Consider the following 57,135-nt stretch of genomic DNA (forward strand, 5'->3'; position numbering starts at 1 on the left):
CGTCTGCTCCTTCGCCTTCGTCATCAGGTCGAAGAACTCCGGCAGTTTGTCCTGCGGGAGGTCGGTGCTGATGAGCGCCGTCCCCGCCGCCGCGACCTCGTTGAAACGGGTCAGCACCGTCTGCGGGGTGAACTGCGCGAGGATCGCCTCCTGCAGCTCGCGCTGACGCTTCATCCGATCCCAGTCACTCGTCGTGTACCGCGAGCGCGCGTACCACTGTGCGGTATCGCCGTCCATGTGCTGCTGCCCCGGCTCGATCCAGCCGATCGCCCACGCATCGACGTCATGCGGGTCCACGCCGTCCGGCGGCCCGCCCTTCGGCAGTCGCTCCGTGACATTGATGTCCACACCGCCGAGCGCATCGACGAGGGCGGCGAAGCCGTGCATGTCGACGAACACGTAATACGGGATCTCGATGCCGAGCACACCTTCCGCCGCGTCCTTCGTCGCCTCGATACCGGGGTCGGAGCCGTGAGCGGCCGCATCCGGGTACAGGCTCTTGCCGCCGTCCTCGCGGCAGATCTCCGCGGCGTTGCGCACGTGGTTCATCCACCCGTTCCAGCCGCAGGAGTTCGAGCTGTGCCCCTCGAAGCCGTTCGGGTAGAGCGCCTGCATCGGGCTGCCCTCGCTGAACGGCGCGTTCGGCAGTTCGCGCGGGATGCCCGTGATCGTGACCGCCCCGGTATCGGCGTTCACCGAGACCACGGAGATGCTGTCGAACCGCATCGAGTCGCGGCCGTCGCCGCTGTCGGCTCCGAGGAGGAGGATGTTGTAGTACCCGTCGCTCGGCGGCAGGCTCGGCCCGCTCTGACCGAAGATCGTCGAGATGGTATTCCGCGCCGAGCCCACGATGGTCGACGCGTACGCGGTCGAACCGCCGACGAGTCCGAGGATCAGGAGGGCGACGAGCGGGATCGCGAACTTCGACGGTCCTGGAATGCGCACCAACCTGACGATGCGCAGCGCGTCGAACGTCAGCACGATCCACAGCACGATGTACGCGATGAGCAGCACCTGGACGATCGTGAGGACCGCGGCGGAGATCCATCCGCCACCGACCGTGAGCCAGAGGAAGACCGGGCGGGCGAACAGTGCCAACCCGACCGCGACGATCACGAGGAGCCACGACAGCAGCGTCGCTCCCAAACCGAAGCGCCCGAGCTTCCTGTTCCCGGCGACCACCTGCGCGGAACCGGGCACGAGAACGTTCAGGAGAACGACCCACCACCCGCGCTTGGTCATCATGCCGGCATCCGCGGTATCGGGATTCCGCATGGGGCGCGTCTCGATCAGGGGTCGCGCCGCACCACGCGGCGGCGCGAGAGTCACAGCGAGCCCTTCAGCCGCTCGTTCTTCTCCTCGACCTGGGCTTCGAGGTCGAGTGCATATGCCTCGACGCGATCGGCGAGATCGTCGTCGGACGAGCCGAGGATCCGCACGGCCAGGAGTCCGGCGTTCTTCGCCCCGCCGATCGAGACCGTGGCCACGGGGATGCCGGCGGGCATCTGCACGATCGACAGCAGCGAGTCCATGCCGTCGAGGTAGGCGAGCGGAACAGGGACGCCGATGACGGGCAGCGCGGTCATCGAGGCGAGCATGCCCGGCAGGTGAGCCGCGCCGCCGGCGCCGGCGATGATCACCCGGATGCCGCGGCCGCGCGCCTCGCGGGCGTACTGCATGAGCTTGTCGGGGGTGCGATGAGCCGAGACGACCTCGACCTCGTGCGGGATCCCGAAGTCGCTGAGCGCCTGGGATGCGTCGCTCATCACGCGCCAGTCCGAGTCGGAACCCATGACGACGCCGACCAGCGGAGCGGCAGAGGAGTGCAGTGGCTCAGTCACCCACTCAGGCTACGGTCTGCGGCTGTGAGATCCCCCGAACGGCACGCGAGGAACGTCGAGCCGCTGCAGCTCTCACTCGAAGTGCGCTGCCGCCGCCCTGGCGACGTACACGACGTCGTCGAGATCGTCGCCCGAGACGTTCACATGGCCCACCTTGCGGCCGGGACGCGGATCCTTGCCGTAGGTGTGGATCTTCGCAGACGGGTGCTCGACCATGGCGCCGGCGAAACGCTCCCCGATCGTGCCCTCCCGAGGGCCGCCGAGGATGTTGATCATGACCGACCACGGAGACCGGGGAGTCGGGTCGCCGAGCGGAAGGTCGGCGACGGCACGAAGGTGCTGCTCGAACTGACCCGTCACCGCTCCGTCCTGGCTCCAGTGGCCGCTGTTGTGCGGGCGCATGGCGAGCTCGTTCACGAGGATCCGCTCGTCGTCGGTCTCGAAGAGCTCGACCGCGAGCATCCCGGTGACGCCCAGACCTTCGGCGATCTGTCGCCCGATGCCCTCGGCCACCTGCACGAGGCGCTCGGTGGCGGCGGGCGCCGGGGCGATGACCTCGGCGCACACGCCGTCGCGTTGCACGGTCTCGACGACCGGGTACGCGACCACGTCGCCGCTCGGACGCCTCGCCACCTGCTGAGCGAGTTCGCGGACGAAACCGACGAGCTCCTCCACGAGCAGCGCCTCGCCGTCGGCGAGCGCCTCCAGCCAGTCCTGCGCCTCGTCTGCCGCACGCACCACGCGCACGCCCTTGCCGTCATAGCCGCCGCGCGGAGTCTTGACCACGCCCCGACCGTCGTGCGCGTCGAGGAAGGCCTGGAGCTCGGAGGCGTCGCGCACTGGCGCCCAGTCGGGCTGGGGAACGCCCAGTTCGGCGAGCCGCGCGCGCATCACGAGCTTGTCCTGCGCGAACTGCAGGGCATCCGGTCCCGGATGCACCTCGACCCCTTCGGCGACGAGCGCCCGGAGGACCTCCTGCGGCACGTGTTCGTGGTCGAACGTGACGACGTCGACGTCCGCCACGAACGCCCTGACCGTGTCGAGGTCGCGGTAGTCCCCGACGGCTGTGGCCGCGAGCTGGGCCGACATGCCCTCGCTCTCAGCGAGCACCCGCAGATCGAGCCCGAGTTCGACCGCCGGAGCGATCATCATCCTGGCCAGCTGGCCTCCACCGATCACGCCCACACGCAGCGCCATGTGCCGCCTCCATTCGTCGGGACCATTCTTCCGCATCCGCGCGAGGCTCGTTCACACGAGTGCGAGGCAGCCGCTCAGAAGGTCGGCGTCCCGTCCTGCACGGACTGCGCGTCGCGGTGCGCCAGGATCTGGCTGACCTCGATCTGGTCGGCAAGGGTCTCGTGCACCAGCCTCACGTTCGGCACGTTCGCGAGGCGGAGCGGTGCATCGACGCCGTTCGAGAGAGTGATGGTCCCCGCTCCCCACAGCCTCTGCAAGGCGCCGCGTCGGACACCGATCGTGTACCCCCTGGCGTGCGACATCTCCTGCCTGTTCCGCGCGCCGACGCCGTGATGCACGATCACGCGCCGCGTCGTCACGGTGACGGTGCGAGACCACCACACGATCCACGGCACCACGACGAGCAGGAGGATCAAGGCGCCCGCGGCGCTCAGCAGCATCCAGTTCTCGAACGGCTCGGGGAGGTTGTCGAAGAAGAACCCCGTGCCGCCGAAGACTCCGATGAGCACGAGAGCCGACCACGTCAGCCGACGCGCGTGACCGCGGAAGCGGGCGATGAGCAGTTCCTCCGACGGCACGCCGGGAGGCGGCATCGTCGGCCGGCCGCCGAGGGTCACGGGCTGGGTCACTCCTCCATTGTGCCCGCCCTCACGGACAAACCCGCTCTGCCGTGACTCCGCGTGTCAGGGCTGAGCCGGGCGGACGTGCACGACGTCTCCCGCCGACACCGCGTGCGTCTCGTCGCCCGCGCGCACGACCAGGCGTCCGTCCTCATCGATGGTCTCGGCCCCGCCCTCGAGGAACCGCCCCCCCGGCAGCGACACCCGCACATCGAGACCGAGCGTCGCGCACCGCTCCACGGCGTCGGCGTGCAGACCGCTCGACACCGCGTCGCCGGGTTCCGCGAGCGCCTCGATCGATGCCGACAGCCGCTCGAGGTAAGTCGTGAGCAGACGGTCGACGTCGACGGTCGCTCCCAGCACGGCGAAGGACGTCGCCGTGGGAACCGGCAGCTCGGCCCGCGTCATCGCAGTGTTCACGCCGCTTCCGACGATCACGGCATCGCCGGTCGCCTCGGCGAGGATGCCGCAGATCTTGCGCCCGTCGACGAGCACGTCGTTCGGCCACTTCACCGCGACCGTGTGGTCAGGGAGCTGCTCGGCGACAGCATCCGTCATCGCCACGCCCGCCGCGAGCGGGATCCAGCCGCGCGCCTCCGGGTCGTCGGGGAGACGACGCAGCACGACGGACACAGCGAGCGCCGATCCGGCGGGGGCGGACCAGGTGCGGTCGAGACGGCCGCGTCCCGCGGTCTGATTCGCGGTGAGGAGCACGGACAGGTGCGGCCAGCCGTCGGCATCCACCGCGAGCACCCGCAGCGCCGCATTGGTCGACCCGACTTCCTCGAGCTCTTCGACTCGGGACGCGACCTCGCGGGTGCGCTGCAGATCCATCATCAGATCTCCTCGTCCGCCTCGTCGTCATCGTCGTCCTCGTCACCGCGGACGGCGCCGATCTCGCGTGCCTGCCACTCGTCCCACTCCGTCATGAGCCGCTCGATCGCCGCGTGGAACTTCGCGGTCGCGGCACCCGGTGACGTGTCGCCGAAGTAGTGCTGCACCCACATGCGCAGACGAGCGGTCGCCGCCTCGTCGGCACGGACCCTCTCGACGTGGGCGAGGATGTCCGCCGCGGCGTCCTCATCGAGCCATTCGCAGTCCGAGAGGTAGCCGCTCGTGTCGACCTCCGCGCGCTCGTCGACGGGCCGCGTGATCATCAGGGGCTTGCCCACCGCCAGGCGGTCGTAGACCATCGCCGAGATGTCGACCACGGCGACGTCGGCCGCCGCGAGCTGCCACCCGAGCTCGGGACCGTCGTCGTAGACGTGCTGCGCACCGGGATCGGCACTGTTCGCGGCGGAGATCGCCGCGAGGATCCGACGATGCGCGGCACCGTACTCCGAGTCGACGACACCGCTGCGCGGGTGCGGACGATAGATCAGACGGTGCTTTGCCGACGCCAGCACCGCCGCGGCGAGCGCCTCGCCGTGCGAGGCGATGGAGCCGTAGTGGGCACTCGGGCGGTCGCCCTCCCAGGTCGGGGCGTAGAGCACGACCGTGCGGTCGTCGGCGGTGTAGGGCAGGGCTCCCGAGTAGTGGTCGGCCTGAGGACGCCCGATCTCGATGGTCCGGTGGTCGATGTCGTAGTCCCAGAGCGTTCGCGCGAGCCTGTCGCGGGCCGCTTGACCGGCGACCAGCGCATAGTCGTACGCCTTGTACTGGTTCGTGGTCATGTACATCTTGTCGGACTCGCCGTGGTTGATGAACACGTGCCACCGGCGGCCGTACCGGAACATCTGGAAGTTGCGGGTGTTCTGGTTGACGTAGAGGACGACGCGGATGTCCTGCGTCGAGACGAAGCGCTCCAGATCCCTGACGGTCGGCACGAAGGCCACGGGCGGGCCGTCCTCGTCGAGGAGTCTGTCGGCGCCGGTCGCCGCCCGGGAGAGCACCACGACGGGCCAGCGCTTCGAGAGCTCGAGGAGCGGCCGGTACCACTGGCGCATCTGGTACATGTTCACGTCGCCGTCGGCGAAGTACACGGCCACCTGATAGTGGCCGGCCGGGTGCGGATCGCGCTCGGCGAGCCGGCGACGGACCCTCTGCACGGCCTTCCGGGAGGCCAGCGCGCGCTTCAGCAGTCGGTAGGCCTTCTTCGCGTCGGAGAGTGCACCCATCCCTCCAGGATACCGAGTGGCGTCGGCTCGCCCCGACGTGCCGAGGTCCCGGACGGCGACGCATCAGGGAACGGTCGAACGCTCGTGCCATGATCATGGTGTGCCAGACAGAGACGACGACGCCACAGGGGCAGGGGTGTCGTTCGTCATGCCCGTGCTGAACGAACGCGACTATCTCGAGCACGCCGTCGGCTCGGTACTCTCGCAGGAGCTGTCGGTACCGGCCGAGCTCGTGCTCGCCCTGGGCCCGTCGAGCGACGGGACGACCGAGCTCGCTCAGCGCCTCGCCGCCGCAGACGACCGGATCCGCCTCGTCGACAACCCCGACGCGCACATCCCCGTGGGCCTCAACGCCGCGATCCGCGCCAGCCGCTACGACACCATCATCCGGGTCGACGCGCACTCCGAGCTGTCGCCCGGGTACGCCGCCCGCGCTCTCGCCACCCTCGAGCGCACCGGTGCCGCCAACGTCGGCGGCGTCATGCGCGCCGACGGCCGCACACCCTTCCAGAAAGCCGTCGCCCGGCTCTACAACTCCCCCGTGGGTCTCGGCGGCGGCGCCTACCACGGCGGGACGCAGGAGGGTGAGGCAGAGTCCGCCTATCTCGGCGTGATGCGTCGCCCGGTCGTCGAAGAGGTCGGCCTCTTCGACGAGTCCATTCGTCGCGGCGAGGACTGGGAGCTCAACCTCCGCATCCGCCAGGCCGGTCACCTCGTGTGGTTCGACCCCCGGCTGTCGGTGACCTACTGGCCCCGGGAGAGCTGGATCCGCCTCGCACGGCAGTTCCGTGCGACCGGTGCCTGGCGGGGCGAGCTCGTCCGCCGGTTCGGGCGCCGCAACGGCATCCGCTTCTTCGCCCCGCCGGCGCTCGTCGCGATCGTCGCCGCAGCGCTCGTCCTCGCCGTGCTGCAGCTGACGGGCGTCGTCGGCCAGGTGCTCTCGTGGGTGCTCTCCGCACTGCTGTACCTGCCGCTGCTCGTCTACGTGCTGCTCGTGCTGGCGGTCGCGGCGTTGCCGGGCGGTGGCGGGCCCCGTCAGCGGATGTGGACGGCGATCGTGATGCCGACCATGCACCTCTCCTGGGGCATCGGGTTCCTCGGCGGTGTGCTGCGCGGTGCGCGCGACACCGTCGACGCCTCGCGACTGGGCACCAGGAACACGCCTCTCCCCTGACGGACGCGTCCGCGACCGGGGTCAGCGGGTGACGAAGCCCTGATCGAGGATGCGGGCGACGACGCGCTCTGCGGCGTGGCCGTCGTCCCGATTGTTGAACTGCGCGCGCCATGCCGCATAGCGGGACGCGTACGCGACTTCGCCCCCCTCGTCGGCGAGCGCGGCCACGAGTTCCTCCTGCGTGCGGACCAGCGGGCCGGGGGCACGCGCCTCGAGATCGAAGTAGAAGCCACGCAGTTGACCGCGGTAGTGGTCGAGGTCGGGCACGAGGAAGAAGAGGGGCTTGCCCGTGACGCTGTAGTCGAACATCACCGAGGAGTAGTCGGTGATGAGCGCGTCCGCGGCGAGGAGCAGCTGCGAGGTCTCCGGGTAGCCGGTGACGTCGATCACGCGGGCTCCGGCACGGTCGCGATCCGTGTCGATCGTGCGCGAATGGCCGCGCACGAGCACGACGGAGTCGGTCTGCTGCGCGAGCAGCTCGGGGTCGACGAAGTCGACCATCTCGGCGCGGTCGTCGCGCCACGTGGGGGCGTAGAGCAGCACGCGCTCCTGCTCGCCGATGCCGAGCGCGGATCGGATGGCGGCGGGGTCGCCCGTGACGAGCGCGTCGTTGCGGGGATACCCCTCGACCCAGATCGGACGCCCGAAGAACGCATACGCCTTGCGCAGGACGCGCTCGGCGTACGTGTTCTGCGCGAGCAGCACGTCCCAGCGACGGGATTCCTTGACGACGGCCGCCATGCGCCGCGGATCGAATCCCGGCCGATGCAGCGCGAGCCGCTTGAGGGGCGTGCCGTGCCAGGTCTGCAGCACCCGCTGACCTGGTTTGCGCGCGAATCGGCGTCGCAGCCAGTCGTTCACGACGAGCAGCCTCGCCGCGGCTCGGGCGCGCCACCACTCCGGGCTCCCCTCGACGACGGCGATCGCCCCCTCGGGCACCGCCACCGACAGATCGACGACGCTCCAGTAACGCGTCACAGACGGGGCCTGCGCGGCGAGCGCGCGATCGATGGCCCGTGGGTTGCAGCCGACGCTGCGGCCGTAGAAGCTCTCGAAGAACACGGCGTTCTCGGTCGCTCCGGAGTGCGCGACGTAGCGGCCCTCGAGCGTGGACTGCCCCTCGGCGGTCTCGTAGACGGGGTCGATCGGCGCCGCCACCCGGGCGGTCGCCTTCTCGACGGCGATGCGCAGGCCCGGCAGCAGGCGCGGAGCGACGGAGAGGTCGTCGAGCTCGACGCCTGGGATGCGGATGCGGTACTCGCCGGTCGGCAGCGGGAGCTCGGCTCCGCCCCAGCGGGAGGCGCGGAGCGGGAAGGTCGCCTTCCAGGTCTTGCCACCGCCGGTGATGCGGCCGTCGACCCGTGCGCGGGGTCCGACGAGGGACGCGCCGGTCGGACGCTCCCCGGTCCCTGCGACCACGAGGGTCTCCGCCGCCTCGTCGATCAGGGCGGTGGTCATACTGCTCCTTTCGGCGCGGGGACTCCCCGCGCACGGATCCTGTCGTACACGCGTCGGGTGTTGCCGCCGTCGCGGAACGCATGCATCTCCGCGCTGAGCGTATCGGAACGCTCCGACCTCACCCGGAAGGCGCTCTCGTCGTCGAGCAGCGAGGCCAGCTGCGCGATGACGCCCTCCCAGTCCTGAGCCGCGTCGTCACCGGCGACGTCTTCGAAACGACCGTAGAACCCTCTCGTCTCGGCGTACTCCTCGGCGTCCGGTGCGAGGTGGATCACCGGCATCCCGAGCAGTCCGACGTCGTAGGCGAGGGAGGAGTAGTCGGTGACGAGCACGTCGACGGCGGGCAGCGCCGGCGTCACGTCCGGGAGCAGGCTCGCGCCGAGCATCCGCACCCGGTCGGTGGGCGTCGGCGGGCTGTAGTGCCCCTCTCCCAGCGGGTGCGACCGCACGAGCAGCACGGCATCGCGCTCCTCGAGCGCGTGGACGATGCGTGCCCACTGGTCGGGGGTGGGCACCGCGGGGTCCGGGGCGCCGTCGCGCCAGGTCGGCGCGTACAGCACGGTGCGGGCGCCGGCCAGGTCGCCGACCGTGCGCTGCAGGAGAGCGGATGCCGCCGCGCGCCGCTCGGCGGGCTCTCCCGCCGACAGCACGTCGACACGAGGCTCGCCCGTGACGACGACCCGATCGTCGCCGAGACCGAAAGCCGATTCCAACCGTCCGCGCGACCGATGCGACGCGGCGGGGAGCACCCGGATCCGCTGCGCGGCGCGTCGGTACAGGAACGCCACGAGCGTGCGCAGCAGCGGTGCCCCGGGGACCGCGGGAACCTGTGTCGTCGCCGGGGAGTCCAGGCCGATGCGCTTGAGCGGGATGCCGTGCCACAGCTGCACGATGAACGCGCCGGCGTTCGCGTAGCGGTTCACATCGCCGAGCCCGTGCGTGACCACGACGACTCCCGCTCGCGCGGTGGCCCACCAGCCCCGGAGGCCCGACTTCGGAACGGTGCGGATGCCGAGCGCCGCAGCGTCGCGCTCCTCCCGCTCGGACGAGGTCAACCACAGGGTGTCGTGCCCCCGCGCGGCTGCGAGTCGCTGCAGGGCGAGTGCGCCGTCGCCGATGCCCGCGCCGCAGCCGAACACCCAGCGCGTCCCTCGGGGTACGACGAGAGTGCCGATGCGCCCCACGAGGTAGAGCGGGATCCGGAGCAGCTTGGCCGCATTGCCGGAGCCGAACGAGAAGGACGCCACCCCGCGAGCCTATCGCGGGGTGGCGTCCTGTCTGCGAGCGAAGGAGCGTCGTCGAGTCAGCCGGCCAGCTGGCCGAGGGTCACGTCGATCTCGTACTCCTTGCCACCGCGGATGTACGTGACCTTGGCATCGCTGCCCGCCGCCGCGGCACGGACCTGGGCGGTGAGGTCGTTGGCGCTCGTGATCGGCACGCCGTTGAAGGCGGTGACGATGTCGTCGGCCTTGAGACCGGCGGCGGCCGCCGCTCCCCCGCCCGTGACATCGGCGATGTAGGCGCCCGAGACCGAGGCGTTCTCCGCGCTGGCGGCGTCGCGCACCGATGCCCCGAGCAGGCCGTGGGTCGCCGCGCCGTCGGCGATGATCTCCTCCGACACGCGCTGTGCGATGTTCGAGGGGATCGCGAAGCCGATGCCGATGGAGCCCGACTCCTCCGAGCTGCCGGATCCCGCGATCGCGACGTTGATGCCGATGAGCTCGCCCTTGCTGTTGACGAGGGCACCGCCCGAGTTGCCGTGGTTGATGGCGGCGTCGGTCTGGATCACGGCGATCGAGATGCTCTCCGAGCTCTGCTGCGAGCCGTTCCCCGGGAGGTCGAACTGGAACGGGCCCTGGCCGTCGCCCTCCTCGGGCGACTGCTGCTCCTGCGGCGCGTCTTCCGACGACGAGTCGGGAAGGGCCGACGACTGGATCTGGATGCTCCGGTTGAGAGCGCTGACGATGCCGGTGGTGACGGAGTTCGACAGGCCGAGCGGCGCGCCGAGCGCCACAGCGGTGTCGCCCACGTTGAGCTTGGACGAGTCGGCGAAGTCGATCGGGGTGAGGTCCTTCGCGTCGGTCAGCTTGATGACCGCGAGGTCGTAGATCGGGTCGGTGCCGACGACGGTGGCCGAGAAGATGCGTCCGTCGGAGGTGGTGACCCGGATCGTCGGGTCGGCCACGGCTCCCCCGAGCGTCACGACGTGCGTGTTGGTGAGGACGTAGCCGTCCTTGCTGATGATGACGCCGGAGCCGCTGCCGGCCTCGTTGGACCCCGCGACCTCGATGGTCACGACCGACGGCAGCGCGGCGGTGGCGACGGCGGTCGTCTCGTTGACGGATCCGGGGTTGTTGACGGTGACGGTCTCGGGACCCTGGGCGACGCCCGTGGTGTTCTGGTTGGAGATGCCGGTGAGGATCGCGCCGCCGCCGAACCCGGCGACGCCGCCGACGAGAGCCGCAGCGACGACGATCGCGGCGAACTTGACGCCTGCGCGCGGCTTCTCCTTGGTCTTGACGGCCGGCCCCTCCGGTGCAGACCCGGCGACCGGCTGCGCGGTGTGGATGCCGAAGGCGGCACCCGGAGCGGTCGCGGTGGGCGCTCCGTGCGGAGACGAGCCCGGGAAGGCCGGGCCCTGCGGCGCCGGCGCCCCGTACGGTGCCTGCGGCGCGGTCGGCGCCTGCCCGAGGTGCGCGGCCGGTGCCTCGAACGTGGGCGCGTCGAAGGCCGGAGTCGCAGGCTGCGACGACGTGAACGTCGGCGGGACCTCGTGGCCGCGGCCCGGAGCGGCGGGGATGCCGGAGGCAGCGGCGGCGGGTGCCGCCTCGCCGGCGGGGGTCGGTGTGGCGGCATCCGTCGTCGAACGGTCGACGTCGGACGATGCCGGGGCGGACGGCACGGCGTCGTGCGACGCGGGTGCCGGCTGGTCGGGGGTGGTGTCTTCGTTCATGGTGTGTGCTCCTTCAACAACGCCCCTTCAGAGTGCGCCTCATATCTGTGCGTTTCGTATGTCGAGGATGAGTTTCCGCTATGGCCTTAGCCTGTTGTTCATGAGTGTCATCCCCGGCGCATGGCGGCGCACGGCAGCAGGAGCCGGACTGCTCGCACCAGACGGTTCCGTCGCACCTACGATCTTCGCAGAGATGTCGGCGGCAGCGGCCCGAACCGGCGCGATCAATCTCGGCCAGGGCTTTCCCGACGAGGACGGTCCGGTCGAGGTGCTCGAGGCGGCCAGAGCCGCGATCTCGCGTGGTGAGAACCAGTACCCGCCTGGCCGCGGCATCCCGGATCTGCTCGCCGCGATCAGCGAGCATCAGCGGCGGTTCTACGGGCTCGAGGTCGATCCCCAGCGCGAGGTCGTCGTGACCGCCGGGGCGACCGAGGCTCTCACCGCGACCCTGCTCGCTCTCATCGATGGCCCCGACGACGAGGTCGTCGTGTTCGAACCGTACTACGACTCCTACGCCGCCGCGGTCGCTCTCGCGGGCGCCCGACTGCGGACCGTGCCCCTCCGCGCACCGGGGTTCCAACCCGATCTGGAGCGACTGGCCCGGACCGTGACCGACCGCACGCGGGTCATCCTCGTCAACGATCCGCACAACCCGACCGGCACGATCTTCGATCGAGACGTGCTGACGGAGATCGTCCGGCTGGCCGAGCTGCACGACGCGGTCATCGTGACGGACGAGGTGTACGAGCACCTGTCGTTCCGTGACCCGCACACCCCGATCGCGACGCTCCCCGGGGCGGCGGAGCGCACCCTCACGATCTCCTCGGCGGGCAAGACCTTCTCGGCGACGGGCTGGAAGATCGGCTGGGTGCATGGACCGGCCGAGCTCATCACGGCCGTCCTCACGGTCAAGCAGTATCTGACCTACGTGAACGGCTCTCCGTTCCAGCCGGCGGTGGCCGTGGGGCTGCGGCTGGGCGAGGGGTTCTTCACGGATGCCGCGCGAACGATGGCCCACAAGCACGAGATCCTCGGCGCCGGATTGCGCGCAGCGGGCTTCACGGTGCACCCGCCCCAGGGCGGCTACTTCACGGTGGCGGACGCCTCGGGGCTCGGCGGAGCGGATGCCGCGGCTTTCTGCCGCGCGCTGCCGGAGCGTGCCGGCGTGGTCGCGATCCCGCTCACGGCGTTCGTCTCCCCGGAGCACCGCGACGACTACGCGGGACTCGTGCGCTTCGCGGCGTGCAAGCGCGTCGAGGTGCTGGAAGACGCCGCGGCCAGACTCGCCGCCGGGTTCTGATCGGCCGCGCGACCACGGCGGCCGCGGAGAGACCGATCAGCGCGGGACCACCCGGTAGCGCCGCACGCGCAGCGACGGGTTCGCCGCGCGGACGCGCTCGATCGACGCCACCTCGACCGTGGCCACCGCGATGCCCTCGGTCGTGCCGGCTCCCGCGAGCACGACGCCCTGCGGATCGACGATCTGCGAGTGTCCCACTCCGATGGGCGTCGGGTGGTCGGCCGAGATCACGTACGCGGTGTTCTCGATGGCGCGGGCGGCGAGCAGCGTCGTCCAGTGGTGCTCCTTGAGGGGGCCGCGCACCCATTCGGCCGGCACGACCAGCGCGTCGGCTCCGTCGTCGACGAGCGTGCGCGCCACCTCGGGGAACCGGAGGTCGTAGCAGGTCATCAGCCCGAAGCGGATACCGGCGACCTCGAAGGTCGCAGCCGCGTCGAGGTCACCGGCCTCCACCCAGTCCGACTCCGTCTGCCCGAAAGCGTCGTACAGGTGCTGCTTGCGGTACGTGGCGAGAATGCCGTCACCTCGGACGGCGACGACCGTGTTGCGCACGTGCCCGGCGTCGGATGCCTGCTCCACGAGTCCGGCGACGATGACGACGCCGTGGTCGGATGCCGCGGCGCGCAGCGACGACACGAACTCCCCGTCCAGCGTCTCGGCGTTCGCCGCGAGGGACTCGTCCATCGGGTCGACGAAGTAGCTCGAGTACTCGGGGAAGACGACGAGTCGGGCACCCCTGGCCGCCGCCTGTGCGGTCAGCTCGGCGACGCGCTCGCGATTCCGCTCGCGGGAGTCGGTGGGTGCGAACTGGCAGACGGCGACGGGCACGGCGGCGGAGGTCATGTGCTCATCCTCCCCCACACGCCCGGGGGTCGGGCTCGATTCGCGCACCTCCGACATCCGTGATAAGTTATTCCTTGTGCCGCGGGGTGGAGCAGTTCGGTAGCTCGCCGGGCTCATAACCCGGAGGTCGCAGGTTCAAATCCTGTCCCCGCAACAAATGAAAGAGGCCCGATCCGTGAGGATCGGGCCTCTTTCACTTTTCACGACGTACGTCGGACTTGTGATCGACGCCACTTGACTCCACTCCCTTTCGGAACCGCTCCGGCGGCGATCGCCGCACCGGCCACAAGACCGAGCGCCAGGACGACGGCCTTGACCTTTTCGCCTCGTTCGATCAACTTCTCGCACTCCGGAAGCTGCTGCCGGGCGGACTCGATACCCTCGCGCTCCCAGCCGTACTTGGCATTCTCATACTGCTCGATGTATCGACGAAGAAACTCGGCACGGCGTCTTGCGCTGAACCGCGGCTCGTTCAGGAAAAGAAGGTCGAACGGCACCATGTCCCGATAGACGACCGTGGGGACCGGCGTGCGCAACGGGAAGTAGTTGCCTGCATGCACGCTTTCAGCATTGTTGCGCGCGAAGAGCGCCCCGACCATCAAGCTCTCCCGGATGGCGGCAACTTTGGCCCTGCGCTGTACCTCGCTGACGAACTCGGACGAAGATGACATCGGATAGAGGATGACGAGCGCAGAATATCGAAATGCGCCCTTCTCGCCTGCCCAGACCTTCCGGGCGATCTCCATGGTTCGACGTGACTCGAAACGTGAGCCTCGCTCGATGTCCCCCACAGCGAAGAACACCTGATGCGCTCTCAACGCCGACGGCATGAACGGACATACGGGACCGGCCCGCAGCGGATGACGCGAGACGAGAAACTCTTCCAGGTAGGGCCGCACCATGGCGATAGATTGCCGGAGCCACGGATGATCGTCGTACGGTGCCGAGGTGTCATCGAACATCTCCCAGGGCTGCATGCTCACGGCTGATGGCCTTTCGCCGGGTGTGGACTGGGTCGCAGAACGCGGATGGCGGCGATGCCGACCAGGACCGACCCCGAGGCGACCCACAGCGGGATCGCCTCCTTGCCGCCGATCGCGATGACACCGAGCAGCAGGGGCGCTGCGGCGCGTCCGGACTGAAAAGCGAATGAGTTCAACGCCATGTACTTGCCGACCTGAGACTCCGAGGCCGCTCCGAGGACGACGGCGGGCACGACGGCGATGATCAGAGCTTCGCCCATGCTCTGCAGAGCGGCGAACCCGAGAAGGAATGCCGCGCCACCCCACGCCCCCACCCATAGCAGCACCCAGGACGCTGCGACCGTGCTCGCCGCGACGGCCACGTACACACGGTTGAGCCGCGCTCTCAGGAGAGGGGCTGCGACGATCTGAGTGACTGCAGCGGTGAGAGAACCGACCGTGAATCCGAATCCGACCCATGGTTGAAGGCTCGAGCCGGCGGCGAACGCGGGATATGCGTATTCGCTCTGATTCATGATCACGAGTGAGATGAAGAACGTGAGCACCACGAGCCGAAGAAAGTGCGGATCACGAAGCGGGATGCCTATCGAGGCGACGTAGTGACGCACGCTGGCGCGACGGCCGTCGGGTGTCGTGGCGCGCTGTCCCGATCGCGCGAGAACGGCGAACATCGTTCCCGACGCGACGGACGTGACGGCGTTGACGCCGAACATAGCTGCCGTGACGCTCATTCCGTGCTCCACGACGGCCAACGAGGAAGCACCGGTGCCCAGAGCGAAGAGAGCGTTGGACCACCCTGCCTGCGCGCTGAAGAATCGCGACCGGCGATCCGGTACGACCAGCAGACCGACCGCAGCCTGAAGCGCCGTTCCGACTACGGACATGCCGCACTCGAGTGCGACCACGCCGATGAGCGCCACCCAGACACTGGAATCACTGCTGAGAGCCAGAGCTCCACATCCGAGCGCGCTCAACGAAGAAGCAAGCGCAGCGAACCGCAGCGGCCCGATGCGGTCGATGGCAGGGCCGATGGATGCGATCCCGATGAGCCCGGCAACGGCTGGTACAGCGAGACTCACGGTGGCCACGTGCAGGGGAATCTCGATCGACTCCACGAGGTAGATGAGGAGGTAGGGGAATGTCAGCCCGGTTCCGAACGCCGAAAGAGCGGACCCTCCCAAGAGGGTCCGCTCCGCTCGAGATGGTGCCGTCACCACTTCCAACCGATAGTGGGCTTTCGCCCGAGGATGGTGTTGACGACCTTGCGCACCCGTCCTGCGAGACTCAGTCGCTCTTCAGGGGCGAGCTCGAAGTAAGACATACTGCTCCATTCGTCCGTGTCGCATCTCCTCGACCACGATGGTGGTCGTTCAGCACGTTAGGTGACTGGAGCAGCTCGCGCGACGACAACGCGGACAGCGTCCCGGAATGCCGGAATGTACTGTGAGGCGCCCGTCAGCCGCGGTCGGCGCCGAAGCTCACGGAGCGGATGCCGGCGGCATCCGCCTCCTCGCGGGCGAGTCGCCTCTCCGCGTCCAGGTCGAGACCGCGCGCGAGGACGACGTAGGCGATCGCCGAGGCGACGAGGCCGACGAACAGCGCGATGTCGATCCCGCCGATGGCGGTTGCCACCGGACCGGTGAACCAGGTCGTGACGACGAACGGGATCATCGCGGCGATCCCGACGACGTACGCCGTGATCCCGCGCCAGCCCCATGCGCCGTACAGGCCGTGCGGACGGAACATCTCCGCGACCGCGTAGCGCCCACGACGCACCAGGTAGTAGTCGACGAGGTTGACGGAGGTCCAGGGCACCAGCACGTACAGCAGCACGACGAGGAAGCTGCCGAAGGAGTCGAGGAACTCCCCTGTCGAGAATGCGGCACCCAGCAGACCGCCGAGACCGACGAGCGAGCACGCGACGATACGGGTCATACGCGTCGGCCGCACCGGCCGGAAGGAATCGGCGACCGTGATGAGCTCGATGCTCGCGGCATAGATGTTGATCGTGATGACCGTGATGAGCGCAGGCAGCGCCGACCACAGCAGCACCGGGCCGAGCCCCGGCAGGATCGCGTCTGCGGCGGTGCCGATCGCCTCGACAGGGTCGGCCTCCGTGAACAGCGACGCCACGAACGCACCGAGGATCATGAGCCAGCCGGCTCCGACGATCACTCCCGACGCGGTGTGGAAGAGCGCCTTGCTCGGACTCGTCTGCGGAGGCAGATAGCGCGAGTAGTCGGAGACGTACGGCGCCCAGCCCAGCGCGTAGGCCGCAGCGGCCGCGAACTGCACCAGGAACGCCGGCCAGTTCATCTCCGCGAGCGAGAAGTCCGCTGCAGGGAGAGGCAGCACGAAGAGGGCGACCACGGTGAACACACCGAACGTGGCGAGGAACAGCCAGGTGAGCCACTTCTGCACGCGGTGGATCCAGTGGTAGCCGACGATCGCGAGAGTCAGCGCCAGAGCCGTGATGAGCACGTACCACCACGCGCCCGCATCCACGCCGGTCGTCGTCGTCAGCACCTGCCCGGCGAGCAGCTGGTTGAAGATGTTGAACCCGACGATGCTCGCGACGACCACGAGACACACGATCGCGACGCCGCGGTAGCCGAACTGGGCCCGGGACTGGATCATCTGCGGCAGCCCCAGTTGCGGGCCCTGCGCGGAGTGGAAGGCGGTGAACACCGTGCCGACGCACACGCCGAGCACGATCGCGACGACCGAGACGAGGAAGTTCGCGCCCATCGCGACGCCCACCATCCCGGTCGCCAGCGTCGTGAGGTTCGCGTTCGACATGAACCACAGCGAGAACAGACTCGACGGGGTGCCGGTGCGCTCGGTCAACGGCACCCAGTCGATGGACTTGACCTCGATGCCGCTCGTCGCGGGCAGCGCGAGCTCGGTCTGCGCGACGCCGGGCTCGGGCAGCCCGTTGCTCTGATGTGCCATGGGTGGGTTCCTTCTCGGGTGAGGAATCAGGGGGATGCCGGCACGAGGCCCGCAGGTCAGGAGGAGTGCGCGCGGTAGATGTCGGGCCGACGGTCCGCGAAGAGGTCGTTGTGCGGACCCAGACCCTTGTCACCGGTCGTGATCCGCAGGATCGCGGTGGCCGCGCCGTCGCTCTCCTCCGCGACGACCCAGCCCTCCCCGTCGATCACCGCGGTCCCGCCGGTCCACTCCACTCCACGCTCCGCGCCGTGACGGTCGGCGATGACGGTGGGGAGCCGTGACGACCGCGCTGCGCCCATCGCCTGGATGGTCTCGGGAGGCCGCTCCCCCGCGGGGCGCGGGACCAGAGGCCAGTTCACGGGCAGGGCCAGGAGGTCGGCGCCGGACAGCGCGAGCGCTCGGGGAACCTCGGGGAACTCGTTGTCGTAGCAGATGGCGACGCCCAGTCGGCCGATCGCGGAGTCGACGACCATCCCGGCATTCGTTCCCGGGGTGAAGACGAGCTTCTCCTCGCCCCACAGATGGGACTTGCGATACACGGCCAGCACGCCGTCATGCACCAGCACCGCGGCGGAGTTGTAGAGCTCGTCGCCGTCGCTCTCGGCGAAGCCGATCACCGCCACCGTCTGCGCGCCGAGCAGCGCCGCGAGTCGGGTCAGTCGGTCGTCATCGCGCGGCATCGCGAGGCGCACGGCCTCATCTCGGTCTGTGAAGACGTAACCGCTGGTCGCGAGCTCCGGCGCCACGACGAGGCGCGGGGCGTCGTCGCCGAATGCGGAGAGAGCATCGCCCAGGCGACGGAGGTTCCCCTCCACATCGCCGATCTCGATCAGCGGGCTCACAGCGATCGCTTCGATGGTGCGCGAAGAAGAGACCGTCATGTGAGCAACAGTAGGACGCGACGTGGCATCGTCCCATCCCGCCCATCCTGTGCTCCCCATAGGGTTCACCGATGGAGGCGGCAGCCGGGGATGCACGAAGCCGCGCGTTCCGGAGCCGTCGGATCGATACCGTCGGCTGCGAGACGCGCGGCCTGGTCGCGAGAGCTACTCCCCCGATGCGCCTTCCAGCTCGAGGAGCGTGTTGACCGCATCGGTCAGACGCTTGTCGGCCTCGGCGAACTTCGTCAGGTCGCCCGACTTGAGGGCGGCGTCGCGGTCGAGCAGCGCCTGCTGCGCGTCCGCGAGGGCGTCGGCCTGCGCGTCGGTCGGAGTGGTGGGCTCGGTCGGCACCTCACCGGTGTCGGGATCAGGTTGGGTGGGCTCGACCTGATCGTCCCCGCCGGTCGCACCCGAATCGCCTCCGAACAGCGCGTCGAGCGCCGCGGTCAGGGTGTCTTCGAAAGCCACCTTGTCACCGAAGGCGACGAGCACCTTCTGCAGACGCGGCAGCTTCGTCCCCTCGGACGACTGGACATAGACGGGCTGCACATACAGCAGACCGCCACCCACGGGCAGCGTGAGCAGGTTGCCGTAGATCACCTGCGACTCACCCTGCTGCAGCAGGTTGAGCTGCGGCACCACGGAGGTGTCCGAGTTGTACGTGTTCTGCACCTGGCCGGGACCGGGCACCGTCGTGTCGGTGTCGATCTCGAGCATCCGGAGCTGGCCGTAGCCCTCCGACTTCTTGCCGGCCTCCGAGCCGGCATCCGAGTCGACCGCGAGATAACCCATCAGCACGTCACGGTTGCCGCCGCTGCCGGAGGCACTCGGGATGAAAGTCGAGAACATCGAGAACCGCGGGGAGTCCTGACCCGGCATCTGCATGGTCAGGTAGTAGGGCGGTTGGAGCACCGAGTCGCTGCGCGGGTCGTTCGGCGTCTGCCATCGGTTGTCCTGCTGGGCGAAGGAGCCGGCCGTGTTGATGTGGTAGATCCCGAGGATGTCGCGCTGCACCTTGAACAGGTCGGTCGGGTACCGCACGTGGCTCATGAGGTCGCCCGACATCTCGCTGACCGGCTTGAGCGTCGACGGGTAGATCTTCTGCCACGTCTGCAGCACCGGGTCCTGGTCGTCCCACGCGTACAGCGTCACGGATCCGTCGTAGGCGTCGACGGTCGCCTTGACCGAGTTGCGGATGTAGTTGATCTCGTCGATGGCCAGAGACGGCGACGGGAGGTTCGAGTCGGCGATCGCCTCGGAGAGGCTCACGTTCGTCGAGTAGGGGTAGGACGAGCTCGTCGTGTAGCCGTCGATGATCCAGACGATGCGGCCGTCGACGACGCTCGGGTACGGGTCGCTGTCGAGCTCGAGGTACGGAGCGACCTTCTGGACGCGCGTCTTCGGATCGCGGTCGTACAGGATCTGCGAATCGGCGTTGACGAGGTTCGAGAACAGGATCTGCTCGGATTGGAACTTCAGCGCGTACAGCAGCTTCGTGAACGTGTTGCCGATCTTCGGTCCGCCGTCGCCGTCGAACGTGGTCTTCGTCTCGCTCGACCCGTCCTTTCCGCGCGGGTAGTCGATCTCGACGGGATCGGACCCTTCTGGCGCTCCGACGATCGAGTACTCGGGCGAGTTCTCTCCGAAGTAGACGCGCGGCTCGAAGTTCTCCTGGTCCGTCAGGAATCCCGACGAGGGGATGCCGCGCTCGAGGAAGACGGGCTCGCCGTCGCTCGTGCGCTGGTTGCCCGCCGCTGCGACGAGACCGTAGCCGTGCGTGTAGACCGCTGCGCGGTTGTTCCAGTTCGAGACGTCGACGCCGGCCATGTCGAGGTCGCGCACCGACACCACAGTGTCCTGCATCTGCCCGTCGATCTCGTACCGGTCGACGTCCATGTTCTCCTGGAACTGGTAGTAGCCGCGATACTGCTCGAGCTGTCGGACGGTCGGGCTGATGACGGCCGGGTCGACGATGCGGATGGATGCCGTCGTCTCGGCGTCGGCGCGGAGCTGGCCGGCCTCGGCGTCAGTCTCGGCTTCGAACGGCGTGGTCTCGAGGTCGGCGACGCCGTAAGCCTCCTTGGTGCCGTCGATGTTCCGCTGGTAGAACTCCGCCTGGTAGGCGTTCTGGTTCGGACGCACCTGGAACGTCGTGACCGCCCACGGGTAGCCGACGCCCACGACGAGCGAGGCGATGATGAGCAGCGCGGTCGCCGCGAGCGGGAACCGCCAGCGACCGATCACCGCGGTGACGAAGAACAGCACGGCGACGATCGCCGCGATGATCGCGAGGATCGCGAGGCCCGGGATGGTGGCGTTGACGCCGGTGTACGCGGGGCCGACGATGCGGTCGTCGGGGCTCACGAGCGTCTTGAACCGGTCGAGCCAGAGGCTCGCCGCCTGCACGAGGAGGTAGAGACCGGCGATGACGGCGAGCTGGATGCGCGCGGCCTTCGAGATGCGCAGCTCGCCCTGGCCGATGCGCACGGAACCGTACAGGTACGAGACCAGCGCCGTGACGATGAGCGTCAGCAGCAGCACGGCCGACACGAAGGCGAGCAGGATCGAGTAGAACGGCATCGCGAACATGTAGAAGCCGGTGTCGACACCGAACTGCGGGTCGACGGCGTCGGTCGCCACGCCGTTGGCCCACAGCCACACCGTCTTCCACTGGCTCGCGGCCGAGAAGCCGGCGAAGAGGCCGAAGAAGATCGGCATGCCCCACATGGCCAGGCGACGCAGCGGCTCGATGACCTCCTGGTAGCGGTCGAGCTGCGAGCTCAGTCGCACGTACACCGGGCGCAGCCGGTAGGCGAGCTGGATCGCGACGAATAGCGGCACGGCCATGCCGAGGAACCCGACGACGAACATGGTCACCGTCGCGATCCACTGCGTCGTGAGTACGTTCGTGAAGCCCAGCTGGTCGAACCAGAGGTACTCGGTGAAAAGCGACGAGAAGACGAAGAAGACGGCGATCAGCGCGGCGATGATCGCCAACGAGATGCCGAAGATTCTTCGGGAGGTTCGAGGAGTGGCCGGGTTCGGTGCGGAAGTCGAGGTCACTCTTCCATCCTAGGCACGCCTTACTGTGGTGCGGCTGTCGTTCCTGTCACGGGGAGGTCACGACGTCACTTCGCGGCGGCGGGGTCGCACGTCGGCAGCGAATCGACGTCTCCGCCGTTCGCGATCGCCTCGAGCGCCGCGAGCGACTCGTCGAGCGTCGAGGTGCTGAGCACCGTGAGCCCGTCGGGGACGTGCCCCGTCACCTCGTCGCAGTTGGACTCGGGGGCGAGGAAGTACTCGGCGCCTGCATCCCGCGCCCCGTACAGCTTCTGTCGGATGCCGCCGATGGGCCCGACCGTGCCGTCGGCCTCGATCGTGCCGGTACCCGCGACGTTCTGCCCGCCGTTGAGCTCGCCCGGGGTCAGCGTGTCGATGATCCCGAGCGCGAACATCATGCCGGCGCTCGGTCCTCCGACGTTGTCGAGCTGGATCGTGACGTCGATCTCGAAGTCGTAGTCGGTGCGCAGCGTGACGCCGATCAGCCACGTCGTCACATCCCCCTCGACGTGCTTCTCGGGGGTGACCTCGACGTTCTGCTCCTCCCCCGCCCGCAGCACGGTCAGTCCCACGGGGTCGCCTCCGGCATCCTGGATCGCCTCGCGCAGGAGCTTCGCCGAGGTGACGGGCATGCCGTCGACGGCGGTGATGACGTCTTCGGGCTCCAGCAGCCCCGCGGCGGGGGCGTCGTCGAGCACATCGACGACGGCGACGGCCGCGCCGGTGTCGTACCCGAGCTCGTTGAGCGCAGCCGCTGTCGCCTCGTGCTGCGAGTCGACCATCAGGGTCGCGTTGCGCTCGTCGCGTTGCTCGCTCGTCTGTCCCTCGGGGAAGACCGACTCGATCGGGACGACGGCGCGCGACGGGTCGGTCCACGCCAGCGCGAGCTCGAACCAGCTCGGAGTGCGCTCGCGGTTGCCCACCACCTGCACGGTCGTGAGGTCGAGGGTGCCTGCCGTCTCATAGGTCTCCGCGCCCTCGACCTTGATGAGCGGGACCTGCTCGTCGTCGGCGCCCGCCGCCGTGCCGAGGGTGTCGTAGACGGGTCCCGGTCGCTGGATGACATACGGCGTGGGGAGGAAGGTGAGCACCACGAGCGCGATCAACGCCACGATCAGCGCCCATACTCCCAGTCCGAGCTTCACAGACCGGGTTCGATCCACAGGTTCCTCCGTCGTTCGCGGGCGGCGTACAGCGATCTGCCCGTGCCCGGGTCTCGCGGCCGATCCTGTGACTAGCGTAGATGCCACGGCTTCAGACGTGCTGAGAGGCGAACCCGATGGCAGACAACGACCCGACCCCCGAGGACTTCCAGGAGTTCCTCCGACGAATGATGTCCGGCCAGGGAGGCGGAGACATCGACCCCGAGGCGTTGCGCAACGCGTTCTCGGGCATGGACGGGCTTCAGCTCGACCCGGCGATGATGAAGACGATCATGGCGCAGCTCCAGGGCGCGTTCGGCGGAGACGCCTGGGAGAACGCCCTGCGGCAGGCTCTGCACATCGCGAACCGCGACGGCCTCGGCATCTCCGAGGGCTCGCGCACCTCGCTCGCCGATTCGTTCGCGCTCGCCGATCTCTGGCTCGGCGAGGCGACGACCATCTCGGAGCTCGCCGAGTCTCCCCGAGCCATGACCCGCGGCGAGTGGGTCGAGGCGACCCTTCCGGTGTGGAAGGAGATCGCCGACCCCGTGTCGACCAGCATCGCGGACGCGCTCACCTCCGCGCTCGACAGCCAGGTCCCCGACGACATGCGAGACGTGGTGCAGGGCGCGGGGAAGCTCATGCGCGGGCTCGGCGGGTCGGTGTTCGCCGCCCAGTTCGGCCAGGTTCTCGGCAACCTGTCGCTCGAGGTCGTATCGGGCGGCGACGTCGGCATCCCGGTGCTCCCCGCCGGTACCGCCGCCGTGATCCCGCAGAACCTCGCGGGCTTCGGCGAGGGTCTGGAGATCCCCGAAGACCAGATCGCGCTGTACATCGCGACCCGCGAGCTCGCGTACGCGCGTCTCTACCGGCATGCGAAGTGGCTGCACCTGCACGTCATGGCGCAGATCACCGACTTCGCTCGGGGCGTGACGGTCGACGTCGACGCTCTGGAAGATGTCGCCAGCCGGCTCGACCCCTCCGACCCGGAGGAGCTGCGCGCGGCGATCGAGGGCGGCGCACTCCTGCCCACGCAGACCGACGCCCAGCGCGAGGCGCTGGCGCGGCTCGAGAACCTCGTCGCGACGATCGACGGCTGGGTCGACGTGGTCACCGCGCAGGCGACCGCGCGCCTCCCCGACGGCGCGCGCATCGCGGAGGCCGCTCGTCGCCGGCGCGCCGTCGGCGGCCCTGCCGAGGACGCTCTCGGTGCGCTGGTGGGGCTGAAGCTGCGGCCGCGCCGACTGCGGGAGGCCTCGGCGATGTGGCAGGCGGTGACGGATGCCGTCGGCGCCGCGGGACGCGACGCGCTGTGGGACTACCCCGACCTCATGCCGACATCCGAGGACATCGACGACCCGACCGCCTTGGTCGCGCGTCTGCAGGCCACGGCGCGCGGCGAGCAGCCGGTGGCCGACGAGTTCGACGAGGCGCTGGCCCGGCTGCTCGACGGTGACGACTTCGGCGGCGGCGACGAGCCGGGCACCGACGCGGGAGGCTCCTCGTCGGACGCGCGCGATGAGTCCGACGACGGGTCCCCCGAGGGCGACCGCCCGGTCTGACCGAGCCGCCGAGACCCGCGCGGGGCGCCGTCTCGTGCACGAGACGGCGCCCCGCGGAGTTCTCCACGGATCCGGCACAGCGGTGCCGCGGCCTCCGATTCCTCCGCACAATCGAGGGATGCCGCTCAGCACTCAGACGATCACCCGCCTCGACCCCGCCGTCCCGTTGCTCTGGCGAGACGGCGACACGCTGCAGATCGGAATCGAGGGGACGCTGCGCATACCCGCCTCCGCGCCCTGGGTCGAGCAGTTGCTCGCGCGGATGGCCGCCGGTTTCCGCCGCTCCGCCTTCGACGTGACGGCGCACTCCCTCGGCGCGCCGCACGCGGAGGCCAGGGCGCTGTACTCCCGCCTCGAACCGCTGCTGGTCGACGAGGTGGCTGTGCATCGTGCCGCCTGGGTCGAGAGCATCGACGTACGCGACGGCCGGTGCGAGTACCGTCTGCGGGAAGCGCTGCACGACGAAGGGGTGCCGCCCGGCGACCCGCGCTCGTCAGCGGACGTCGCAGTGGTGCTCGTGGAGGGCGCGGCCGCTGCCCTGCATTTCCGGCGTCACCTGCGCGATGACGTGCCGCACCTGCCTGTGGCTCTCGAGCGCGGCAGGACTACCGTGGGACCGCTGGTGGTGCCGGGGATCTCGCCATGCCTCGCGTGCCGCGACGCTCATGAGCGCGACCGCGACCCGGCCTGGCCGCGCCTGCACGCGCAGTTGATCGGCCGGGCATCGGGACCGGTCAGCGCCGTCCGCATCGCTGACGCCGCGATCGCGGTCGCCGCCGTCCTGACCGCCGGAGCGGACGGTGCGGTCCTGGAGCTCAGCGGCGGCGTTCGGCGCGAGCTGCGGTCGGTGAGGTTTCACGCAGAATGCCGGTGCCGCGAGCAGTCGTTCCTATCTCGGCCAGGAAGCGCGACGGCGCCCGTTCCCCTCGGCCGGCGGACCGCGACCATGACACCGCGAGACTACGCGCGGCCCGCGTGACGCCGACGTACGCGAGGCGCCGCTCCTCGTCGATCGCGTCGAAGCCCGACGCGTACGAGATCGGCAGAGCTCCCTCCGCCCAGCCCGCGAGATACACGTGCGGCCACTCGAGCCCCTTCGCTGCGTGCAGCGTCGACAGGGTGACCGTGCGCATGGTCGGCTCATGCTGGTCCTTCGCCCGCGCCATCAGCGCATCGCTGAAGCTGCGGAGCGTTTCGTCCGGCCCGGCTTCCTCGGCGAGGCGCAGGATCGCACGGCGAGCCTCCCATCCATCGCGCTGCGCCCCTCCCGCCGCGGGCGGTTCGTCGCTGAGCCCCAGTTCGCGGAGCACCCGCTGGACTCCGGGCAGGAATCCGTGCTCGCTGGGTGCGACCGCCGCCGCCCGCAGCGCGAGGATCGCCTGACGCACTTCCGGCATGGCGAAGAAGCGGGTGCCGCCGAGCACCGACGTGGCGATCCCCTCCCCGGCGAGCGCCTGCTGGAGAGCAGCCGACTGGGCGTGCGCGCGATAGAGCACCGCGATGTCCGACGGCGACGCGCCCGCCTCGATGCGCGCCGACACCGCAGCGGCGATGCCCTCAGCCTCGTCGCGTTCGCTGTCGTAGGCGGTCACGGTCGGTGCGTCCGCCGAGAACGTCTCGCGCGCCGGCATGAGCTCCAGCGCCCCCGGCCGGCCACGCATGAGCGCGTTCGCCGCCTCGAGGATCGGAGCCTGGGACCGGTAGTTCGTCTCCAGACGCACGACGGTGGCGTCGGGATGCCGTCGCTCGAACTCGAGGAGGAACCGCTGCTCGGCTCCCGCGAACGAATAGATCGTCTGGCTGGCGTCGCCGACCACGCAGATGTCGCGGCGGTCGCCGAGCCAGAGCTCGAGGAGCCGGTTCTGCAGCGGCGACACGTCCTGGAACTCGTCGACCGTGAAGTGGCGGTACTGCTCGTGCACCGACGCGGCGACGCGGGGCTCCGCCTCGAGCATCCCCGCGCACGCGAGCAGCACGTCTTCGAAGTCGAGCTGGTGGCGTTCGTCCTTGAGCGCCTCGTAGCGCTGCTGCAGCTCGACGAGCTGCTGGGCGTCGACGCCACTGGGCGTACGCCCCAGCGAGGCGTGCTTCTCGATCGAGAGCATCGACACCTTGCGCCACTCGATCTCGGAGGCGATGTCGCGCAGCGTCGCCGTGCTGGGTCGAAGGCGCATCGCGTCGGCGGCCTGCCCGAGCATCCGCACCTTGTTGTCGATGATCGAGGGGGCCGGCGACCCGGCGAGGGTCGGCCAGAAGAAGTTGAGCTGTGCCAATGCTGCGGCGTGGAAGGTCCGGGCGGCGACGCCCTCGACGCCGAGCGCGCGCAGACGTCCCCGCAGCTCGCCCGCCGCCTTGGCCGTGAAGGTGACCGCCATCACGCGCGACGGCGAGTAGGCGCCCGTGTCGACCCCGTGCGCGATGCGGTGCGTGATGACCCGCGTCTTGCCCGTTCCCGCGCCGGCGAGCACCGCGACGGGGCCGCGCAGCACGGATGCCGCCTCCCGCTGCCTGTCGTCGAGGGCGTCGAGTGCGCTCACGCGCGCCCCTCGTACCACGCCGTGATCAGGGCGCGGGCGATGGATGCCGGGCCCGGCAGCCCGACAGGTCCCTCGCCGGCGAGGGCGGTGCCGATCTCGTCGCGGGTGAACCAGCGAACGTCGATGATCTCCTCGCCGTCGGGGCGCACCTCGGTCTCGTCGAGCGCGACGGCGCGGAACCCGAGCATGAGCGACCGCGGGAACGGCCACGGCTGCGACGACACGTAGTGCAGCGATGCGAGGCGCACCCCCGCCTCCTCGGCGAGCTCCCGGTGAACGGTCGTCTCCAGCGACTCCCCCGCCTCGGTGAAGCCCGCGAAGCAGGAGTACATGCGCCCACCCCAGTTGGCGTTGGCCCCGAGGAGGAGACGCTCGCCGTCGGTGCTCTCGACGGCGACGATCACCGCGGGATCGGTACGCGGGAAGTGCTCGCGTCCGCACACGAGGCAGTGCCGTGACCAGCCGGCCTGACGGAGCTCCGTGCCCCCGCCGCACCTCGGACAGAACGGCGCATCGCGCAGCCATCCGCCGAGCGCCAGAGCCTCGATGAGGAGCTCGGAGTCCTCGTCGCCCAGTCGTGCCCCGAGATCGCGGAGTCCCAGCCAGGTCTCGTCCGGCGTGGTGTCGACCGTGTCGGATTCGGGAGTGAGCACCGCGAGGAGCACGACGATACCGCCGGCATCGCGGCCCAGCAGCGCCCAGGTGGCCTCGCCGATCTCCGACGGCGCGACGCGCAGGAGCCGCGGTTCGTCGAGATCCGCACCGGCGATGCGCGCACGGCCGTCGCGGACGGCGATGACCCTGGTCGAGTCGTCGGCACGCAGCCGTTCGATCACTCCGGCCTCGACGCGCAGCTCGGCCGCACGGTCGAAGGACGCGCGCATCGTGGTCATCGACTCCCTCTCTCACGGGCGTGGCGGAGGCGGGACCGCCCCGGCGCCCGCCTACCCTGGGGGTATGGGACGCTCTCCTTTCACTCTAGCCGCGGCGGTGACGGCCGCACTGCCCGGAGCGGAGGTGACCGGAGCGCGACCGCTGACCGCCGACGGCGACGGACGTTTCGACTCCGCGGTCGCCTCTCTCGCCGACGGTCGGGAGCTCGCGATCCGCGTGGCCGAGGACGACGAAGCCGGCCGGGAGCTGGCCGCCGAGGCGCTCGCCCTCCGAGCGCTCACCGCAGGCGCCCGCGCGATGCTGCCGTTCGAGGCTCCCGCGTACATCGGCGAGACCCGCCTCGGCGATGCCCGCGCGCTCGTCACGGAACTCCTCCCCGGATTCCAGATCGAGGCCGCTCATGTGCCGGCCGGTCGCGGAGCCGCGGAATCGATGGGCGCGGCGATCGCCGCCGTGCACGCACTGCCGACCTCGGTCGTCCGGGGCGCCGGTCTGCTCGCTCGCACAGCGCAGGAGAGCCGCGACGAGATCGCCAGACTCGTCGACACCGCCGCGGCGACCGGACGCGTGCCAGCGCGCCTCACGGTGCGGTGGCGCGAGGCCGTGGCCGACGACGACCTCTGGCGCTTCGAGTCGACCGTCGTGCTGGGCGGCGTGCAGGCCACCTCTTTCGTCTTCCGCGACGACCCCGAGGCCGGCCCCCAGGTCACCGGTCTGCTCGGCTGGCACTCGCTCTCGGTGGGCGACCCCGCGGTCGACCTCTCCTGGCTCTCGACGGCGCCCGACGCCGCCGCCGACGTGACAGCTGCATACGCCCGCACGATCGACCGCGTCCCCGATCCGGCACTCGACGTCCGAGGCCGCCTGCTCGCCGAGCTTGAGTTCGCGCGTTGGCTCGTGCACGGCGACTCGCTGCACCGGCAGGACATCGTCGACGACGCCGCCGCCCTGCTCGAGGCCCTCGCGGACGGCCTGCGGCACGACGATCTCACCGTGATCTCCGCACGCGGAGAAGGGGTCGACTCGGCGATGGACGCGCTCGGTCGGGTTCCCGCCACCGCCGCCTCCGGGGCGGGAGCCCCGGGCGCGACGGCGATGGAGACCGACGCCTACAACCCCGACGAGCTGTGGCACGACGAGCCGGACGACAGCCAGAGCGCCACCGGCACCGCGGGAGACGCCGCGGACGCCGACAGCACGCACGACCTGTCGGATGCCGCAGCCGAGGCCGCCGCTGAGGCCGCACGGCGCGCGAACGTCGGCGGGCTCGAGACCGAGGATCTCTCTGGGGTGCGGGACCGGTTCAGCGGGTCCCGTGCGGGCGACGGGTCCCGGCCCGCATCCCCCGCGACCGCGCCGGGCGCCGACGAGTTCTCGGAGGCGCACGACTCCCCCGAGGACGAGGCTCAGCGGGCCGCGCGCGCTGCACTCCAGCGCTGGAGGAGCTCGGACTCCGAGTAGACCCTGTCGCCGCGAATGACCAGGTCGTCGGCGACGTAGTAGAGCGCGACGTCGATCTCGTCCAGCGGGACGCCGAACCGGCGGTGGTAGGCCAGCCGGTAGAGGGCGAGCTGCAGCATCCGCTCCTCGCGCTCCTGCGCGGTGCGGGGCGCCTTGCCCGTCTTCCAGTCCACGATCTCGATGCGTCCGCCACGGTCCTCTCGACGGTAGACCGCGTCCAGCTTGCAGATGACGATGTGCCCTGAGCCGTCGTCGCCCGGTGCTCCGCCGAGCGCGAAGTCGATCTCGATCTCGACGGCGATCGGCGCGAGGCCGCCCCACTCGCTGCGTTCGAAGATCTCCTGCAGGGTGTGCAGGTCCGCCGCGTCCGCGGGCGACACATCACCCGGAGAGTCGACCGAGGGGTCGTCCTCATCGAGCTCCCACAGCGCTTCCTCGACGCGCGCGCCGACACCTACCAGCTCGCTGCGCCGCTCGACCCAGGCATGGAACAGCGTGCCGAGCCTCGTCTGCCGGTACGGCCGCTCCGGCATCGGGCGGACGATCGACGAGATCGTGGCGTCGAAGTCGGTGACGTAGTCCTTGAACCGCGATGCGGGCACACGCGTGGGAGGCTGAGCGGCCGTGCCGCGGTGGCGCGCCTCGCGCTCGGCGAGCAGACGCGCCAGCTCGGGAGTCGCGACCGGATCGTCGGCCGCAGCGGCTCGAACGGCAGCTGCCGCCGACTCGACGAGCGGTCGGCGAGCCCCCAGCGGGTCGAGCGGCCAGCTGAGCGTGGCGCCGGGGCCCTCGTAGGGATTGTCGTCGGGATCCACCGGCTCGATCGCGTCGAGGCCGAGCACGTCCAGCGCCTCGACGAGGAACGGGCTCGGCACCCGCGGCGACTTCTGCCCGGCCCAGTGGGCGCCGGTCAGCAGCAGGTCGGTCCGCGCCCTGGTGACGGCGACGTACGCCAGGCGGCGTTCCTCCTGCTGCTGGTAGTCGCGGTACGCGTCCTTGAACCGCTTGAGAGCACCGCCCTGCGGGTTCGCCTTCGACACTCCGCCCGACAGCGACGACTGCGCCAGGGCCTGCCGCTTCTTCGTATCGGTCTCGTCGCCCATCGCCGCCGCCGGGTCCCAGTCGAACCGGGGCAGCGCGTCGCGGTCACCGCGCAGCGCGAAGGGGACGACGCCGAATCCGAACCATCCCGATGTGTCGGACACCCGACCGGGGAGCTCGTCTGTGACCAGCCGCACCACGGCGACGGCATCCCACTCCAGCCCCTTGGAGCCGTGGATGGTCAGCAGCTGCACGACGCCCGGTTCGGGAGGCTCCGGGCGGGGCATCAGCTCGTCCGTGCTCTCCGCCTTGTCGAGCCAGGCGAGCAGCGCTCCGATGGTGCCGCGCTCATCGGCGGCGAGGAAGGCGCGCACCTCGTCGGCGAACGCCCTCAGCTGGGTCGCCGCGACCCGGGCCGGGCCGCGCGTCTCGTTCGCCGCGAGCTCGATGTCGAGCCGCAGTTCCGCTTCGATCAGTCGGATGAGTTCGGGGATCGGCTGAGCAGAGGCACGCCGCAGCCGTTCGAGCATCTCCCCCGCGGCGCGGATGCGCGAGCGCCCCTCGGGGCTGATGCCCGCGATCAGCCGATAGTCGTCGCGCACGGCGCGCACGACGTCGACCGCATCGATGATGGAGACGGCCTCGTCGGCGCCTCGCGAGGACCGCAGACGCACACGCACCTCTTCGGGGAGCGGCATCATCCCCGTATCGCGCTCGGACAGAGTGCGGCCGAGGTCGTAGAGCGCGGCCATGTCTGCGACGCCGACCGCGAACCTCGGTCCGGTGAGCAGGCGGATCAGGGCGGAACCGGCCGTCGGATCGTGCACGACCCGCAACGTCGACACCACGTCGACCACCTCGGGCGTCGAGAGCAGTCCTCCGAGACCGAGGATACGATGCGGCACGCCGCGTGCGGCGAGAGCAGCCGCGAATGTCTGCATGTGCCGCTTCGAGCGGAACAGGATCGCCCCGGTGTGAGGGCGACCCGCTGCCGCCTGGTCGTGCGCTGCTCGTCGCTCGACGAACCACTGGGCGACCTCGGCGGCCTCGTCGTCGACCATGAAGGGGTAGCGCACCTGCACTGCACCCTCCCCTGCCCCGAATCGCGGTTCGAGCGGAGGGACGTCGAGTCCGGGTCGCTGCAGGGGCTCCAGCACGCGGTTCGCGACATCGAGGATCCGGCTGTCGTTGCGCCAGCTGGTCATCAGGCTGTAGGTCGCGGCCGGGGCCTCGCCCGGACCCGTGAACGCTCCGGAGAACGCGTACAGGTTGTCAGCACTCGCGCCGCGCCACCCGTAGATCGACTGGTGAGGGTCACCGACGGCCATCACCGCAGAGTCCCGGAAGAGCTCTGCGAGGAACCGCGTCTGGATGACCGAGGTGTCCTGGTACTCGTCGAGAAGCACGACCCGGTGCTGCTCGCGCAGCTCGGCACGCACGTCGGCCGCCGTCTCGACGATGTCGTACGCCCCGCCGACCTGGTCGGCGAAGTCGAGCACTCCCCGCCGGCTCTTCTCGGAGATGTAGTCGCGCACCAGCTGCGCGAGCGTCCCCAGGCTCAGGAGGTTCGTCGCGGCGGTCTCGACCGCGGCTGTTCCCCGATAGGGACCGAAGGCCTCGGCGTGCTCGCTCGCGATGCGCACCGCGCGATCGAGGTCGACGCGGTGGTCGAGCACGTCGCCGGCCAGCCGCTGCACCGCGTCGATCACGGTTCCCAGGGCGAAGTCGATCTGCTCGAGCTCGGGGATGTCCGAGCGCAGCACGACCTCGCGCGCGAGCATCCAGGCCGCGGCCTGACTCAGCATCGCCACGTCGGCGTCGCGACCGATACGAGCGGCGTGCTCTCTGACGATCCCGTCGGCGAAGGCGTTGTAGGTCGACACCCGGGGGCGGATCATCAGCTCCTCCGCAGCGCGCGGTGTCGCCGGATCCCACCCTGTGCCGTACGCGTCCGCGAGCTCGTCGAGCACCCGCGAGCGGACGACGTCGCGCTGCCGACCGGAGGCGGCGGCATCGACGCGCTGCAGCGCGCCGGTCGCCACGATCTCGGGGAGGAAGGGCAGGAGCCCCCGGCGCCCGTACTCGTCGATGACGGCGAGCCGCGACCCGATGCGCTCGGCGAGCTCGCCGGCTGCCTTGCGGGTGAAGGTCAGACCGAGCACCTCGTCGCGGCGGACGTGCCCGTTGGCGACCAGCCAGACGACCCGTCCGGACATGGTCTCGGTCTTGCCGCTCCCCGCCCCGGCCACCACGAGCGCGGGCACGGGCGGCGCCTCGATGACGCGCTGCTGCGCGGGCGTCGGCGACGGCTGTCCGAGCGCGGCGGCCACATCGGTCGCCGAGATGCCGAGGGTGCCGGGCCACGCCTCGGCGGTCGTGCGCGTGTCGACGAGGCTCATGCGCTCACCGCCGGCACGGTGTGGATGCGACAGGGGTTGATGCGGCGCTGCGTGTCGGCGCAGTGCGCCTCGACCTGAGCGGTGAAGCTGGACGCCGACATGCCGCGCGCGGCCTCCCCCACCCGGCGCAGGAAGGCCGACCGCGCCTCGTCGTCGAGCGTGTGCTGGTGTGCGATGCGGTAGTCGCTCTTGGCGAGGGTCTTCGAGACCACGACCAGCCGAGCCCCGGCGAGCGCGTCGGCCGGTGCATCCGGGATGAGCCCCTGCTGCACCGCGACCTGGTACGCCGCGAGCTGCGCGTGCTCGACGACGCCCGGATCGGACTCCGGATCGGATTTCCCCGTCTTGAGGTCGACCACGACGACCCGCTCCCGAGGCGCATCGTCGGCTTCGGCGACCGCGGCGATGGGCTGCCACTTCTGCCCTCGCGCGTGGGGGTGATCACCGGCTCCGGGCGGATACAGCTCCACGCGGTCGATGTAGCCGTGGATGATCGCCTGATCGCCGTGCTCCTCGCCGACGGGATGCACTGTCGGCATGTCGTCGTCGCTCGCGGGGATGTCGACGGCGAAGCGGAACTCGACCTCGCTCGCGATCTCGCGCCCGCCGTCGCGGCGGACGTCGTGCAGGTAGGTGTGCAGCCGGTCGATGAGGGTGTCGGCGCGGCGGCGCTCCTTGCGTCCGATCCACTCCGTCTCGAAATCCAGCTCGGGCCAGTGCTCCGCGAGCACGGCGCGCATCTGCTCGAGGTCGCCGTCCGGCGACTTCTCCATCGCCTCGTGCACGATCGTGCCGATGCCGGCGGTCGGCGGCATGACGGTGTCTCCGCCCAGCGCCGAGACGGCCCAGTTCAGACCGCACTCCTCGTACGATTCGAGGCGCGACGGCGATACCCGGGCACCCTCCGCCGCCAGGTCGCGGAGTCCGGCGTCGGTCGAGGGCGGAGTGACCCCGTACCAGTCCGAGGGGTCGGCACCGGGAACGCCTTCCCGGGCGAGCACCGCCAGCTGCGATGCGGCCTCGGCCCGCGCTGTCGCGGAGTGCGAGGTGGTGAGGACCCGGCGATGCCGCGCGACGAGCCCGCGCAGCGTGAGGGGATGCTCCGCGGAGGCGTGATGGGCCGGAGGCGGCGGGGGCGGCAGGAACGCGAAGAAGGGGCTCGGGGTCATGTCGTCGTCGTCGACAGCGGTGATGAGCAGCCGACGTCGTGATCGTGAGATCGCCCTGACGAAGAGGCGCAACTCGTCGTGCAGCGCCGCGCGGCGGCGATCGAGCACGCCCGGGGGTTCCTCGGCGCGCCCGGTGCGAGCAGCGAGCAGCGCGTCGGCGAGTCGCCACGTCTGCAGCATTCCGCCGCGGAGGCGCACGTTGGGCCACACGCCGTCCTGCACACCGGCGACGACGACGGCGTCGAACTCGGTCCCGAGCGCCGTGGCCGGCGTGAGCAGCGTCACGCGTCCCGGCCTGTCGGGGCTCGAGAGCGAGTCCTCCGGCACCTCGCTGTCGAGGATGTCGCGGACGAACACCTCCGGTCGCTCGTTCGGCGTGCGCTCGACGAACCGCTTGGCCGCGCCGAACAGCGACACGAGCGCGTCCAACGACCTGGCGGTCTCGGCGCCGCTGGCCTGCATCGACATCTCGCGCCACGCGATCTGCAGAGACCTTCCGTCGACCGCCCTCGCACGGTCCCACACCCGCCAGAGCAGGTCGTGGATCGTCTCTCCTTGCGCTGCTCCCTTCGCGACCTCGGCCACGGTCTGCGCGAATCGCGCCGCCGTGCGGGACTCCGCCGCATCGATGAGCGTGAAGTGGTCGGGCGCGGTGAGCGCCTGTCGCAGCAGCTCCCTGGCCGGTGTGGATCCTCCCTGCTCGAGCTCCACGTGCCGCAGACGTGCGCGCAGTCGGCGGAGGCCGATCGCGTCCATTCCGCCGAAGGGCGTGCGCAACGCCTCCTCCCACTCCTGCGGTGTGCGCTCGTCAGCCGGTGTGAGTGCGAGGCGGACGACGCCGACGATGTCGCGCACCGCCGACTCGCTGCCGAGCGGGCGCTGCACGCCCGCGGCGCGCGTGGGGATCTCGCGTGCGGCGAGCTCGGTCTCGAGCTGCGCGACCTGACGCGTGTCATGCGCGATCACGGCCATGCGGTCCCAGGCCACGTCATCGGCCAGATGCCACTCGCGCATGACGCCCGCGATCCGATCGAGTTCCTCGTGGGGCGAGGGGGCGATGAAGGTCCAGACCGACATCTCCTCTTCCGCGCCGTCGAGCGGCGGTGCGGGCGCACGCCGATGGTCGACGCGACCCGATGCGCCGATCGCCTGCGTGACGGTGCGCGTGAGCGCGGTCAGCGATGGGGTTTGACGGTGCGGGGCGTCGAGCACGTGCACCCCGCCGAGCGTGGCGGCGAGCTGCGCGAACAGCTCGGGCGTCGCGCCGCGGAACGCGCCGGAGGAGATGTCGGGGTCGCCGAACGCGAGCACGGCCACGCCCCGCTCACGGAGCGCCTGCACGAGCGCCACGCCGCCTCGGGTGAGCTCCTGGGCGTCGTCGATGAGCACGACGCGGAGATCGGCGAGCGGCCCGAGCTCTGCGGCACCCGCGCTCTGCAGGATCGTGCGCGCCTCGGTGAGCAGGTCGGCCGCGTCTCGGTGCGCGGCACGGGCGAGGTCGAGTACGGCGCGGTACTCCACGAGGAAGTCGGCCACGGCCGTCCAGACCGGATCCCCGGCGCGACGCAGGTCGTCGGGATGCGCACGCAGCTCGGCGCACTCCGCGAGGAAGGCCCTGAGCTCCGAGCGGAAGCCGCGCGATCCGCGCACGGACGCGCTCAGCGCCTCCGGCCAGTCGATGTGCTCGTCCTCCGCGTCGCCGGCGAGGAGGTCGGCGATCAGTCGGTCCTGGTCCGCTCCCGTGAGCAGCGCGGGCGGCTCTTCGCCCCGGTGCACCATGGCGCCCCGCACGATCTGGAAGGCGAACGACCCGAGCGATCGCGCCAGAGGACCGGGGGTGGCCTGCCCGATCCGCACGCCGATGCGATCGCGCAGCGACGTCGCCGCCTGACGGCTCGGCGTCAGCACCAGCACGTGCTCCGGCCGCAGTCCCTCGGCGCCGAGGAGATGCACGACGCGCTCGATCAGCGCCCGTGTCTTCCCGGTGCCCGGCGCACCGATGACGATGCCGGATGCCGTCGCGTCTGCGCCGATCACGGCGGTCTGCGCGGCATCCTCTGTCATGTCCTCCACGCTACTGCGACGCGCCGACATCGTCGTCCGGCAGCCACGGGACCACGTCACGGGCGCCCTGTGCGCTCAGGGCGAAACCGCCTCGTCCGGCCGATCCCGCCCCGACGCCGCGGGGTAGAGTTGGGCGCACAGCATGGTCGATTCGACAACGGGAGTACGCGTGGAAATCCGCATCGGCATCATCAACACCGGCCGCGAGCTCAGCTTCGAGACCTCGGCGACCGCGGACGAGGTCCGCACGCAGGTGTCCTCCGCCCTCGAGCAGAGCACCTCGCACCTGAACTTCGCCGATGTGAAGGGGAACTCCTACCTGGTCCCCACCGCGCACCTCGCCTACATCGAGCTCGGCACCGAGGAATCGCGCCGCGTCGGCTTCGTGGCCTGACCCGCGATGTACATCCTTCTCGCGCTCATCGGCGCGTGCGTGCTCGGGATCGCTGCGCACTTCGTGATCGGCGGCCGTGAGCTGCGCGGTGTGGCGTTCACTCCGGCGGTCGCGACCGCCGTGGCCGCGGTCCTCTACACGGGCCTGCAGTGGCTCGGCCTGGGCGAGGACAGCGTCTGGCTGTGGCTCGCGAGCGTCCTCGGCTCGGTGCTGCTCGCCGCGGCCGCGACGGCCGCGCTGGTGGCGCTGCGGCGTCGGTCCGACGCGTCGGCCAAGGCGGCTCTCGGCATCTGAACGCCCGCGCTCCCGACGGGAGAGCCCGCTAGGACGCCAGCCCCATCGCATCCATGCGCCGGGCGTGCGCGCCCATGAGCTCGGTGTAGACCGGCTCGACGCGCTCCTCGGTCATGGCCGCCAGCTCGGGCTGGCGCAGAGCGGAGCGGCAGACGAGGATCGTGTCGCCGACGAGACGGCGCGCCCACATCGACAGCAGCGACCGCCACTCTCCGTCGCCGTCGATGGTCTCCTGGATGATCGCGACGATCTCGTGCCTGGCGTCGTCCTCGCTGAGGATGTCGACGACCCTGGCGCCCACCTCGCCGTAGCTCGATGCGAGCGCGAGGTAGAAGTCGTCCAGCATGCCGGCGGTGATGTACACCGACAGCAGGGTCTCGCGCGGGCGCGCGCCGATCGTCTTGCGGCGGAACGCGTCGAGGTTCTCGCGGAACGGCAGCATCAGCTGGGTGGGGTCGTCGCCCCGTTCGGCGATGAGGTCGACGATCGCGCGGTGCTTGGTGAGGGCCGCGCCGGCCGCCCTCGACAGCGACTCCTTCTCGGAGAGCTCGGGTGTGGCGCGGATGAGCCGGGTCAGCGTCTCGAAGTAGCCGAGCTGCAGATACGCGGCCTGTCCCAGGAACCGATCGAGCTCGGGGGCGACCTCGGAGAAGTCGACCTTCGTCGACGTGCCCTGATCGCCGCGGCTGCGCAACGTCATCGTGCGGCGGGGCGCCCTGCGCTTCCAGAACCAGTTGACCACGGGTTCACAATACTCGGACGAGAGGTCACTCCGAGGCTCCGGCGCCCCCTCGGGTAGGCTGGAGCCGTCCCCGCCGTCGGAGCGGGGCCCGCGCCTGTGGCACATGAGACGGCGTGGATCCGTGAAACGTGGCGATCCTCGCAGGTCGCCGGACAGGCATCTGAACATTGACTACCTTCGCTGATCTCGGAATCGATCAGGACATCGTCGACGCACTCGCCGCCAAGGGCATCGTCGACGCCTTCCCCATCCAGGAGCAGACCATCCCCCTCGGCCTCCCCGGCCAGGACATCATCGGCCAGGCCAAGACCGGCACGGGCAAGACCTTCGGCTTCGGCATCCCGGTCGTGCAGCGCCTGGGCCAGAACCCGGAGCCGGGCGTCAAGGCACTCATCGTCGTGCCGACCCGCGAGCTCGCGGTGCAGGTGTACGAGGACATCGACCTGCTCACCAGCAACCGCTCGACCAGCGTCGTGGCGATCTACGGCGGCAAGGCGTACGAGGGCCAGATCGACCAGCTGAAGGCCGGCGCGCAGATCGTCGTCGGCACGCCCGGTCGTCTGATCGACCTCGCCGGTCAGCGCCTGCTCGACCTCTCGAACGCGACCGAGGTCGTGCTCGACGAGGCCGACAAGATGCTCGACCTCGGCTTCCTCGCCGACATCGAGAAGATCTTCCAGAAGGTCCCGGCGGTCCGCCACACCCAGCTCTTCTCGGCGACCATGCCCGGCCCGATCGTGGCTCTGGCTCGCCGCTTCATGACGAACCCGATCCACATCCGCGCCAACGACCCCGACGAGGGTCTCACGCAGGCGAACATCAAGCACCTCGTGTACCGCGCGCACTCGCTCGACAAGGACGAGGTCATCGCGCGCATCCTGCAGGCGGAGGGCCGCGGCAAGACCGTGATCTTCACGCGCACCAAGCGCGCGGCGCAGCGCCTCGTCGACGAGCTGAGCGACCGCGGCTTCAACGTCGGCGGCGTGCACGGCGACATGGGCCAGGACCAGCGCGAGCGCTCGATGGCCGCGTTCAAGGCCGGCAAGAAGGACGTCCTGGTCGCGACCGACGTCGCCGCCCGCGGCATCGACGTCGACGATGTCACCCACGTCATCAACCACACGATCCCCGACGAGGAGAAGACGTACCTCCACCGCGCCGGTCGCACGGGTCGGGCCGGCAAGACCGGCATCGCCGTGACCTTCGTCGACTGGGAGGATCTGCACAAGTGGGCCCTCATCAACCGCGCGCTCGAGTTCGGCCAGCCGGAGCCGCTGGAGACCTACTCGTCGAGCCCGCACCTGTACGAGGACCTCGACATCCCCGCCGGCACGAAGGGCCGCCTCGTCTCGGCGCCCAAGACCGAGAAGCCGGCTCGCGCCCCGCGCCCCGAACGCGCAGCGGATGCCGCAGCAGAGGGCGCCTCGGAGGGCGGCACGCGTCGTCGTCGCCGCCGTCGCGGCGGATCAGCTCAGGTCGGATCGACCTTCGCCGACGGCGCGACCGAGAGCACGGGCGCTGATGGCGGCTCGTCCGCATCCGCCGACCGCAGTGCCGAGGGTGCGGGCACGCACGACGGCGCTGGCAAGGAGCATCACGACGGCAAGCCGGCGCCCGCTCGCCGTCGCCGTCGCCGTCGCGGCGGTTCCGGTGCCGGAGCGGCACCGGTCGCCGGCGCCTGATCGACTCCACCCGACACGACCTCCGAGGGGGCGGATGCTACGGCATCCGTCCCCTCCGTCGTCGCCGGACGACGCCCAGGCGCTCGCGGCGGGTAGACCCACGTGACCATCACGACCGAGATGATCATGAGCAGGAACCAGGAGCTGAGCTTGCTCAGCGACACCGGCTGCCACGCGACGACCTGGTCGGGGTACGCCCACGCCCCGGCCCACGTCCCGATGTTCTCGGCGAGGTAGATGAAGACGGCGACCCCGGCGAAGACAGCGAGCAGCGGCAATCGGATCGTCCGTCGCCAGACCCGCGCGTGCATGACGGTCGGCAGCCACACGATCACCACGCCCGCGAGGAGCACCCATCGTGCGTCCCACCACCAGTGGTGCGTGAAGAAGTTGAGGTAGATCGCCGCCGCGAGGACGGTCGTGAGCCAGCGCCACGGGTACCGCGTGAAGCCGAGGTCGAAGAGACGGTAGACCCTGACCATGTACGACCCGACGGCCGCGTACATGAAGCCGCTGAAGAGCGGGACGCCGCCGATGCGCAGGATGCCGTCTGCGGCATAGGCCCACGACCCCACGTCGGTCTTGAAGAGCTCCATGACCGTGCCGGTGAGGTGGAAGAGCACGATGACCCACAGCTCGCGCCCCGACTCGAGGCGGAACACGAGCATCCCGATCTGGATGAGGACCGCGGCGATCGTGAGCACGTCGTTGCGCGCGAGCGCTGCGTCGTCGGGATACCAGAGCCGCGCCGCGACGATCGCGACCAGCAGCAGCGCTCCGAACACGCAGGCCCAGGCCTGTTTGAGCACGAACACGGCGAACTCGACGAGCCCGGCGCGGACGCCGCGATCGGAGGCGTCGCGGAGGATGCGGTGAGCGATCGCGTCGATGCGCTGCTCGAGGGACGTCGCTCTCTGCATGCCGTGAAGCGTATCCGCGCTCCTCGACAGTTCGCCGTGAGATCCGAGTCGGCTGCGGTGCGGGTCAGGGATAGCGCGGCGAGGAGCCTGTCGCGCGCTCGATCAGCCGGGCGACCATCTCGTCGGACGTCGTGTTCTCCCCCGGCAGATTGGGCTTGCCCGAGCCGTGGTAGTCGCTCGAGCCGGTGACGATGAGGTCGTGATCGGCCGCGATCCGCCGCAGGGTCCGCTTGCCCGCCTCGGTGTTCTCGCGGTGGTCGATCTCGAATCCGCCGAGTCCCGCGTCGATGAGGCGCTCGATGAACGGGACGGGCATCATGCGGTCGCGCCCCGCCGTCACGGGGTGCGCGATGATCGCGACCCCGCCGGCCTCCGTGATGAGCCGCACCGCGGTGAGCGGGTCCGGGGCGTAGTGCGGCTCGTAGTATCCCTCCCGCGGGTGCAGGATGCCGTCGAAGGCCTCCGTGCGGTCGCGGACGATGCCCCGGGCGACCAGCGCGTCGGCGATGTGCGGCCGGCCGACCGTCGCATCCGGAGTGGTCTGCGCGACCACGTCCTCCCAGTGCAGGTCGTAGTCGCGACCGATGCTGCGGACGATCCTCTCCGCGCGACCGATGCGGTCTCCGCGGATGCGCTCCGTCTCGGCCGTCAGCCCGGGGTGCGCGGGGTCGAAGAGGTATCCCAGCACGTGCACGCTGCGCCACTCGTGCTTGGCTGAGAGCTCCATCCCGGGGAGGAACGTCATCCCCAGGTCGGCCGCGGCGGCACCGGCCTCGTCCCAGCCCGTGGTGCGGTCGTGGTCGGTGAGAGCGGCGGTCCGCACACCGTACGCGTGGGCCTGCCGCATGACCGTGTCGGGCGACTCCGTGCCGTCCGAGTGGTTGGAGTGCAGGTGCAGGTCGGCGGGACCTGCGAAGCGGTGGGAGCGAACGGCCATCCTCCGAGCGTACCGAGCGGCGGAGCCCCCGAGACGCGCGGGCCCGCGGCAGGGACTTCACAGCGACCGCTCCTAGGCTGGACGGGATGCTACGACTCCTGGGGATCCTGTTCACGGTGCTGCTCGCGATCGCGACGGCGATCGTCGTGTGGCCGCAGTTCTTCCACCTCGAACAGACCTGGCCGTTCGCCCAGATCGTCGCCGCCCGCGGCCTGGTGCTCGGCGTGTTCCTCGTGGTCGCGGTGCTGGCGCTCCTCCTGCTCCTCGCCCGGCCGCTGCGCGGCTTCGCGGCCTCCGTCCTCATCGTGGCGCTCCTCGGAGCCGGCGCGACGGGCGTGGTCGGCATGACGCGTGGCTTCGGAACCGGCACCCTCCCCGCGGCGACCGATACCAGCATCCGCGTGCTCACCTGGAACACGGCCGGCGACGCGGTCTCGGCGGAGGAGATCGCACAGCAGATCCTCGACCAGGGCGCCGACATCGTCGCTCTCCCCGAGACCACCGAGGCCGTTGGCGAGCAGATCGCCGTCATGCTGCGCGAGCAGGGGCACCCGATGTGGGTGCACCACGTGCAGTTCAAGCCCGATGTCGTCGACGGCCCGAAGTCGTGGCACACGACCGTGCTCGTCTCCCCCGAGCTCGGAGAGTACTCGGTGATCGAGTCGTCGGAGGACGGATCGAGCAACACCGGCTCCGTGCCGAGCGCCGTGCTGATGCCCGTCGGTGGGAACGCCGGCGGTCCCACGATCGTCGCCGTGCATGCGGTCGCTCCGCGCATGGAGGAGATGGAGCAGTGGAGCAGCGATCTGCGCTGGATCGCCGATCAGTGCCCCGAGGGGAACTTCGTGCTGGCGGGCGACTTCAACGCGACCGTCGACCACATGGCGGGCCTCGGCGTCGACGGAGGCGACATGGGGTACTGCCGCGACGTCGCATCGCGCACCGGCAACGGTCTCAGCGGCACATGGCCGAGCTCGCTCCCCGCACTCCTCAGCGCGCCGATCGACCACGTCATGGCCTCCCCGAACTGGACGCCGACCGGCTCGCTCGTGATCGACGACGCCGGGGGAAGCGACCACCGCGGTCTGGTCGTGCAGCTGGAGCCCGCCGGCTGACATCCGTCCGCCGCCGAGCAGGTGACAGACTGGAGGGATGAGCACCGCAGAGCGCGACACGATCGCAGAGCCCGCCGTCGAGACCCCGGTCGAGAACAGCACCACCAACCGCAAGCAGCCCTTCCCCCGCGGCTTCCTCGACACCATCTCGACCGGATGGGCGGACCGCCCCGAGTCCCTCCCGACAGCGCGCCCGCAGGCCGCCTTCGCCGCCACCCGCCGCGCCGCCGTCTCTGCCGCCTTCCCCGGCAAGCGCCTCGTGATCCCGGCCGGGTCGCTCAAGCAGCGCAGCAACGACACCGACTACCCGTTCCGCGCCCACTCCGCCTTCGCGCACCTGACCGGGTGGGCCGCCGATTCGGAGCCGGACTCGATGCTCGTCTTCGAGCCGACCGACGACGGCCACGACGTCACCCTCTACTTCCGGGAGCGCGCGGACCGCACGACCACCGAGTTCTACGCGGATGCGACGGTCGGCGAGTTCTGGATCGGACCGCGCCCCTCCCTCGCGGGGGTCGCCGCCGACCTCGACATCGTCACCGCGCACCTCGACGAGTACACCGAGGTCGATGGCTCGCTCGTGCTCGACGAGTCCGAGGACCTCACCCGCGTCGTCTCCGAGCTGCGTCTCGTGAAGGACGACTACGAGATCGCCGAGATGCGCCGCGCCGTCGACATCACCGCGCAGGGTTTCGACGACATCATCCGCGCCCTCCCCGACGCGGTCTCGCACGCCCGCGGCGAGCGCGTCGTCGAGGGTGTCTTCCACCGCCGCGCCCGTGAGGACGGCAACGGCGAGGGCTACGACACGATCGCCGCGTCCGGCCCGCACGCCTGCTACCTGCACTGGACGCGCAACGACGGCACGGTCGTGCCGGGAGACCTCATCCTCGTGGACGCCGGCGTCGAGGCCGACAGCCTGTACACGGCCGACATCACACGAACCCTCCCGGTCTCCGGCACCTTCTCCGAGGTGCAGCGCCGCGTGTACGAGACCGTGCGCGAGGCCGCCGACGCCGCCTTCGCCGCCGCCCGCATCGGGGTGCGGTTCCGCGAGGTGCACGAGGCTGCGATGAAGGTCATCGCCGCCCGCGTCGCCGAGTGGGGCCTGCTGCCGGTGACGGCTCAGGAGGCGCTCGATGCGGATGCCGGCGGTCAGCACCGTCGCTACATGGTGCACGGCACCTCGCACCACCTCGGCATCGACGTGCACGACTGCGCGCAGGCGCGTCGCGAGATGTACTACGACGGCATCCTCGCTCCCGGCATGGTCTTCACGATCGAGCCGGGGCTCTACTTCCAGATCGACGACCTCACCGTGCCGGCCGAGTACCGCGGCATCGGCGTGCGGATCGAGGACGACATCCTCATGACCGAGGACGGACCCGTCAACCTGTCGGCGGGCATCCCCCGCACCGCCGACGAGGTCGAGGCCTGGATCGCGCGCGTGCAGGCCTGAGTCTCGCCTCCCCGAGATCAGGACACCGCACCGAGATCAGGACGATTCAGCCCCGGAGACTCCTGATCACGGGGTGCCGTCCTGATCTCGGGCTGCGAGGCGATGCCGTCACCGGCAGCCGTCGGCGACGATCGGCGCGAGTGACGCTCCGATCTCCTCGGCCGGACGCTTGCGTCCCTTGACATCGAAGGTATGGCCGCCGCCGTCGATCCACACGACGCGGGCGTCCTGGCAGGTCGCCACGACCTCGTCGAACTGCGTGAGGGGCTGGATGAACGGGTCGTTCGAGCCCTCCACGAAGAGCTGCGGCACCGCGATCCCCGGCAGGTGCTCCGCTCGAGGCTTCTCCGGTCTGCCCGGCGCGTGCAACGGATAGCCGAGGTAGACGAGCCGGTCGACCGCCATTCCCTGTGCCACGGCCATCGACGCCATGCGTCCGCCGTACGACTTCCCCGCCGCCCAGACCTCCGCGTCCGGACGCTGGGCTCGGACCTCCGCGACGATGGCCTCCCACGTGGCGATCGCATGCGCAGCAGGACCCGGCATCCGTCGGCCCTGCTCGACGTAGGGGAAGTTGAACCGCAGCGTCGTGAACCCGAGGCCGTTGAGCGCATCGGCGAAGCCGGTGAGGAACGGGTGGTCCTTACCCGTGCCTGCCCCGTGCGCGATCGCGACGACCGTGTCGCCGTCGCCCGCCCAGTCGGCCGAGACGACGGTCTCCCCCGCCGGCAGGACGACGCGGACGTCGACCATCAGGCGCGCAGGTACGGGATCGCGAACGGCACCCGCATGACCTTGCCCGCCGAGGCTCGAACCATCCCGACGATGACGAGCACCAGGTGCAGGATTCCCACCGCGACGTAGAGGAGGATGATCGACCCGAACGGGAAGAAGCCGGTGATCGGCCCGTCGGCCGACAGCACGAAGAGCAGCACGAAGTGGCTGACGAGCAGCACCGTCGAGACGAGCAGGTAGGTGAGCCCCCAGTTGAGGGCGGTCCGCGCGTTCTCGCGCGCGACTCCCCCGGCCCGGCGCGACGCCCCGCCACTGACAGCCATCGCGATACCGGAGGCGATCCCGCCGACGAACGGGAACGGGATGAGGATCAGCAGACCCAGCGCCCACGGGAGCAGTCCCCGCGGCGGTGCGGCGACCGCATATGCGCCAGCGGGGTGACCGGTGGGAGCCTGCGGATACCCGGCGGGAGCCTGCGGATACCCGGCGGAGCCCTGCGGATACCCCGGCTGCCCGCCCTGCGGCGGGTAAGGCGGCGTCTGCGCGTTCTGCGGAGGCACCGGGGGTGCCGGAGGAGCGACGGGCGGATACTGCGGCGACGAGTACTGCGAAGGGCGAGGCGCCTGCGGCTGCTGAGGACCGTCCGCGCTCATCACGCGCCTTCCGGCTTCGGGCTGCCCGGCACGTCGCTGCCCGGCACGTCGCTGCCCGGTGCGTCGACGGGCGGCGCGACGGGATCGGCGGGACGAGGCGGGATCACCGGATCGGCGGCGGGGGCGTCGCCCTCACCCGGCTTCGCGGACGGCGCCTCGGGGGCGGTCGGCGGCGGGGTGGGCTGGCCACCGGTCGGGATGCGCTCGCCGTACTTCGGCGGCTCATCGAGGTTGACGGGCGGGCGCACGGTCGCGGGGCGCACGGCGCCGAGCACCTGCCGGGCCTTGGCGAGCGAGGTCGGCTGGACACGGACCTCGTAGTGGTCCGCCGCGAACTGCGTGACGCTGGCGAAATCGCGGCGTCGCCGCACGATCGCGTAGGTCACGAGGCTCAGCAGCATGCCGAGCGCGACGCCGATGAAGACGAAGCCGACGAAGAGCTGGATCGGCACCTCGGGGTTGCCGAGCACGAGGATGGCCGACAGGAAGAGTCCGATGAGCACGCCGTTGATGGCACCGGAGCGCGCGGCGGCGGCGTAGCCGAGACGTCCGGTGACGCGCTCGACCGTGCGGACGTTCTGCCCGACGATCGCGATGTCCCGCGCCGGCACCTCCTGGGCGATCAGCTTGGAGACGGTCTTCTGCGCGCCCTCGTAATCGCGGGTCGAGGCGACGATCTCTCCCTCGTCGCGACTGTCGGCCGGACGGTTCAGCATGCTCATCCGGCCATTCTCCCACGCCGTCCTTTCGGCGGGCTCCGAGCAGCCGTCTCCGCGGGTCGGCGCACCGCTCTCCCCCGGCGTCTCGCGGACTACGCTGGACGGGTGAGCACACAACGGGTATTCGCCGCGCGCCTGGCAGGCTGCGCCGTCTTCGACCCCGTGGGCGACCGGCTCGGCAAGGTCCGTGACGTCGTCATCGTGTACCGAAGTACCGCCGCACCGCGCGTGATCGGTCTCGTCGTCGAGATCCCCGGTCGCCGTCAGGTGTTCCTCTCGATCGGACGCGTCACCTCGATCCGCTCCGGCCAGGTCATCACGACCGGCCTCATCAACGTGCGCCGGTTCTCGCCGCGCGCCGGTGAGGTGCGCATCCTGGCGGAGCTGCTCGGACGCCGCGTGACCCTCGTCGACGGCAGCGGCGACGCCGTCATCGAAGACGTCGCGATCGAGCCCAACCGTCTCGGCGAGTGGGCGATCAGCCAGCTGTTCCTGCGCCGCCCGAAGACGAGCGCGTCACCGTTCGCGAAGGGCCCGACGACGTTCGCGGCGTGGAGCGAGGTCGCCGAGCAGCGCGCCCCCGGAGAGGCGCAGTCGGCCGAGCAGCTCGTCGCGTCCTACTCCGAGCTGCATGCCGCCGACCTCGCCAACACGCTCCTCGACCTGCCGCAGCAGCGCATGATCGAGGTCGCCGAGGAGCTCTCCGACGACCGGCTCGCCGACGCCCTCGAGGAGATGCCCGAGGACGAGCAGGTGCACATCCTCGACCGACTGGGCGACGAGCGCGCCGCCGACATCCTCGATCAGATGGAGCCGGACGACGCCGCCGACCTGCTCGCGCAGCTGCCGCCGAACCGCCTCGAGCAGCTCCTCGAGCTCATGGAGCCGGAGGAGGCCGAGGACGTCAGGATGCTCCTGCGCTACGGCCCCGACACGGCGGGCGGTCTCATGACGCCGGAGCCCATCGTGCTCTCCGCCGACGCCACGGTCGCCGAGGCCCTCGCGCTCATCCGCCGCCACGAACTGCATCCGGCGCTGGCCGCCGCGGTGTTCGTGACGCTGCCGCCGTTCGAGACGCCGACCGGGCGTCTGCTGGGCATGGTGCATTTCCAGCGGATGCTGCGCTACCCGCCGCACGAACGGCTGGGCGCCATCGTCGACGACAGTCTGGAGCCGGTGCCCGTCACGGCGTCCGCGGCCGAGGTGGCGAGGATGCTGGCGAGCTACGACCTCGTCTCGCTCCCCGTGATCGACGCCGCGCACCGGCTCGTCGGAGCGATCAGCGTCGACGACGTCCTCGACTATCTCCTCCCCGACGACTGGCGCACGCACGACACCGATGACAGCGTGCAGCAGCCCGCACCCGCGAAGAAGGAGGTGGGATGATGGCCCGCTCCCGCAGCCGTTCGCCCCAGCTCGACGCCCCACTGGGGCGCGGCGCCTCCCGCCCCCGGTCGACCTCCCGCGACCGCTTCGGCCGGTTCACGGAATGGGTGGCCCGAGCGATGGGCACGCCGGCGTTCCTCGTCATCCTGAGCCTGTTCTGCGTGCTGTGGATCGGCTGGAACACCCTGATGCCCGATGGCCTGCGCTTCGACGACGCCGCGCTCGGCTTCACCGCCCTGACCCTCATGCTCTCTCTCCAGGCGTCCTACGCCGCACCGCTGATCCTGCTCGCGCAGAACCGTCAGGACGACCGCGACCGCGTGCAGATCGAGCAGGACAGGCAGCGCGCCGAGCGCAACCTCGCCGACACCGAGTACCTCGCCCGCGAGATCGTGGCGCTGCGCATGTCCCTCGAGGAGCGCAACAGTCAGGTCGTCACGCGGGACGTGCTGCGGCAGGAGCTGAAGGCCCTGCTGGCGGAGCTCGGCGACCACGAGGACTCCCCCGAGGAGCGGCGGGCGAGCAGCCGCGCCACCTCATGACCGCGGTCGACGCCGTCCGCGCGGCTGTCTCGGCCGTGACCGACCCTGAGCTGCGCCGCCCCATCGGCGACCTCGACATGGTGCGCGACATCGCGGTCGAGGGTACGCGGGCGCAGGTCGGCATCGTCTTGACGATCGTGGGCTGCCCCGCCGCGGCCCGCATCGAGGCGGATGTGCGCGCGGCGGCGGTCTCCGTCGCCGGAGTCGACGAGGTCGACGTGGAGGTCGGGGTGATGACCCCGGCCGAGCGCAAGGCCCTCACCGAGAAGCTGCGCGACGGTCGCCCACCGCGCCAGATGCCCTTCGGGCCGGACTCGCTGACCCGCGTGATCCTCGTGTCGAGCGGCAAGGGCGGCGTCGGCAAGTCGTCGGTCACCGCGAACCTGGCGGTGGCGCTGGCCGATCAGGGCCTCGCCGTCGGGCTCGTGGACGCCGATGTGCACGGCTTCTCCATCCCCGGGCTCCTCGGCATCCCCGCCGGCACCCAGCCCACGCGCATCGACGACCTCATGCTGCCGCCGGTCGCCTACGGGGTGAAGACCATCTCGATCGGCATGTTCCTCCGTGACGGTGAGGCCGTGGTCGCGTGGCGCGGTCCGATGCTCCACCGCACCGTGCAGCAGTTCCTCACCGACGTCTTCTTCGGCGACCTCGACGTGCTGCTGATCGACATGCCGCCGGGCACCGGTGACATCGCGATCTCCATCGGACAGCTGCTGCCGCACGCCGAGGTGCTCGTCGTCACCACACCGCAGACGGCAGCGGCCGATGTCGCGATCCGCAGCGGGCTGGTGGCGCGCCAGACCGGTCAGCGCGTGATCGGGGTCGTCGAGAACATGGGCCCGCTGACGCTGCCCGACGGCTCTGTCATGGACCTCTTCGGCTCGGGCGGCGGAGCGGCCGTCGCCGCCGCGCTCTCCGCCGACGCCCCCGTGCCCCTGCTCGCCTCGATCCCGCTCAGCCCCGCGCTGCGAGCCGGCGGCGACGCGGGCGCTCCGATCGTGCTGACGGACGGAACGGATGCCGCGGCCGTCGCGATCCGCGATCTCGCCCGCACGCTCGCGCGTCAGGGTCGCGGTCTCTCCGGTCGCTCGCTCCCGATGACGGTCGGTCCGTCGTGACCGTCACCGTCTCGGAGTCTCTCGTGCGCCGCATGGCCCGCGACGCCGCTGTCTACGGCCTCACACGGCCCTGGGCGATCATCATGTGGGTCGCGCTGGCGGCGAGCCTCGCGCTCAGCATCCTCACTCTCACGGCCGGCGTCGGCGCCGGCGACTCCGGGTCCGCCGGCTGGCTGCCGCTCGCGAGCGTCGCGCTCATGGCCGTGGCGATCGGCACAACGGTATCGGGGGCGCGGCGAGCGGTGCGCACCGCGATGCCACCAGGCACGATCGTCTGGGCTCGCCTGAACGACGAGGACCTGCAGATCGGCGCTGATCGCCGGGTCTCCGTGATCCCGTACGAGACGTTCCAGGGCATGCGTGTGGGGAGCGACGCGGTCATCCTGCGCGTGCAGGGGTCATCCGCCGTCACGGCGGTGCCGCGCGCGGTGTTCACCGACGACGACGTCGCGCGTCTGCGCGACCGCATCGGCTGAGCGACCGCATCGGCTGAGCGCCCGGACCGCCGGTCGGCTCAGGTCGCCTCGGGGTCGTACGGCGGGGGGCTGTCGACGGAGAAGTCCGGTCGCACCGTCGGCTTCTTCTTCGGCGCGACCACCGCGGGTTCCGCGACCACTCCGGCGCTGGGGGTGGGAGCCGGGGTCCTGTCGTCCTCGAACAGCGCGTCCCTGATGATGCGTCGGGGGTCGTACTGGCGGGGGTCGAGCTTGCGCCAGTCGACGTCGTCGAGTTCGGGGCCCATCTCGTCGCGCACTCGCGAGCGCGTGTCGCGAAGGAACTCGCCGGCACGACGGGCGAGCTTCGCCACGCTCTCGGCATAGCGAGGCAGCCGCTCAGGTCCGACGAGCAGAACAGCGATCAGACCGATCAGCAGCAGCTTCTCGAACGTGATCCCGAACTGCATCTGTCCAGGCTACCGCCGCGCCTGCCCGCCTGCCGCACGCCGAGCGCATACGCTGGGAACACACAAACCTCAGTCGGGAGAATCAGGGCAATGAGCGAGAACGATGCGAACGCACGTTTCATCCGCGAGTCGATCGTGGAGCCGTCCGCGATCGCCCGCGCTCGTGCCCACGCCGTCGAGCTCGGCGCCGCCCCGGTGAGCGCCGCGGTCGGCTCGCAGATCGCCGTGCTGGCCGCGGCGACCGGCGCCCGGTCGATCGTCGAGATCGGCACCGGCGCGGGCGTCTCCGGTCTCTGGCTGCTGCGTGGAGCGCCGCAGGCCGTCCTCACGTCGATCGACAACGAGCCGGAGCATCTGGCCGCAGCACGGCAGGCGTTCGCCGATGCCCGCGTCCCCGCCACCAAGGCGCGGTTCATCACGGGCCGCGCGGCCGACGTGCTCCCCCGCATGAACGAGGCCTCCTACGACATCGTCCTCGTCGACGCCGACCCCGAGAACGTGATCGAGTACGTCGAGCACGGTCTGCGCCTGGTGCGCACCGGTGGGATGGTCCTCGTCCCGCGCGTACTCGTCGGCGGCAAGGTCGCCGACCCCGTGCAGCGCGATGCGGTCACGACGGCGTTCCGCTCCCTCATCCAGGAGACGCAGGAATCGCCTGCCGTCCTCGCAACGGTCTCGTCGGCCGGCGAGGGACTTCTGCAGCTCGTCAGCGTCGCCACCGACTGAGCGCCTCGACCACGACCGACGGCGATCCCGCACAGACGAAAAAGGGCGACGGATCTCTCCGTCGCCCTTTTCGGTGGTCCGCGTCGAGCGGACCGGAGTTCGGTCAGGCCGGCGCCACGACGGCAGCCAGCACGTCGTGAAGCTCCTTCGCCTCAGCGTCGTTCACGGACACGACCAGGCGGCCGCCGCCTTCGAGCGGGACACGCACGATGATGAGGCGCCCTTCTTTCACGGCCTCCATCGGTCCGTCTCCGGTCCTCGGCTTCATCGCTGCCATCGTGGGCTCCTTTTCCTCCGGTGGTATGCGATCAGTTTATCGGGTGCAACCGAGACCTGGATGTCCGCTGAGAAGAAATGCAATCACGCGTTAACATTCACGGGACCTGCCAGAACGTGTTCCCCTGCGCGTAGACGTGGAAGATCCAGACCCACTGGCCGAGCACGCAGAGCACGAGGACACCGAGTCGCCACAGCCGGGAACGCGGGACGGCGACCGCTCCCCACAGCGGGCTGAGCGGCAGCAGCAGGCGGAACGTGCTCGACTGCGGGAAGAACACCGCGAGCAGATAGAGCAGGTAGCTCGCACTCCAGAGCCTCAGGTCGGCGCCGACGCGGCGCACCTGCGGCACGAGGAGGAGTGCGGCCGCGAGCGCGACGACGAGCAGCACGAGGGCGACGGGCCCCCACGCGGTGGGCAGGCCCCACTGCGCGAACCAGAACGACGACGCCTGCACCCAGCCCTCGAAGGGGATGAACCCCTCCACTCCCCCGACGATCCAGAGGCGCCGCCACGCGAGCTCGGTCGCGAGGTAGGCGACGGGGTCGCCGGTGGCGGCACCCGCGATGACCTGCCAGCCGAAGCCGCAGACCACGGCGAGCGCTCCCAGCGCCACGATGTGCACCGCCTCGCTCGGCCGGAGCGGGTCATCGCGGCGGCGCAGGAACCGCAGGATGCCGTGGAGCCCGAGGTAGAGCGCGAACGCCAGGATGCCGGGACGCGTGAACGCCATGACCGGCACGAGCAGGTAGAGCCACGCGTATCTGCGTCGGATCGTGGCGTCGAGAGCGAGGAACAGCAACAGGAGGAACAGCGTCTCCGCGTAGCCCACCTGGAACATCGCGGCCAGCGGCCCGAAGGCGAAGAACGTGACCGCCCACAGTGCGGCGGTGCGCCCGATCCGGTTGCGCAGGAGCCGGTGCAGAGCGAGGCAGGCGAGGTACCCGGCAGCGAAAGAGAGCAGGAGCGCGCCCGCTCCCCAGGATCCGAGGAGGAACCCGATGCCCTTCGCCGCGTACGCGAACACGGGCATGAACGCCCAGGCGTTCTCTGCCACGTCGCCGGAGTCCGTGAGCGGGAGCGTCGACGGGTAGCCCTCCTCCGCCACCAGCCAGTACCACTGCGCATCCCATCCCACGACGAAGTCGCCGAGACCGGGATCGGCGCCGAAGCGCGAGAGCGAGGTCGACTGCAGGGCGGCGGCGATCATGAGAGCGGTCGTGACCGCCCTCGCCGCGAGGTAGATCACGGCGATCTTGAGGGGCACGGGGGTGCGCGCCCACCGCCGAGCGAGCGTCAGCGCGAGCTGAGCCACGTACGCAGCCCTCGCTCCACGGCCTCGATCTGCGCGACGGGCACGCGCTCCTCGTCGTGATGGGCGAGATGAGGGTCGCCCGGCCCGTAGTTCACCGCGGGGATGCCGAGGGCGGAGAAGCGCGCGACGTCGGTCCATCCGTACTTCGGGCGCGGTTCGGCGCCGACGGCGGCGACGAACTCCTTCGCGATCGGGGCATCGAGACCGGGACGGGCGCCCTCGGCGGCATCCGTGATCTCGACGTCGAAGCCTGCGAGCAGGTTGCGGATGTGGGCCTCGGCATCCGCCGCCGACTTGCTGGGGGCGAAGCGGTAGTTGACCTCGATCTCGCACGCGTCAGGGATGACGTTGCCAGCGACGCCGCCGGTGATGCGGACGGCGCTCATGCTCTCGCGGTAGAGCAGACCCTCGACCGCGACCTCCCGCGCGCGGTACTCCGCGAGCCTCGCGAGGACGGGCGCTGCACGGTGGATCGCGTTCTCGCCGATCCACGCGCGGGCTGCATGGGCGCGCACTCCGGACGTGCGCACGATCGCACGCATCGTGCCGTTGCATCCGCCCTCCACCTCGCCGTTCGACGGCTCGCCGAGGATCGCGAAGTCCGCCTGGAACAGATCGGGGCGCTCGGCGGCGAGCAGCGTCAGTCCGTTCTTCGAGGCTTCGACCTCCTCGTTGTCGTACCACATCCAGGTGATGTCGACAGCGGGATCGGTGAGCTCGGCGGCCAGCTTCAGCTGCACCGCGACACCGCCCTTCATGTCGACGGTCCCTCGGCCCCACAGGTGGGGGACGCCGTCGATGTCGACGTCGCGTGTGGGGACGTTGCCGTTGATCGGCACGGTGTCGATGTGCCCGGCGATCGCGACGCGCTGCGCCCGGCCCAGGGCCGTGCGCGCGACGATCGTGTTCCCGTGGCGAATCACCTCGAGGTGGGCGTAGCCGGACACGGCCTCCTCGATCGCGTCGGCGAGCGGCTTCTCGTCGCCGGAGACGCTGGGGATGTCGCAGATCGCGCGGGTCAGGTCGAGGGATGACGCGGTGAGGTCGAGCAGCATGAGCCCAGCCTACTTACCCCGTCATGCGGGCGTCGGCGAGGCGGAAGGGGCGATACCGTGGAGGCATGACTGAGGCGCGCACCGTGTGGGGTACTGGACTTTCGACGATCGCCGGTGACGGCACCGTGCTCGACGCCTGGTTCCCCGAGGTCACGACCACGGCGCCGACGGCGGGGGACGCCGCAGCCGCCCTCCTCACCCTGGACGCCGTCGCCGGACCGGACGAGCGCCGCAACGTGACCGTCGAGACCGTGCAGCTGCACATCGACCTCGACGAGGCCCCTGCCTCGACGGTCGACGCCTACCTCCGTCTGCACGCCCTGTCGCATCTCGTCGTGCGTCCGAACGAGCTCAACCTCGACGGCATCTTCGGCCACCTGCCGAACGTCGCGTGGACGAACGCCGGACCGATGCATCCCGACGACGCGGCGCGGCTCCGCCCGCTGCTGCAGCGCGCCGGCATTCAGGTGCAGGGACTCGACAAGTTCCCGCGGCTCACCGACTACGTGCAGCCCGCCGGCGTGCGCATCGCCGACGCCTCGCGCGTGCGACTCGGCGCCCACCTCTCGCCCGGCACGACGGTCATGCACGAGGGCTTCGTCAACTTCAACGCCGGCACGCTCGGCGCCTCGATGGTCGAGGGACGCATCTCGCAGGGCGTCGTGGTCGGTGACGGCAGCGACATCGGCGGCGGCTCCTCGATCATGGGCACGCTGTCCGGTGGCGGATCGCATCGCGTCTCGATCGGCGCGCGCACGCTCCTCGGCGCGAACGCCGGGATCGGCATCTCGCTCGGTGACGACTGCGTCGTCGAAGCGGGCCTCTACGTGACGGCGGGAACCAAGGTGGTCCTGGTCGACGCGCCGGCCACGCCCGGCGGCGGGCGTCCCTCCGTCAAGGGCGCGGAGCTATCAGGACGCGACGGTCTGCTGTTCCGTCGCAACTCGCTCAGCGGCGCCGTCGAGGCCGTCACGAGGGCCGGCGTCGGCGTCACTCTGAACGAGGCTCTGCACGCCTAAGAACGGCCGGCGCCGGCGATCATGGCCGCGCTGATAGACTGAGGGGGTCGTACGGGCCTCCAGTCCGGCGATGTCGTCGTCGTCACGGGGTCTCCGAGGACCGAAGCGGGCGCTCCAGAACCGCCCCCACAACCAGCCTTCGCTGGCGTTTCGCACGGCGAACCGATGCGCTGTCCTGCGCCGTCGCCACCTCATACCCAGAATCCTCGCGTGCGGTCGTCCGCACGCGCTGATGGAGCTTTCTCTATGTCTTCCTTCCTCGAACTCGGCGTACCCGCCGATCTCGCCGCCGTCCTCGCCGCCTCGGGCAAGACGGAGGCGTTCGCCATCCAGCGCGACACGCTGCCCGACTCTCTCGCGGGCCGCGACCTGCTCGGCCGCGGCCGTACGGGCAGCGGCAAGACCATCGCGTTCGCGCTCCCCCTCGTCGCGCGCCTCGCCGCATCCGGCAGGAAGCGCCGCTCCGGCCTCCCCCGCGGACTCGTACTGGCACCGACCCGCGAGCTCGCGACGCAGATCGCCGCGACCGTCGCTCCCCTCGCCGAGGCCGCGGGCCTGAAGGTCACGACCGTGTTCGGCGGTGTGAGCCAGCGTCCGCAGGAGCAGGCGCTGAACGGCGGCGTCGACATCGTCGTGGCCTGCCCTGGTCGCCTCGAAGACCTCATGAAACAGCAGATCGTGCGCCTGAGCGAGATCGAGGTCACCGTGCTCGACGAGGCCGACCACATGGCCGACCTGGGTTTCCTTCCCGGTGTCACCCGCATCCTGAACGCGACGCCCGCCGGCGGACAGCGACTGCTGTTCAGCGCGACGCTCGACCGCGGCATCGACACCCTCGCCCGCCGCTTCCTCGTGAACCCCGTGAGCCATGAGGTCGACGAGGCCAGCGTCCCGGTCGGCGAGATGACGCACCGCGTGCTCGTCGTGGACTCCACGGAGAACAAGACGACCCTCGTGCGCGATCTCGCCTCCGGCACCGGCCGCCGCATCCTCTTCACGCGCACCAAGCACCAGGCGAAGAAGCTCGCGAAGCAGCTCACCGCAGCCGGAATCCCCGCCGTCGACCTGCACGGCAATCTGTCCCAGAACGCGCGCGAACGCAACCTCGGCGCCTTCTCGAGCGACCCCGACGACGGCGGTGTGCGCGTGCTCGTCGCGACCGACGTCGCAGCCCGCGGCGTGCACGTCGACAACGTCGACCTCGTGGTGCACGTCGACCCGCCCATGGAGCACAAGGCGTACCTGCACCGCTCCGGCCGCACGGCTCGTGCCGGTGCCGCCGGCACGGTCGTGACCGTGGTGCTGCCCGAGCAGCGCCGCGACGTCAAGGACCTGCTGCGCAAGGCCGCCATCTCCGTCGCGCTGGAAGAGGTCACGCCCGCTGCCGTCGAGCAGCTGGTTCCCGAGCGTGCACCGCACGTGCGCCCGGCACCCGTGCAGAAGCAGCCGCAGCGCCAGGCACCGAAGCAGCGCCCGGCAGGCGGTGAGCGCGGTGCGGCCACGACGCCGCCGTCGCGTCGTCGCCGTCGTCCCCGCTCCGGCGGGCAGGGTCAGGGCGGTCAGGGCGGTCAGCCGCAGGGCGGCTCCCGTCAGGGCGGTCGCGGTCGCGGCGGCCAGGGGCGCTGACCCCGGGCTGAGCTCGACGAGAGCCCACAGACGAGAAGAGCGGATGCCGTAGGGCATCCGCTCTTCTCGTCTGTGTTCCGGTGCGTGCGACCGTCAGCGGGTCTGGAAGGTGCGCTCGACCGATCCCGTGTACAGCTGCTGCGGACGGCCGATCTTCGTCTGCGGGTCGAGCTGCAGCTCGCGCCACTGGGCGAGCCAGCCAGGCAGGCGGCCGATCGCGAACAGCACGGTGAACATGCGGGTCGGGAATCCCATGGCCTTGTAGATGACGCCGGTGTAGAAGTCGACGTTCGGGTAGAGGCGACGCTCCTTGAAGTAATCGTCCGCGAGCGCGATCTCCTCGAGCTCCTGCGCGAGATCGAGCAGCGGGTCGGTCACGCCGAGCTCCGCGAGGACCTCGCCAGCGGCCTCCTTCACGAGCTTGGCGCGCGGGTCGTAGTTCTTGTAGACCCGGTGGCCGAAGCCCATGAGCTTGACGCCCTCTTCCTTGTTCTTCACCCGCTCCACGAAGCGCGAGACGCTCTGACCGGAATCGCGGATCTGGCCGAGCATCGTGAGCACGGCCTCGTTCGCTCCGCCGTGGAGGGGCCCGGAGAGAGCCTGGATGCCGGCGGAGATCGACGCGAACTGGTTGGCGCCGGTGGAGCCGACGAGGCGCACGGTCGAGGTCGAGGCGTTCTGCTCGTGGTCCTCGTGCAGGATGAGGAGGAGCTCCAGTGCCTTCGTCATGACCGGGTTGATCTCGTACGGCTCGGAGTTGACGCCGAAGTTCAGCTTGAGGAAGTTCTCCACGAAGCCGAGCGAGTTGTCGGGGTAGAGGAACGCCTGACCGACGCTCTTCTTGTGCGCGTAGGCGGCGATGACCGGCAGCTTCGCGAGCATGCGCACCATGTTGAGCTCGACGTGCTCGGGGTTGTGCGGATCCGTCTGGCCCTCGTAGTAGGTCGACAGCGCGGCGACGGCCGACGACAGCACCGACATGGGGTGCGCGGTGTGGGGCAGGGCGGAGAAGAACCGCTTGAGGTCTTCGTGCAGCAGGGTGTGACGACGGATCTTCTCGTCGAACTCGGCGAGCTCGGCCGCCGAGGGCAGCTCACCGTAGATGAGGAGCCAGGCCACCTCGAGGTAGCTCGTCTTGCCGGCGAGCTGCTCGATCGGATATCCGCGGTACCGCAGGATGCCCTTGTCGCCGTCGATGAACGTGATCTCCGACTTCGTCGACGCGGTGTTCACGAATCCGTAGTCCAGGCCGGTGTAGCCGGTCTGCTTGGTCAGCGTCGAGAAGTCGATGCTGTCGTGTCCGGCCGTGCCGCGCACGACGGGGAACTCCGCGGTGGTCTCGCCGATCGTCAGCTTCGCCGTCGCCTGCTGGTCTGCCGCTGCGCTCACGCGGGGGCCTCCTCATGGGTCTTCATCAAGCCTTGTGTGGCGATGTCACGACGCTGTGCGTCGGGGTCGGGCCGAGATCGTCGATACGCGACCGAATCGCTTCTACAGCCTAGTAGGCGCATCGGCCTACTGTGACATCGCACAAAACAACGGGGGTGCCGGGGAGGACTTCTACAGTGCCGACGCGCGCAGACGCCGCGCGGCCTCGAGCACCCGCTCGGTGGGCGCGGTGAGCGCGAGGCGCACGTGCTGCCCTGACGAGGCGCCGTAGAACGAGCCGGGACCGGCGAGGATGCCGAGGTCGGCCAGGCGCGTCATGCTCGCCCACGCGTCCTCTCCCGCGGTCGCCCACAGATACAGCCCGGCCTCGGAGCCGTCGATGCGGAATCCCGCCGCCTCGAGTGCCGGCCGCAGGGCGTCGCGGCGCTCGCGGTAGAGCTCCTTCTGCGCGGCCACGTGCTCGTCATCGCCGAGCGC

Annotated in this window: 47 protein-coding genes, 1 tRNA gene and 1 pseudogene (2 of these 49 running past the window's edge); 17 read left to right on the forward strand and 32 right to left on the reverse strand. The window is 70.4% G+C overall.

The window, feature by feature from the left end:
* The 6 genes from RAC69_RS07410 to RAC69_RS07435 form a co-directional block, all read right to left on the reverse strand.
* On the reverse strand, positions 1 to 1,275 hold the 5' portion of the coding sequence (locus tag RAC69_RS07410) for an LCP family protein (protein WP_375086208.1). Its footprint begins 126 nt before the window's first position; 1,275 of the gene's 1,401 nt are visible here — the first part of the coding sequence; the start codon lies at positions 1,273 to 1,275; its stop codon lies off the left edge, out of view.
* Between the two features lie 50 nt (positions 1,276 to 1,325).
* Complete coding sequence (gene purE, locus RAC69_RS07415) at positions 1,326 to 1,793, reverse strand: 5-(carboxyamino)imidazole ribonucleotide mutase (protein ID WP_251586432.1); 468 nt, start codon at positions 1,791 to 1,793, stop codon at positions 1,326 to 1,328.
* A gap of 120 nt (positions 1,794 to 1,913) precedes the next feature.
* Positions 1,914 to 3,038 (reverse strand): 5-(carboxyamino)imidazole ribonucleotide synthase, encoded by a 1,125-nt coding sequence (locus RAC69_RS07420; RefSeq protein ID WP_375086209.1) that lies wholly within the window; start codon positions 3,036 to 3,038, stop codon positions 1,914 to 1,916.
* Between the two features lie 74 nt (positions 3,039 to 3,112).
* Complete coding sequence (locus tag RAC69_RS07425) at positions 3,113 to 3,667, reverse strand: PH domain-containing protein (protein WP_375086211.1); 555 nt, start codon at positions 3,665 to 3,667, stop codon at positions 3,113 to 3,115.
* Positions 3,668 to 3,721: 54 nt separating this feature from the next.
* Positions 3,722 to 4,495 (reverse strand): biotin--[acetyl-CoA-carboxylase] ligase, encoded by a 774-nt coding sequence (locus tag RAC69_RS07430; RefSeq protein ID WP_375086213.1) that lies wholly within the window; start codon positions 4,493 to 4,495, stop codon positions 3,722 to 3,724.
* Positions 4,495 to 5,775 (reverse strand): CDP-glycerol glycerophosphotransferase family protein, encoded by a 1,281-nt coding sequence (locus tag RAC69_RS07435; protein ID WP_375086215.1) that lies wholly within the window; start codon positions 5,773 to 5,775, stop codon positions 4,495 to 4,497. The genes RAC69_RS07430 and RAC69_RS07435 overlap by 1 nt, the downstream gene beginning before the upstream one ends.
* Before the next feature lie 148 nt (positions 5,776 to 5,923).
* Here RAC69_RS07435 and RAC69_RS07440 point away from each other — a divergent pair, with 148 nt between their 5' ends.
* A complete protein-coding gene (locus RAC69_RS07440; RefSeq protein WP_375086392.1) occupies positions 5,924 to 6,949 on the forward strand; it encodes a glycosyltransferase in 1,026 nt (341 codons plus the stop codon).
* A gap of 21 nt (positions 6,950 to 6,970) precedes the next feature.
* Here RAC69_RS07440 and RAC69_RS07445 read toward each other — a convergent pair whose 3' ends face one another.
* Genes RAC69_RS07445 through RAC69_RS07455 form a run of 3 tightly spaced genes read right to left on the reverse strand, consistent with a single transcriptional unit; the run spans position 6,971 to position 11,360 of the window.
* Entirely contained in the window at positions 6,971 to 8,407 is a 1,437-nt protein-coding gene (locus tag RAC69_RS07445; RefSeq protein WP_375086216.1) for a CDP-glycerol glycerophosphotransferase family protein, read from the reverse strand.
* Entirely contained in the window at positions 8,404 to 9,654 is a 1,251-nt protein-coding gene (locus tag RAC69_RS07450; RefSeq protein WP_375086218.1) for a CDP-glycerol glycerophosphotransferase family protein, read from the reverse strand. Before RAC69_RS07450 ends, RAC69_RS07445 begins: the two co-directional genes overlap by 4 nt.
* A 56-nt stretch (positions 9,655 to 9,710) precedes the next feature.
* Positions 9,711 to 11,360 (reverse strand): trypsin-like peptidase domain-containing protein, encoded by a 1,650-nt coding sequence (locus RAC69_RS07455; RefSeq protein ID WP_375086220.1) that lies wholly within the window; start codon positions 11,358 to 11,360, stop codon positions 9,711 to 9,713.
* A 100-nt stretch (positions 11,361 to 11,460) separates the two neighbouring features.
* Between RAC69_RS07455 and RAC69_RS07460 the strand changes: the two genes are divergently transcribed.
* On the forward strand, positions 11,461 to 12,660 hold the full coding sequence (locus RAC69_RS07460) for an aminotransferase class I/II-fold pyridoxal phosphate-dependent enzyme (RefSeq protein WP_375086221.1): 1,200 nt from the start codon (positions 11,461 to 11,463) through the stop codon (positions 12,658 to 12,660).
* Between the two features lie 36 nt (positions 12,661 to 12,696).
* Here RAC69_RS07460 and RAC69_RS07465 read toward each other — a convergent pair whose 3' ends face one another.
* Complete coding sequence (locus RAC69_RS07465) at positions 12,697 to 13,503, reverse strand: carbon-nitrogen hydrolase family protein (RefSeq protein WP_375086223.1); 807 nt, start codon at positions 13,501 to 13,503, stop codon at positions 12,697 to 12,699.
* Between the two features lie 80 nt (positions 13,504 to 13,583).
* On the opposite strand from RAC69_RS07465, the gene RAC69_RS07470 reads away from it, so the two are divergent.
* Positions 13,584 to 13,657 (forward strand) — tRNA-Met (locus RAC69_RS07470).
* Between the two features lie 46 nt (positions 13,658 to 13,703).
* Here RAC69_RS07470 and RAC69_RS07475 read toward each other — a convergent pair.
* The 6 genes from RAC69_RS07475 to RAC69_RS07500 all read right to left on the reverse strand — a co-directional run bounded on the left by RAC69_RS07475 (position 13,704) and on the right by RAC69_RS07500 (position 22,542).
* Positions 13,704 to 14,480, reverse strand: coding sequence for a DUF6875 domain-containing protein (locus RAC69_RS07475; RefSeq protein ID WP_375086393.1), 777 nt, complete (start codon positions 14,478 to 14,480; stop codon positions 13,704 to 13,706).
* A 2-nt stretch (positions 14,481 to 14,482) separates the two neighbouring features.
* Positions 14,483 to 15,703, reverse strand: a complete 1,221-nt coding sequence (locus RAC69_RS07480) for an MFS transporter (protein ID WP_375086224.1) — start codon at positions 15,701 to 15,703, stop codon at positions 14,483 to 14,485.
* 238 nt (positions 15,704 to 15,941) lie between these two features.
* Positions 15,942 to 17,438, reverse strand: coding sequence for a purine-cytosine permease family protein (locus RAC69_RS07485; protein ID WP_375086225.1), 1,497 nt, complete (start codon positions 17,436 to 17,438; stop codon positions 15,942 to 15,944).
* 56 nt (positions 17,439 to 17,494) lie between these two features.
* Positions 17,495 to 18,319 (reverse strand): nitrilase-related carbon-nitrogen hydrolase, encoded by an 825-nt coding sequence (locus tag RAC69_RS07490; RefSeq protein ID WP_375086226.1) that lies wholly within the window; start codon positions 18,317 to 18,319, stop codon positions 17,495 to 17,497.
* A 165-nt stretch (positions 18,320 to 18,484) separates the two neighbouring features.
* The gene (locus RAC69_RS07495) at positions 18,485 to 21,382 is read right to left on the reverse strand and encodes a UPF0182 family protein (protein WP_375086227.1); all 2,898 of its coding nucleotides are present in this window, start codon (positions 21,380 to 21,382) and stop codon (positions 18,485 to 18,487) included.
* 65 nt (positions 21,383 to 21,447) lie between these two features.
* Positions 21,448 to 22,542: a PDZ domain-containing protein gene (locus RAC69_RS07500; protein WP_375086228.1), complete on the reverse strand. Its 1,095-nt coding sequence runs from the start codon at positions 22,540 to 22,542 to the stop codon at positions 21,448 to 21,450.
* Between the two features lie 116 nt (positions 22,543 to 22,658).
* Here RAC69_RS07500 and RAC69_RS07505 point away from each other — a divergent pair, with 116 nt between their 5' ends.
* Positions 22,659 to 24,083 carry a zinc-dependent metalloprotease gene (locus RAC69_RS07505; RefSeq protein ID WP_375086229.1) on the forward strand — a complete coding sequence of 475 codons (1,425 nt, stop codon included), beginning with the start codon at positions 22,659 to 22,661 and terminating at the stop codon, positions 24,081 to 24,083.
* Between the two features lie 815 nt (positions 24,084 to 24,898).
* On the opposite strand, the gene RAC69_RS07510 is transcribed toward RAC69_RS07505, so the two are convergent.
* Positions 24,899 to 26,620, reverse strand: coding sequence for an ATP-dependent helicase (locus RAC69_RS07510; protein ID WP_375086231.1), 1,722 nt, complete (start codon positions 26,618 to 26,620; stop codon positions 24,899 to 24,901).
* Entirely contained in the window at positions 26,617 to 27,513 is an 897-nt protein-coding gene (nudC, locus tag RAC69_RS07515; protein WP_375086233.1) for an NAD(+) diphosphatase, read from the reverse strand. Before nudC ends, RAC69_RS07510 begins: the two co-directional genes overlap by 4 nt.
* A gap of 64 nt (positions 27,514 to 27,577) precedes the next feature.
* Between nudC and RAC69_RS07520 the strand changes: the two genes are divergently transcribed.
* Entirely contained in the window at positions 27,578 to 28,975 is a 1,398-nt protein-coding gene (locus RAC69_RS07520) for a hypothetical protein (RefSeq protein ID WP_375086235.1), read from the forward strand.
* On the opposite strand, the gene RAC69_RS07525 is transcribed toward RAC69_RS07520, so the two are convergent.
* Both RAC69_RS07525 and RAC69_RS07530 read right to left on the reverse strand, forming a co-directional pair.
* Positions 28,921 to 32,415 (reverse strand): UvrD-helicase domain-containing protein, encoded by a 3,495-nt coding sequence (locus RAC69_RS07525; protein WP_375086237.1) that lies wholly within the window; start codon positions 32,413 to 32,415, stop codon positions 28,921 to 28,923. The genes RAC69_RS07520 and RAC69_RS07525 overlap by 55 nt on opposite strands.
* Positions 32,412 to 35,648 carry an ATP-dependent helicase gene (locus tag RAC69_RS07530; protein ID WP_375086238.1) on the reverse strand — a complete coding sequence of 1,079 codons (3,237 nt, stop codon included), beginning with the start codon at positions 35,646 to 35,648 and terminating at the stop codon, positions 32,412 to 32,414. Before RAC69_RS07530 ends, RAC69_RS07525 begins: the two co-directional genes overlap by 4 nt.
* A 169-nt stretch (positions 35,649 to 35,817) precedes the next feature.
* Between RAC69_RS07530 and RAC69_RS07535 the strand changes: the two genes are divergently transcribed.
* Both RAC69_RS07535 and RAC69_RS07540 read left to right on the forward strand, forming a co-directional pair.
* The gene (locus RAC69_RS07535) at positions 35,818 to 36,042 is read left to right on the forward strand and encodes a DUF3107 domain-containing protein (protein ID WP_096714814.1); all 225 of its coding nucleotides are present in this window, start codon (positions 35,818 to 35,820) and stop codon (positions 36,040 to 36,042) included.
* Positions 36,043 to 36,048: 6 nt separating this feature from the next.
* Entirely contained in the window at positions 36,049 to 36,336 is a 288-nt protein-coding gene (locus RAC69_RS07540) for a hypothetical protein (RefSeq protein WP_341934989.1), read from the forward strand.
* 28 nt (positions 36,337 to 36,364) lie between these two features.
* Here RAC69_RS07540 and RAC69_RS07545 read toward each other — a convergent pair whose 3' ends face one another.
* Entirely contained in the window at positions 36,365 to 37,078 is a 714-nt protein-coding gene (locus RAC69_RS07545; protein ID WP_096714816.1) for a ferritin-like fold-containing protein, read from the reverse strand.
* Positions 37,079 to 37,245: 167 nt separating this feature from the next.
* Between RAC69_RS07545 and RAC69_RS07550 the strand changes: the two genes are divergently transcribed.
* Positions 37,246 to 38,760 (forward strand): DEAD/DEAH box helicase, encoded by a 1,515-nt coding sequence (locus RAC69_RS07550; RefSeq protein WP_375086239.1) that lies wholly within the window; start codon positions 37,246 to 37,248, stop codon positions 38,758 to 38,760.
* On the opposite strand, the gene RAC69_RS07555 is transcribed toward RAC69_RS07550, so the two are convergent.
* Together RAC69_RS07555 and RAC69_RS07560 are read right to left on the reverse strand one after the other, a co-directional pair.
* Positions 38,673 to 39,680 (reverse strand): DUF817 domain-containing protein, encoded by a 1,008-nt coding sequence (locus RAC69_RS07555; protein ID WP_375086241.1) that lies wholly within the window; start codon positions 39,678 to 39,680, stop codon positions 38,673 to 38,675. The genes RAC69_RS07550 and RAC69_RS07555 overlap by 88 nt on opposite strands.
* A 64-nt stretch (positions 39,681 to 39,744) precedes the next feature.
* Positions 39,745 to 40,617, reverse strand: a complete 873-nt coding sequence (locus RAC69_RS07560; RefSeq protein ID WP_375086243.1) for a PHP domain-containing protein — start codon at positions 40,615 to 40,617, stop codon at positions 39,745 to 39,747.
* 86 nt (positions 40,618 to 40,703) lie between these two features.
* Between RAC69_RS07560 and RAC69_RS07565 the strand changes: the two genes are divergently transcribed.
* Both RAC69_RS07565 and RAC69_RS07570 read left to right on the forward strand, forming a co-directional pair.
* Positions 40,704 to 41,732 (forward strand): endonuclease/exonuclease/phosphatase family protein, encoded by a 1,029-nt coding sequence (locus RAC69_RS07565; protein WP_341934993.1) that lies wholly within the window; start codon positions 40,704 to 40,706, stop codon positions 41,730 to 41,732.
* Between the two features lie 37 nt (positions 41,733 to 41,769).
* A complete protein-coding gene (locus RAC69_RS07570; protein WP_375086245.1) occupies positions 41,770 to 43,191 on the forward strand; it encodes an aminopeptidase P family protein in 1,422 nt (473 codons plus the stop codon).
* Between the two features lie 108 nt (positions 43,192 to 43,299).
* Here the strand turns inward: RAC69_RS07570 and RAC69_RS07575 are convergent, their stop codons facing one another.
* The 3 genes from RAC69_RS07575 to RAC69_RS07585 are packed head-to-tail and all read right to left on the reverse strand — an operon-like array spanning position 43,300 to position 45,301.
* Positions 43,300 to 43,944: an alpha/beta family hydrolase gene (locus RAC69_RS07575; RefSeq protein WP_375086246.1), complete on the reverse strand. Its 645-nt coding sequence runs from the start codon at positions 43,942 to 43,944 to the stop codon at positions 43,300 to 43,302.
* Entirely contained in the window at positions 43,944 to 44,579 is a 636-nt protein-coding gene (locus RAC69_RS07580) for a DUF4870 domain-containing protein (RefSeq protein WP_375086248.1), read from the reverse strand. The genes RAC69_RS07575 and RAC69_RS07580 overlap by 1 nt, the downstream gene beginning before the upstream one ends.
* Positions 44,579 to 45,301, reverse strand: a complete 723-nt coding sequence (locus RAC69_RS07585) for a general stress protein (RefSeq protein WP_375086250.1) — start codon at positions 45,299 to 45,301, stop codon at positions 44,579 to 44,581. The genes RAC69_RS07580 and RAC69_RS07585 overlap by 1 nt, the downstream gene beginning before the upstream one ends.
* Positions 45,302 to 45,403: 102 nt before the next feature.
* Here RAC69_RS07585 and RAC69_RS07590 point away from each other — a divergent pair, with 102 nt between their 5' ends.
* The 4 genes from RAC69_RS07590 to RAC69_RS07605 are packed head-to-tail and all read left to right on the forward strand — an operon-like array spanning position 45,404 to position 48,823.
* The gene (locus tag RAC69_RS07590; RefSeq protein ID WP_341934997.1) at positions 45,404 to 46,684 is read left to right on the forward strand and encodes a magnesium transporter MgtE N-terminal domain-containing protein; all 1,281 of its coding nucleotides are present in this window, start codon (positions 45,404 to 45,406) and stop codon (positions 46,682 to 46,684) included.
* On the forward strand, positions 46,684 to 47,226 hold the full coding sequence (locus RAC69_RS07595) for a DUF1003 domain-containing protein (RefSeq protein WP_375086394.1): 543 nt from the start codon (positions 46,684 to 46,686) through the stop codon (positions 47,224 to 47,226). The genes RAC69_RS07590 and RAC69_RS07595 overlap by 1 nt, the downstream gene beginning before the upstream one ends.
* Positions 47,223 to 48,347: an Mrp/NBP35 family ATP-binding protein gene (locus RAC69_RS07600; protein WP_375086252.1), complete on the forward strand. Its 1,125-nt coding sequence runs from the start codon at positions 47,223 to 47,225 to the stop codon at positions 48,345 to 48,347. Before RAC69_RS07595 ends, RAC69_RS07600 begins: the two co-directional genes overlap by 4 nt.
* The gene (locus tag RAC69_RS07605) at positions 48,344 to 48,823 is read left to right on the forward strand and encodes a YcxB family protein (protein ID WP_375086254.1); all 480 of its coding nucleotides are present in this window, start codon (positions 48,344 to 48,346) and stop codon (positions 48,821 to 48,823) included. Before RAC69_RS07600 ends, RAC69_RS07605 begins: the two co-directional genes overlap by 4 nt.
* Before the next feature lie 38 nt (positions 48,824 to 48,861).
* On the opposite strand, the gene RAC69_RS07610 is transcribed toward RAC69_RS07605, so the two are convergent.
* Positions 48,862 to 49,251: a Sec-independent protein translocase TatB gene (locus RAC69_RS07610; RefSeq protein ID WP_375086256.1), complete on the reverse strand. Its 390-nt coding sequence runs from the start codon at positions 49,249 to 49,251 to the stop codon at positions 48,862 to 48,864.
* A 90-nt stretch (positions 49,252 to 49,341) separates the two neighbouring features.
* Between RAC69_RS07610 and RAC69_RS07615 the strand changes: the two genes are divergently transcribed.
* Positions 49,342 to 49,977, forward strand: coding sequence for an O-methyltransferase (locus RAC69_RS07615; protein WP_375086258.1), 636 nt, complete (start codon positions 49,342 to 49,344; stop codon positions 49,975 to 49,977).
* A gap of 103 nt (positions 49,978 to 50,080) precedes the next feature.
* On the opposite strand, the gene RAC69_RS07620 is transcribed toward RAC69_RS07615, so the two are convergent.
* The 3 genes from RAC69_RS07620 to dapE form a co-directional block, all read right to left on the reverse strand.
* Entirely contained in the window at positions 50,081 to 50,254 is a 174-nt protein-coding gene (locus RAC69_RS07620) for a DUF3117 domain-containing protein (protein ID WP_017203323.1), read from the reverse strand.
* A gap of 97 nt (positions 50,255 to 50,351) precedes the next feature.
* Positions 50,352 to 51,569, reverse strand: coding sequence for a hypothetical protein (locus tag RAC69_RS07625; RefSeq protein ID WP_375086259.1), 1,218 nt, complete (start codon positions 51,567 to 51,569; stop codon positions 50,352 to 50,354).
* A complete protein-coding gene (gene dapE, locus RAC69_RS07630) occupies positions 51,551 to 52,624 on the reverse strand; it encodes a succinyl-diaminopimelate desuccinylase (protein WP_341935003.1) in 1,074 nt (357 codons plus the stop codon). Before dapE ends, RAC69_RS07625 begins: the two co-directional genes overlap by 19 nt.
* A gap of 65 nt (positions 52,625 to 52,689) precedes the next feature.
* Between dapE and dapD the strand changes: the two genes are divergently transcribed.
* Together dapD and RAC69_RS07640 are read left to right on the forward strand one after the other, a co-directional pair.
* Complete coding sequence (dapD, locus tag RAC69_RS07635) at positions 52,690 to 53,643, forward strand: 2,3,4,5-tetrahydropyridine-2,6-dicarboxylate N-succinyltransferase (protein WP_375086260.1); 954 nt, start codon at positions 52,690 to 52,692, stop codon at positions 53,641 to 53,643.
* 246 nt (positions 53,644 to 53,889) lie between these two features.
* A pseudogene (locus RAC69_RS07640) lies at positions 53,890 to 55,266 on the forward strand (DEAD/DEAH box helicase); the annotation flags it as partial.
* Between the two features lie 96 nt (positions 55,267 to 55,362).
* Here the strand turns inward: RAC69_RS07640 and RAC69_RS07645 are convergent.
* Complete coding sequence (locus tag RAC69_RS07645; RefSeq protein WP_341935006.1) at positions 55,363 to 56,658, reverse strand: citrate synthase; 1,296 nt, start codon at positions 56,656 to 56,658, stop codon at positions 55,363 to 55,365.
* Positions 56,659 to 56,829: 171 nt separating this feature from the next.
* Positions 56,830 to 57,135, reverse strand: the end of a protein-coding gene (gene dapC, locus RAC69_RS07650) for a succinyldiaminopimelate transaminase (protein WP_375086261.1). 807 nt of this gene lie beyond the right edge of the window; 306 of the gene's 1,113 nt are visible here — the last part of the coding sequence; the start codon falls outside the window, past its right edge — the gene reads right to left on this strand; the stop codon is at positions 56,830 to 56,832.

The organism is Microbacterium sp. LS_15 (assembly GCF_041954735.1).
Classification (GTDB): Bacteria; Actinomycetota; Actinomycetes; order Actinomycetales; family Microbacteriaceae; genus Microbacterium.

What these genes read in the sequence shown, in the direction of transcription:
- dapE (WP_341935003.1), bottom strand. Translation starts at nt 52,624, where the DNA reads ATGCTGCTCGACCTCACCGCGTCATCCCTCGACCTGACCCGCGCGATC.
- purE (WP_251586432.1), bottom strand. Translation starts at nt 1,793, where the DNA reads ATGGGTTCCGACTCGGACTGGCGCGTGATGAGCGACGCATCCCAGGCG.
- RAC69_RS07455 (WP_375086220.1), bottom strand. Translation starts at nt 11,360, where the DNA reads ATGAACGAAGACACCACCCCCGACCAGCCGGCACCCGCGTCGCACGAC.
- RAC69_RS07570 (WP_375086245.1), top strand. Translation starts at nt 41,770, where the DNA reads ATGAGCACCGCAGAGCGCGACACGATCGCAGAGCCCGCCGTCGAGACC.
- RAC69_RS07525 (WP_375086237.1), bottom strand. Translation starts at nt 32,415, where the DNA reads ATGAGCCTCGTCGACACGCGCACGACCGCCGAGGCGTGGCCCGGCACC.
- RAC69_RS07435 (WP_375086215.1), bottom strand. Translation starts at nt 5,775, where the DNA reads ATGGGTGCACTCTCCGACGCGAAGAAGGCCTACCGACTGCTGAAGCGC.
- RAC69_RS07485 (WP_375086225.1), bottom strand. Translation starts at nt 17,438, where the DNA reads ATGGCACATCAGAGCAACGGGCTGCCCGAGCCCGGCGTCGCGCAGACC.
- RAC69_RS07580 (WP_375086248.1), bottom strand. Translation starts at nt 44,579, where the DNA reads ATGAGCGCGGACGGTCCTCAGCAGCCGCAGGCGCCTCGCCCTTCGCAG.
- RAC69_RS07530 (WP_375086238.1), bottom strand. Translation starts at nt 35,648, where the DNA reads ATGACAGAGGATGCCGCGCAGACCGCCGTGATCGGCGCAGACGCGACG.
- RAC69_RS07575 (WP_375086246.1), bottom strand. Translation starts at nt 43,944, where the DNA reads ATGGTCGACGTCCGCGTCGTCCTGCCGGCGGGGGAGACCGTCGTCTCG.
- RAC69_RS07555 (WP_375086241.1), bottom strand. Translation starts at nt 39,680, where the DNA reads ATGCAGAGAGCGACGTCCCTCGAGCAGCGCATCGACGCGATCGCTCAC.
- RAC69_RS07420 (WP_375086209.1), bottom strand. Translation starts at nt 3,038, where the DNA reads ATGGCGCTGCGTGTGGGCGTGATCGGTGGAGGCCAGCTGGCCAGGATG.
- RAC69_RS07540 (WP_341934989.1), top strand. Translation starts at nt 36,049, where the DNA reads ATGTACATCCTTCTCGCGCTCATCGGCGCGTGCGTGCTCGGGATCGCT.
- RAC69_RS07465 (WP_375086223.1), bottom strand. Translation starts at nt 13,503, where the DNA reads ATGACCTCCGCCGCCGTGCCCGTCGCCGTCTGCCAGTTCGCACCCACC.
- RAC69_RS07445 (WP_375086216.1), bottom strand. Translation starts at nt 8,407, where the DNA reads ATGACCACCGCCCTGATCGACGAGGCGGCGGAGACCCTCGTGGTCGCA.
- RAC69_RS07615 (WP_375086258.1), top strand. Translation starts at nt 49,342, where the DNA reads ATGAGCGAGAACGATGCGAACGCACGTTTCATCCGCGAGTCGATCGTG.
- RAC69_RS07565 (WP_341934993.1), top strand. Translation starts at nt 40,704, where the DNA reads ATGCTACGACTCCTGGGGATCCTGTTCACGGTGCTGCTCGCGATCGCG.
- RAC69_RS07520 (WP_375086235.1), top strand. Translation starts at nt 27,578, where the DNA reads ATGGGACGCTCTCCTTTCACTCTAGCCGCGGCGGTGACGGCCGCACTG.
- RAC69_RS07475 (WP_375086393.1), bottom strand. Translation starts at nt 14,480, where the DNA reads ATGCAGCCCTGGGAGATGTTCGATGACACCTCGGCACCGTACGACGAT.
- dapD (WP_375086260.1), top strand. Translation starts at nt 52,690, where the DNA reads ATGACTGAGGCGCGCACCGTGTGGGGTACTGGACTTTCGACGATCGCC.
- nudC (WP_375086233.1), bottom strand. Translation starts at nt 27,513, where the DNA reads ATGACCACGATGCGCGCGTCCTTCGACCGTGCGGCCGAGCTGCGCGTC.
- RAC69_RS07460 (WP_375086221.1), top strand. Translation starts at nt 11,461, where the DNA reads ATGAGTGTCATCCCCGGCGCATGGCGGCGCACGGCAGCAGGAGCCGGA.
- RAC69_RS07440 (WP_375086392.1), top strand. Translation starts at nt 5,924, where the DNA reads ATGCCCGTGCTGAACGAACGCGACTATCTCGAGCACGCCGTCGGCTCG.
- RAC69_RS07610 (WP_375086256.1), bottom strand. Translation starts at nt 49,251, where the DNA reads ATGCAGTTCGGGATCACGTTCGAGAAGCTGCTGCTGATCGGTCTGATC.
- RAC69_RS07620 (WP_017203323.1), bottom strand. Translation starts at nt 50,254, where the DNA reads ATGGCAGCGATGAAGCCGAGGACCGGAGACGGACCGATGGAGGCCGTG.
- RAC69_RS07430 (WP_375086213.1), bottom strand. Translation starts at nt 4,495, where the DNA reads ATGATGGATCTGCAGCGCACCCGCGAGGTCGCGTCCCGAGTCGAAGAG.
- RAC69_RS07490 (WP_375086226.1), bottom strand. Translation starts at nt 18,319, where the DNA reads ATGACGGTCTCTTCTTCGCGCACCATCGAAGCGATCGCTGTGAGCCCG.
- RAC69_RS07505 (WP_375086229.1), top strand. Translation starts at nt 22,659, where the DNA reads ATGGCAGACAACGACCCGACCCCCGAGGACTTCCAGGAGTTCCTCCGA.
- RAC69_RS07595 (WP_375086394.1), top strand. Translation starts at nt 46,684, where the DNA reads ATGGCCCGCTCCCGCAGCCGTTCGCCCCAGCTCGACGCCCCACTGGGG.
- RAC69_RS07585 (WP_375086250.1), bottom strand. Translation starts at nt 45,301, where the DNA reads ATGAGCATGCTGAACCGTCCGGCCGACAGTCGCGACGAGGGAGAGATC.
- RAC69_RS07600 (WP_375086252.1), top strand. Translation starts at nt 47,223, where the DNA reads ATGACCGCGGTCGACGCCGTCCGCGCGGCTGTCTCGGCCGTGACCGAC.
- RAC69_RS07560 (WP_375086243.1), bottom strand. Translation starts at nt 40,617, where the DNA reads ATGGCCGTTCGCTCCCACCGCTTCGCAGGTCCCGCCGACCTGCACCTG.